Source organism: bacterium, from assembly GCA_028821235.1.
Lineage (GTDB): Bacteria > Actinomycetota > Acidimicrobiia > Spongiisociales > Spongiisociaceae > Spongiisocius.
This window is the reverse complement of sequence record JAPPGV010000063.1, coordinates 1-54,170: the sequence shown is the minus strand read 5'-3', so window position 1 is coordinate 54,170 and position 54,170 is coordinate 1. Positions and strand designations below refer to the sequence as shown.

At 65.7% G+C, this 54,170-nt stretch carries 37 protein-coding genes; 22 read left to right on the top strand and 15 right to left on the bottom strand.

From position 1 onward, the window contains the following. The 6 genes from OXK16_06925 to OXK16_06900 form a co-directional block, all read right to left on the bottom strand. Positions 1 to 1,298, bottom strand: a 1,298-nt coding sequence (locus OXK16_06925; protein MDE0375678.1) for a fibronectin type III domain-containing protein, incomplete at its 3' end; no start/stop codon positions are given. A 160-nt stretch (positions 1,299 to 1,458) separates the two neighbouring features. After that, on the bottom strand, positions 1,459 to 7,587 hold the full coding sequence (locus OXK16_06920) for a fibronectin type III domain-containing protein (protein ID MDE0375677.1): 6,129 nt from the start codon (positions 7,585 to 7,587) through the stop codon (positions 1,459 to 1,461). Between the two features lie 339 nt (positions 7,588 to 7,926). Then, positions 7,927 to 8,586, bottom strand: a complete 660-nt coding sequence (locus OXK16_06915) for a TetR/AcrR family transcriptional regulator (GenBank protein ID MDE0375676.1) — start codon at positions 8,584 to 8,586, stop codon at positions 7,927 to 7,929. Positions 8,587 to 8,905: 319 nt separating this feature from the next. Continuing rightward, positions 8,906 to 10,126 (bottom strand): cation diffusion facilitator family transporter, encoded by a 1,221-nt coding sequence (locus tag OXK16_06910; protein ID MDE0375675.1) that lies wholly within the window; start codon positions 10,124 to 10,126, stop codon positions 8,906 to 8,908. A 297-nt stretch (positions 10,127 to 10,423) separates the two neighbouring features. Then, the gene (locus tag OXK16_06905) at positions 10,424 to 11,743 is read right to left on the bottom strand and encodes an FAD-binding oxidoreductase (GenBank protein ID MDE0375674.1); all 1,320 of its coding nucleotides are present in this window, start codon (positions 11,741 to 11,743) and stop codon (positions 10,424 to 10,426) included. After that, the gene (locus OXK16_06900) at positions 11,740 to 12,444 is read right to left on the bottom strand and encodes a haloacid dehalogenase type II (GenBank protein MDE0375673.1); all 705 of its coding nucleotides are present in this window, start codon (positions 12,442 to 12,444) and stop codon (positions 11,740 to 11,742) included. Before OXK16_06900 ends, OXK16_06905 begins: the two co-directional genes overlap by 4 nt. A 241-nt stretch (positions 12,445 to 12,685) precedes the next feature. On the opposite strand from OXK16_06900, the gene OXK16_06895 reads away from it, so the two are divergent. The 4 genes from OXK16_06895 (at position 12,686) to OXK16_06880 (ending at position 19,266) form a co-directional block, all read left to right on the top strand. After that, entirely contained in the window at positions 12,686 to 13,996 is a 1,311-nt protein-coding gene (locus OXK16_06895) for an MATE family efflux transporter (GenBank protein ID MDE0375672.1), read from the top strand. A gap of 118 nt (positions 13,997 to 14,114) precedes the next feature. After that, complete coding sequence (locus tag OXK16_06890; GenBank protein ID MDE0375671.1) at positions 14,115 to 14,531, top strand: hypothetical protein; 417 nt, start codon at positions 14,115 to 14,117, stop codon at positions 14,529 to 14,531. Positions 14,532 to 14,551: 20 nt separating this feature from the next. Continuing rightward, entirely contained in the window at positions 14,552 to 17,767 is a 3,216-nt protein-coding gene (locus tag OXK16_06885) for a glycosyl hydrolase (protein ID MDE0375670.1), read from the top strand. Between the two features lie 11 nt (positions 17,768 to 17,778). Continuing rightward, on the top strand, positions 17,779 to 19,266 hold the full coding sequence (locus OXK16_06880) for an amidase family protein (protein MDE0375669.1): 1,488 nt from the start codon (positions 17,779 to 17,781) through the stop codon (positions 19,264 to 19,266). A 52-nt stretch (positions 19,267 to 19,318) separates the two neighbouring features. Here OXK16_06880 and OXK16_06875 read toward each other — a convergent pair whose 3' ends face one another. Next, a complete protein-coding gene (locus OXK16_06875; protein MDE0375668.1) occupies positions 19,319 to 22,279 on the bottom strand; it encodes a glycosyl hydrolase in 2,961 nt (986 codons plus the stop codon). 492 nt (positions 22,280 to 22,771) lie between these two features. Here OXK16_06875 and OXK16_06870 point away from each other — a divergent pair, with 492 nt between their 5' ends. From OXK16_06870 to OXK16_06825, 10 genes are all read left to right on the top strand, one after another. Then, positions 22,772 to 24,016 (top strand): MFS transporter, encoded by a 1,245-nt coding sequence (locus tag OXK16_06870; GenBank protein MDE0375667.1) that lies wholly within the window; start codon positions 22,772 to 22,774, stop codon positions 24,014 to 24,016. Further along, the gene (locus OXK16_06865; GenBank protein ID MDE0375666.1) at positions 24,013 to 25,362 is read left to right on the top strand and encodes an FAD-dependent oxidoreductase; all 1,350 of its coding nucleotides are present in this window, start codon (positions 24,013 to 24,015) and stop codon (positions 25,360 to 25,362) included. Before OXK16_06870 ends, OXK16_06865 begins: the two co-directional genes overlap by 4 nt. Before the next feature lie 101 nt (positions 25,363 to 25,463). Beyond that, entirely contained in the window at positions 25,464 to 26,921 is a 1,458-nt protein-coding gene (locus tag OXK16_06860) for an NAD-dependent succinate-semialdehyde dehydrogenase (protein ID MDE0375665.1), read from the top strand. 166 nt (positions 26,922 to 27,087) lie between these two features. Continuing rightward, positions 27,088 to 28,272: an aminotransferase class I/II-fold pyridoxal phosphate-dependent enzyme gene (locus tag OXK16_06855; GenBank protein MDE0375664.1), complete on the top strand. Its 1,185-nt coding sequence runs from the start codon at positions 27,088 to 27,090 to the stop codon at positions 28,270 to 28,272. Positions 28,273 to 28,284: 12 nt separating this feature from the next. After that, a complete protein-coding gene (locus OXK16_06850) occupies positions 28,285 to 29,103 on the top strand; it encodes an alpha/beta hydrolase (protein ID MDE0375663.1) in 819 nt (272 codons plus the stop codon). 151 nt (positions 29,104 to 29,254) lie between these two features. Continuing rightward, positions 29,255 to 30,271 carry an ABC transporter ATP-binding protein gene (locus tag OXK16_06845; protein MDE0375662.1) on the top strand — a complete coding sequence of 339 codons (1,017 nt, stop codon included), beginning with the start codon at positions 29,255 to 29,257 and terminating at the stop codon, positions 30,269 to 30,271. Beyond that, the gene (locus tag OXK16_06840) at positions 30,264 to 31,295 is read left to right on the top strand and encodes an ABC transporter ATP-binding protein (protein ID MDE0375661.1); all 1,032 of its coding nucleotides are present in this window, start codon (positions 30,264 to 30,266) and stop codon (positions 31,293 to 31,295) included. Before OXK16_06845 ends, OXK16_06840 begins: the two co-directional genes overlap by 8 nt. Positions 31,296 to 31,464: 169 nt before the next feature. Further along, on the top strand, positions 31,465 to 33,114 hold the full coding sequence (locus OXK16_06835; protein MDE0375660.1) for an ABC transporter substrate-binding protein: 1,650 nt from the start codon (positions 31,465 to 31,467) through the stop codon (positions 33,112 to 33,114). A 268-nt stretch (positions 33,115 to 33,382) separates the two neighbouring features. Continuing rightward, positions 33,383 to 34,321 carry an ABC transporter permease gene (locus OXK16_06830; GenBank protein MDE0375659.1) on the top strand — a complete coding sequence of 313 codons (939 nt, stop codon included), beginning with the start codon at positions 33,383 to 33,385 and terminating at the stop codon, positions 34,319 to 34,321. Continuing rightward, positions 34,318 to 35,259 carry an ABC transporter permease subunit gene (locus OXK16_06825; GenBank protein ID MDE0375658.1) on the top strand — a complete coding sequence of 314 codons (942 nt, stop codon included), beginning with the start codon at positions 34,318 to 34,320 and terminating at the stop codon, positions 35,257 to 35,259. Before OXK16_06830 ends, OXK16_06825 begins: the two co-directional genes overlap by 4 nt. Before the next feature lie 122 nt (positions 35,260 to 35,381). Here the strand turns inward: OXK16_06825 and OXK16_06820 are convergent, their stop codons facing one another. Both OXK16_06820 and OXK16_06815 read right to left on the bottom strand, forming a co-directional pair. Further along, positions 35,382 to 36,284, bottom strand: coding sequence for a cation diffusion facilitator family transporter (locus OXK16_06820; GenBank protein MDE0375657.1), 903 nt, complete (start codon positions 36,282 to 36,284; stop codon positions 35,382 to 35,384). A gap of 338 nt (positions 36,285 to 36,622) precedes the next feature. Continuing rightward, positions 36,623 to 37,033, bottom strand: a complete 411-nt coding sequence (locus OXK16_06815; GenBank protein ID MDE0375656.1) for a DUF1761 domain-containing protein — start codon at positions 37,031 to 37,033, stop codon at positions 36,623 to 36,625. A 144-nt stretch (positions 37,034 to 37,177) separates the two neighbouring features. On the opposite strand from OXK16_06815, the gene pyk reads away from it, so the two are divergent. Together pyk and OXK16_06805 are read left to right on the top strand one after the other, a co-directional pair. Next, positions 37,178 to 38,638, top strand: coding sequence for a pyruvate kinase (gene pyk / locus OXK16_06810; GenBank protein MDE0375655.1), 1,461 nt, complete (start codon positions 37,178 to 37,180; stop codon positions 38,636 to 38,638). 133 nt (positions 38,639 to 38,771) lie between these two features. Beyond that, a complete protein-coding gene (locus tag OXK16_06805; protein ID MDE0375654.1) occupies positions 38,772 to 39,077 on the top strand; it encodes a hypothetical protein in 306 nt (101 codons plus the stop codon). A 395-nt stretch (positions 39,078 to 39,472) separates the two neighbouring features. Here the strand turns inward: OXK16_06805 and OXK16_06800 are convergent, their stop codons facing one another. Then, on the bottom strand, positions 39,473 to 41,371 hold the full coding sequence (locus tag OXK16_06800) for a VanW family protein (GenBank protein ID MDE0375653.1): 1,899 nt from the start codon (positions 41,369 to 41,371) through the stop codon (positions 39,473 to 39,475). 31 nt (positions 41,372 to 41,402) lie between these two features. Next, positions 41,403 to 42,380 (bottom strand): diacylglycerol kinase family protein, encoded by a 978-nt coding sequence (locus OXK16_06795; protein ID MDE0375652.1) that lies wholly within the window; start codon positions 42,378 to 42,380, stop codon positions 41,403 to 41,405. Positions 42,381 to 42,505: 125 nt separating this feature from the next. Between OXK16_06795 and OXK16_06790 the strand changes: the two genes are divergently transcribed. From OXK16_06790 to OXK16_06775, 4 genes are all read left to right on the top strand, one after another. After that, positions 42,506 to 43,309, top strand: a complete 804-nt coding sequence (locus OXK16_06790; protein ID MDE0375651.1) for an FAD binding domain-containing protein — start codon at positions 42,506 to 42,508, stop codon at positions 43,307 to 43,309. Next, on the top strand, positions 43,306 to 43,761 hold the full coding sequence (locus tag OXK16_06785) for a (2Fe-2S)-binding protein (protein ID MDE0375650.1): 456 nt from the start codon (positions 43,306 to 43,308) through the stop codon (positions 43,759 to 43,761). The genes OXK16_06790 and OXK16_06785 overlap by 4 nt, the downstream gene beginning before the upstream one ends. Further along, entirely contained in the window at positions 43,758 to 46,013 is a 2,256-nt protein-coding gene (locus OXK16_06780; protein MDE0375649.1) for a molybdopterin-dependent oxidoreductase, read from the top strand. The genes OXK16_06785 and OXK16_06780 overlap by 4 nt, the downstream gene beginning before the upstream one ends. A 157-nt stretch (positions 46,014 to 46,170) precedes the next feature. Then, positions 46,171 to 46,782: a hypothetical protein gene (locus OXK16_06775; protein ID MDE0375648.1), complete on the top strand. Its 612-nt coding sequence runs from the start codon at positions 46,171 to 46,173 to the stop codon at positions 46,780 to 46,782. Positions 46,783 to 46,984: 202 nt separating this feature from the next. On the opposite strand, the gene OXK16_06770 is transcribed toward OXK16_06775, so the two are convergent. Both OXK16_06770 and OXK16_06765 read right to left on the bottom strand, forming a co-directional pair. After that, complete coding sequence (locus tag OXK16_06770; protein MDE0375647.1) at positions 46,985 to 48,181, bottom strand: ATP-binding protein; 1,197 nt, start codon at positions 48,179 to 48,181, stop codon at positions 46,985 to 46,987. 121 nt (positions 48,182 to 48,302) lie between these two features. Next, positions 48,303 to 49,469, bottom strand: coding sequence for a pyridoxal phosphate-dependent aminotransferase (locus OXK16_06765; protein MDE0375646.1), 1,167 nt, complete (start codon positions 49,467 to 49,469; stop codon positions 48,303 to 48,305). Between the two features lie 71 nt (positions 49,470 to 49,540). Here OXK16_06765 and serC point away from each other — a divergent pair, with 71 nt between their 5' ends. Continuing rightward, entirely contained in the window at positions 49,541 to 50,662 is a 1,122-nt protein-coding gene (gene serC, locus OXK16_06760; protein ID MDE0375645.1) for a phosphoserine transaminase, read from the top strand. 44 nt (positions 50,663 to 50,706) lie between these two features. Here serC and OXK16_06755 read toward each other — a convergent pair whose 3' ends face one another. Both OXK16_06755 and OXK16_06750 read right to left on the bottom strand, forming a co-directional pair. After that, positions 50,707 to 51,270 carry an SRPBCC family protein gene (locus OXK16_06755; GenBank protein MDE0375644.1) on the bottom strand — a complete coding sequence of 188 codons (564 nt, stop codon included), beginning with the start codon at positions 51,268 to 51,270 and terminating at the stop codon, positions 50,707 to 50,709. Between the two features lie 84 nt (positions 51,271 to 51,354). After that, on the bottom strand, positions 51,355 to 52,686 hold the full coding sequence (locus OXK16_06750; protein MDE0375643.1) for an MFS transporter: 1,332 nt from the start codon (positions 52,684 to 52,686) through the stop codon (positions 51,355 to 51,357). A gap of 85 nt (positions 52,687 to 52,771) precedes the next feature. On the opposite strand from OXK16_06750, the gene OXK16_06745 reads away from it, so the two are divergent. Further along, the gene (locus tag OXK16_06745) at positions 52,772 to 54,100 is read left to right on the top strand and encodes a PQQ-dependent sugar dehydrogenase (GenBank protein ID MDE0375642.1); all 1,329 of its coding nucleotides are present in this window, start codon (positions 52,772 to 52,774) and stop codon (positions 54,098 to 54,100) included. The last annotated feature ends 70 nt before the right edge of the window (positions 54,101 to 54,170 follow it).

The window sequence follows — 54,170 nt, the reverse complement described above, 5'->3', positions numbered from 1 at the left end:
CCCCAGCAGGTGAGGGTGCCGTCGGCCTCTATCACGCAGGTGTGGTAGGAGCCGCTGGCCAGCAGGGTGGTCCTTTGCCCGACCGCGTCCGAGACCGAGGACGGACCCGGCACCGTCGCCTGGGCGCTGTTGTGCAACCTCTGACCGTCGGCGGTGCACACCGCGCCGGGCTGGTCACAGGCCGCTCCGGCGGGCAGCGCGACGGTGACGTCGCCGGCCCCGTCGGGCTGCACAGTGATCGCCCAGATCTGTGTCGAGCCGTCCGTCACCGCGGACACACCGGTCACCGTCCCGCCGACCGTCTCCAGCGCGTGGTCCTTCAGTGCGGCCGCGGTGACGGGCAGCTGCCGGTCGAAGTACAGCCTCAACGTGAACGGCTCCGTGCCGTCGTGGCGGTCGGGCATTTGCCTGAAGTATGCGACCGGCGGCGCGGTCGCCCGCTCGCCCAGCGTTGCGGAGCCGGCGGTGATGCTGGCGTCCACCTCCTCGCCGACCGCCCAGAGGTCGGCGTCGGTCGCCCACCAGTAGCGGCCCGATCCGGCGGTGTCGGGGACCAGGCTCTCGCCGGCTGCGAACTCGGCATCGCCGAGGGTGAGCGTGAAGTCCGTGTCGGTGGCGCGGTCCATAGCCAGGAAGAGGCCTCCCGCCATCTGCACGATCAACATCACCCGCATCGAGGTGCCGCCCAGCGTGAGCCCTCGCTCCGACAGGTCGCCCACCCCCGCCCATCGCGAGTAGCCCGATCCCGGCGGCTGCGAGGCGTCGACCCCCACCGTGAGCGTCGCCGACCACACCACGGACGCCGCGTCCGCGTAGGCCGGTCCGCTGTTCTCGGGGGGCTGGCCGGACAGATCCGTCAACTTCAGGTCGGTCACCTTGATGGGCTCCGGCGCCGTCTCGGCCGCAGTACCGGTGACCACCGGGCTCCACTCGCCGTTGGGACCGCTGAAACGGGCCCGCACCTGGACCTTGTAGGACTCGCCAGGCCAGAGCCCTGAGATCGTCAACTCGTTGTCGACGGGGAACGCGTTCCAGTCGGTGTTCTTGTACGACTTGAAGTTCGTCCCGACACGGGCCCACTTCACCCGGTAGTCGACTGCGCCGTTCGGGTGGGGATCCCAGCTGACGTGGAGCTCTCCGGGCGCGTCGCCCGCCTGCACGCTCAACCCGGTCACGGCCGCAGGCCGAGCCGCCTGAGCCACCTCCGCAGGCGCGAGCGAATCCGCTGGACGGGTAGCCGCCGTCGTCGGCGCCAGCGCCGCGACGATGATTCCTGCGGCCACGCCCAGGACCGCCAACCACCGGCTCCGCTTCGGCCGCGCCGGACCTCGATGCGATGCAGGGCTAGGCCGATCAGGCAATCTCAAGACTCCTCAATGCGGGCAGGGCTCCGTCTACTGCTGACCTACATTGTAGTTGAGACAACTATATCTCACCAGCTTGGCCGGCCTTCCTGAGCTAGCAGCCTCCGTTGGCCCAGGGGTTGCGGCCCGCGGTGGGGATCCCCTTGGTCTTGGCCTCGTTGGTGGCGGCGGAGTTGCTGCAGTACCCGCCGAAGAGTTTGCTGAAGTAGTTCAGGGGGACGACCCGGAAGCTGGCGTTGGTCGAGTCGGTTGCCTGGAACCTTCGGAGGTGCTTCCACACCAGGGCCGCGTTGCCGTCGTAGTCGGCCGAGTAGACGTCGCCGGCGTCTCCGCCGTAGGTGTCGGTGAACCAGTCGGGGATGCTGCCGCTCAACACGCTGCGGATGAACGCCTCGTCATCGGCGTTCGGCTCGTCATGGTCAATGCGAGCGCACGAGCGCCAGTACAGCAAGTACTGGCTCAGGAATCCGGACAGTTCGAACAGGGAGGGCAGGTCGCCGTTCCGGGCGGCCTCGTCGGCGTCCTTCATCACCACGGCGGTGATCAGGTCGGCCATCAGCTCGTGGGCGTAGCAGTCGGCGTCGAACGGGGAGTTCGGGTACTCCTCGTTGATGTACAGGTAGAGCATGCCGATCGGTGCGACGTCGTCGATGTAGGCCGCTATGTCGGTCGTCTGGGTGTACACGTGGGCCAGCTCGTGCACGACCGTAGAAACGTGCGTGGCGGTGGCTCGTCTCGGTGCCTGGTTGAGGGTTACGCCACCGAACGTCGCGACGGGCAGGTTGCGGTTGGCTGGGGTCGGCGAGTTGTGCACGGTGATGCTGACGCGCCCCGCGAAGCTCCCTCCCCCGCCTTCCAGCTCGATGTTCACGCCCGGCCGTGAGTCCAGGAAGTCCCACGCGGTGCCCAGCCACTGCCAATCGGCCGCGAGCGGTTCGATGATGTTCTCCTCCGCCCAGACGTTGTACTCGGCTTCGTTGGTGAGCTGGGTGTAGGCGATGCTGCGGGCGGGGCCGTCGCCGCCGAGGTTGTAAGGGATGATCCGGATATCCCACACCGTGCCGTCGCCGTCGTTGTCCCTTCCGCTGTCGACGTCGACCTCCATCTCCCTGGCGGTGCCCGAGGGCTGGTTCACGGTCATCTGCCGGTTGACGGGATCCCAGTCCTCGCCCTCGCGCTTCCACTGGATCTTGTATCCAGTCGGCGCGTTCGCGCCCCCCACGACGCCCCAGCGGACTCTGGGCTTGCCCTCGTTCATCCGGGCCCAGTCGCTTATCCACGTTGCCGGCGGTGCCGGACGGGCCGACACGGTGACGGTGTCGGACCAGACGGTCGCGCTGGCCGACGTGTCGTTGGTGCCCACCTGCACGTCGTAGGAGGCGTTGGCGGTCAGCGAGGAGATAGTGTGCGGCGAGGTGACATCGGCTACCTCGGTCCAGGTCTGGGTGCCGTTCAACCGGTACTGGATGTCGTAGCTGTCGATCTCGCTGCTGGGTGCGGCGGGCGGCGACCACGCCACCTCCAGGCTGCCGCTACCGCCCGTCACCACCACGTCGCGCGGCTTGAAGCTCTTGTTCGGCGTCGCGGTGACGGTGCCGTAGGCGGTGCCGGCGCCGGCCCCGTTCGACGCGCCCACCCGCACCTCGTACGCCGTGCCGTTGGTGAGACCGGTGATCGCCGCCGACGTCCCGGTGACGGTCACGCCGGTGTCGGAGAAGGCGTCGGTGCTGCCGCTCTGCTTGAACTCGACGGTGTAGGTCAGGGTGGCCGAGCCGTACCCGCCGGTGTTCTGGGGCGCGCTCCAGGTGATGTCCAGCGACTCGTGGCCCGGGCGGGCGGCCACGTGTCTTGGGGCGCCTGGCAGCGTTCCCACCGGAGTTCCTGTGGAAGTGGCTGCGGTGCTGCTGCCCAGCGCGTTCTTGGCGAAGACCCGCACGTCGTAGGACGTGCCGTTGAACAGGCGGCTGATCGTTGTCTCCGTGTTGGTGCTGTTGCCGGCCGACTCGCCGAAGACACGCCACTCTTCGCTGCCGGTGCGGTACTCGACCACGTAACTCAGCGAGTCGTACCCGCCGTCGGTCGGGGCGTCCCACGTGAGCTTGAGTTGCTTGTTCTTAGCCTCGACCATCAGGTTGCCCGGCGTCCCCGGCAGTGTCCCCTCCGGTGTGGCGGAGACCCTCGTGTAGGGACCGTGGCCGGCATCGTTGCTGGCCCTGACCCGCACGTCGTACTCCTGGCCGTTGTCGAGGCCGGTGATCTCGGCGGTGGTCCCGGTGATGGTCACCCCGGCGCTGGACCAGGATCCGCTGTGGTACCGCTTGCGGTGCTGGACCCGGTAGGTCAGCGTCGAGTACCCGCCGTTGTCGGCGGGCGCGTCCCACGACACGTCGAGTTTGGTGTCGCCCGCGGTCACGGCAAGGTTGCGGACCGCGCTGGGCTCGGTGCCGGACGGCGTGCCCTCCTTCGGGGTGGTGTAGCCGCTGGCTCCGGCCGGGTTCTCCGCCAGGACCTGCACGTCGTAGGCCACCCCGTTGTCGAGGCCGGTGATCGTCGTCGAGGTGCCGGTCACGTTCTGGGGGCCGTCTGTCCAGGGATCGGCGGCGTCGGCGTCGGCACGGCGGTACTGCACGTCGTAGGTCAGGAACGAGTCGGCGTACCCGCCGGTGTTCGACGGAACCGCCCACGAGACCAGCAGCTCACCACCCTGGCCCGCCTGCACCGAGAGGCTGCCGGGCGCGCCGGGCGCGGTCCCCACCGGCGTGCCGCTGTCCGAGGCGAAGCCGCTGGTATCGGCCGGGTTGGTGGCCGCGACCTGCACGTCATACTGGATCCCGTTGTCCAGACCGGTGATCGTGGCCATTGTCCCCGAGATGCTGACCCCGGCAGCGAGCCAACTCCCGGCTGTGTCCGACTCCCGGTATTCGACCACATACGACAGGAACGAGACGTCATAGCCACCGGTGCCTGTCGGCGCGTCCCACGAGACCTCGAGCTGGTTTGCCTGGTTTGCGGGCGCGCTGACGGACACGTTGGTCGGCGGGTCCGGGGCACGCCCTTCCGGGGTGCCGGTGGCCGTTGCGTAGGGGCTGGGGAGGTTCGTCGGGTTGTTGGTCGCAACCCGCACCTGGTACTGGTAGCCGTTGTCCAGCGACGGGATTGTCACCGTTGTGCCTGTCTCGGCGGAAGCGAACGTAGTGAAGGACCCGGTGCTGCCCTTGCGGTACTCGACGACATATGACAGGAACGAGACGTCATAGCCGCCGGTGTCTGTCGGCGCGTCCCACGACACCGTGAGCAGACCGTCGCCTTCTGTGACCCCGCTGATCGTCGGAGCCCCAGGCCGGTCTCCCACCGGCGTGCCCTCCACCGGAGGATCGGTGAAACCGCTGGTGCCGGCCGGGCTCGCCGTCTCCACCTGCACCTGGTAATCCACCCCGTTGTCCAGCCCGGTGATCGTCGCCGTCCGCCCCGACACGGTCACCCCATCATCGGACCATGTTCCGCTGCTTCCTTCCCGGATCTCGACGGTGTACGTCAAGAACGAAGCGGCGTAGCCGCCGGTGCCGGTCGGAGCGCTCCACGACACCGACAGCCGGTTCTTGCCGGCCGTGACCGACACCCCGGTCGGCTTGCCGGGAGCGTCACCCTCGGGCGTCGCCGACTTCGCGGCGCTGTAGGGGCTGAGGAGGTTCGCCGGGTTCCTGGTGGCGACTTGCACCTGGTATTCGAAGCCGTTGTCCAAACCGGTGATCGTCGTCGACGTGCCCGTCGCTGCCGAGGCGAACGTGGTCCACCCTCCTGTGGTACCCCGGCGGTACTGGACCGAATAGGTCAGCTGCGAGACGTCGTAGCCGCCGGTCGCCGACGGCGCGGTCCACGACACCTCCAACTCACCGGATTGGCCGGCGGTCACCGACACGCTGGTCGGCACGCCGGACACGTTGCCCACCGGCGTGCCCTCCACCGGGTTGGTGTAGCCGCTGGGACCGATCGGGTTGTTCGCCTGGACCTGCACGTCGTAGGCCACGCCGTTGCTCAGGCTGGCGATGGTGGCGGAGGTGCCTGTCACTCCCTGGGGGCCGTTCAGCCAGGGATCGGCGGTGTCGGCGTCGGCTCGCCGGTACTGCACGTCATAGGTCAGGAACGAGTCGGCGTACCCGCCGGTGGACGGCTTGTTCCAGACGACCCCCAACTCGCCGTTGCCCGCTGTCACCCGGACGCTGCCGGGCTTGCCGGGTGCGGTGCCCTCCGGGGTGCGCGAACGCGGGGAGCTGTAGTCGCCGGCGCCGGCCGGGTTGGAGGCCGCGACCTGGACGTCGTAGGAGACTCCGTTCTCCAAGCCGGTGATGGTCGACGACCGCGACGACAGCGACGCCGCGAAGACCGTCCAATCGCCGGTGCTTGCCGTCTTGCGGTACTCGACCGAGTAGCGCAGGAACGAGTCGGCGTACCCGCCGGTGTTCGACGGAGCGCTCCACTCCACCGTCAGCCGCCCGTTGCCGGCCGTCACCGTGTCGATCGTCGGCGCGCCGGGGGCGGTCCCCTTCGGGGTGGCCGTTCTCGTGACGTAGCTGCTGGAGCCGGCCGGGGTCTTGGCCGCTACCTGCACCTGGTACTCGACGCCGTTGTCGAGGCCGGTGATGGTCACCGACGTCTGCGTGCCGTCGAAAGTGAACGGGGTGAAGCTCCCGCTGCGGCCTCTGCGGTACTGCACCGAATAGGTCACGAACGAGATGTCGTACCCGCCGAGGTTGTCCGGCGCCTGCCACGACAGCGAGAGTTCGCCGTTGCCGGCGGGCTCCGTCACGTACTGGGGCAGGCTCGGCCGGCTCCCGACAGGCGTTCCCGTACCCTCGGTATAGGTGCTGGTCAGGTTCTCGTACTTGGACGCAACCCGCACGTCGTAGGCGACGCCGTTGTCCAGGTTGGTGATCGTCACCGACCTGCCCGTCTCATCGGACGCGAACGTCGTCCAGCCGCCGCCCGACTCCCGGTACCCGATCTCGTAGGTCACCGAGGCAAAGTCACGCAGGTCAGAGGATGCCGGCCACGACACCGCCAACTGTTCGCTGCCGGGTCGGATCGAAAGGCTGGACGGTCGCTCCGGAGGGTCGGTGGCCGTCGGCTCACCCTCGACCACGGCGGACCATGGTCCGGTCCCGCCACCGTTGCGGGCGGCCACCTGGATCTGGTAGATCACGCCGTTCACCAGGTTCGTGATCTCGGCCCGGTGGCCGAGGCCCGTGTCGGACAGTGTCTGGTCCACGTTCAAGGTGGACCAGCCGTCCGTCGCCCCGGCCCGCCGCTGCACCACGTACGAGAGGTTCGAGTCGCCGCCGTCGCTGTGGGGCGCATCCCAGCCGACCTCGAGAGTGGTGTGGCCCTCCACGGCCACCACCAAGTTCCGGGGCACGCCCGGGGCTTCTACCGTCCGTTGCTGGCTGGTGATCTGGGTGCCGCCGCCACCACCACCGGAGCCGCCGCCACCGCCACCGGAGCCACCGCCGCCTCCTCCGCCGCCCAACCCTCCGCCGACGGCCGGGGCGGCTTCTTCTACGTGGCCGGGGTCTTCTTCGGGGGATTCCAGGGCGCGGGCGAGGAACAACGCCATTTGGGCGCGTGTCACGCTGTCGCCGGGGCAGTAGTTGGCGCCGTCGCCGCAACCCGCTGTGATGCCGGATGCGGCCAGCTTGGCGACATCGGCTGCGTACCAGGCGTCCGGCCTCACATCGCCGAAACCGGGGTCGGGTCCCGCTGCGAGATCGAACGCGCGCGACAGGAACACGGCCATCTGGGCGCGGGTCACAGTGCCGTCGGGGCAGTAGTTGGTGTCGTCGTAGCCTCTGGTGACTTCGAGTTCGGCGAAGCGCTCGATGAACGCACCAAAAGGATGCGTCCCGTCCACATCGGCGAAGCGCGTCGAGATGACGCCGGGGGGGTCCTGCCCGTCCAGAACGCGCACCGTCCACACCGCCATGGTCGCCCGATCCAGCGAATCCGCGGGGCAGAATCCCTCGGCGCACTCGGTGCCCGCGAACACCCCATCGGCGGCCAGCGCGGTCACTGCCTCCGCGTAGAAGGCGCCGGGAGCAACGTCCCCGTACGGCGTGCCCTGCTGGGCCACGGCCACCGGATCCGCGGGCACCAGCACCGAAGCCAGCATGACGACAGCCGCCAATCCCCGGACCACCGGACGCCGAACGCGACTCCCCAGCAGATCCATCAGTTGGTGTCTCCCAGAGGGCTCCTGTCGAACACAACGGGCGAGATGGTAACAAATTGTAGTTGCAACTACAGTTTTATCCCTTGACTGCCCGCAGTGACCGGGTCATCGGGTCAGAAGAGACGCAACTCCGCTACGCAGCCTCTAGGTGCCTCCGTCTCCGAAGCAGTGAGGCCCGGCCGCAATCGTCGTTCAACCGCGTCCCAGCGCCGCCGATTGAGAATGGTCCGGTCCGACCTCCACCGGGAGTTCACGGTGGGTCCTTCAGGAGGATGAACAAGCGGATCCCCCAGATCAGGAAGCTGGACCTAGGCGAAGGTGGGGTGGGGACTGCTTGGTCTACGCGGCCCCGGAGGACTCGGCGGGGATAGCGGCGCTCATAAGAGTCCAGAGCAGCGATTCCCACTCGACTGTGGTGGGTACGTGGCGGTCGTCGAGGCCTGCTGACAGCAGCAGGTGGGCGCCAATACCGATTGACTGGCACAGCAGAGTGACGGCGGCGGTGCTGATTTCGGGGTCAAACAGCCCGTCGTCCTTGGCCTGCTCTACGTATCGGCTCAGCTGTTCGGCCTCTTTGTTGAGGTATGCGACAAGGGAGGTGCGGATCGCTTCGTTGTTACGGGCACTACCGAACACTTGGACCACAACTTCCTTGTTCGGATCGAAGTGCAGGAGATTCGTCCCCAGCATCGCCAACATGGTGGCCGGTGACCCCTCGGCATCGCCGAGGTGCTCGAGTTCCTCATCGGGGAGGATCTGTTCGAACATGTACTCGAGGGCGGCGACGATCACGTCGGTCTTGTTGGGCCACCGCGCGTAGACGGCGCCTGACGTTACGCCCACCCGGCGGGCAATGTCGCTGACGCGGGCCGCCTCATAGCCGCGTGCGATGAACTCCTCAGATGCGGCTTGCAACAGCAGCTTGGTTAACCGATCTGCCTTGCTTTTTCGACTCTGCACGCGGGGCCGGCCAGGTGCCTGGTCTCCCGTCGTGGACATGGCTGCATGTTACCGAGGTCGAACTCGTATACCAAGGAGGCCGGATTAGTTACGATAGATAGTAGTGTCAACTTATTATTTGAGTATTGCTTTCAGGCAGAGGTCGTGCCGGGTCTTGCGTCCCAGGGTCATAGGGCAATGGCTGAATGTAGGGGCATCTGGCAGCTGTCTAGTTATAGACCGGAAGGCCGGCAACGTAGCGGTTGGGTTGGTGGTCAGAGGTCGTCAAGAGTCAATCCGCCGTCCTAACAACGTGTCCAACAAGCGCCTGGAAGCTTCTCCTTTGTGGCGCGTGGCGCGTACGGTCGGGAGCGTTGGTTCAGTCGCCTGCCGTAGTGAGGCTCTGGGAGGCTTGGCGTGCTCGGTAGGCTTCTCTGGCCTCGCGGCTGGCGTGGTGGCCCGAGCGTTCGTGCAGGCTGGCCGCCTGATCTGCCGAGACTGCGGGATGCAGGTGGACGACAACGCTGTCCATGTTGGGCACCGCATGGAGCACGGCGTGTTCGACCTCTTCGGCGATTCCGTGGCCATGGAGCACCGTCCGCGCCGAGTCGATCTGGATGGCGACTTCCCCCGACATCCGATGGCCCGACCACCTGGCGCGCACCGTGTCTACTGCCACCACACCGGGCGTTTCTTTGACTATGGCGGTAAGGCGGTCAATCAGCCCCTCATCGACGCCGTCCATCAGCCGCCTCACCACGGTACGCATCGACGCTACGAGGATTCCGAGAATCATGATCGAGATCAGGAATCCCACGATCGGGTCAGCCTGGGGATAGCCGAGCCAGACTCCGACCATGCCGACCGCAACCGCGATCGATGTCAGTCCATCCGCCCGTGCGTGCTGGCCCTCAGCAATCAGCGCCGCAGACCCAATCCTTCGACCACCGCGGATCCGATAGACGGCCACGATCTCGTTCCCGAGGAACCCGACGATCCCTGCCGCGAACACCCACCACAGATTGGTCACCACCCGGGGGTTGACCAACGCGTCTACGGACTCCCAGACGATGATCACCACGCTTACCAGGATGATCAGCCCGATGAACAGCCCGACCAGGTCCTCGGCTCGCCGGTAACCGTACGGATATCGCTTGGTGGCCCGCCAGCGGCCCATGCGAAACGCCACGATCAACGGGATGGTCGTCGCCGCGTGGCCAAGGTTGTGGATGGTGTCGGCCAGCAACGCGATCGAACCCGACAGAGCGACGATCACCAGCTGGGCCACCGCGGTCGCCATCATGCCGGCCAGCCCAATCCATGCGGTCCGTATCCCCACTTCGCTCGACTCGTAGGAGGACTCGATCACCTCACTGTGATCGTGAGAGTGAGGCACCACAAGGTGCTTCAACTTGGCCAGTACTCCGTGACCGTGGTCGTGGTCGTCGTGGCCATGGTCATGGTGGTCGTGGTCGTGGTCGTGGTCGTGGTCGTGGTCGCCTAGAGATGGCGCGTGATCGTGACCATGGTCATGACCCTGCTCACCGTGATCGTGATCGTGATCGTGATCGTGCGATGAGCGTTCAGTTGGCTCGTGCACCAGGAATCCTTACGTTGCCCTTTTCGCAATTGAAACTGCTATCGGTCTATCTTGCAAATGTTGGCAATGATGGAGCCCGGGCACGATCCGGGGGCCTAACGCGCCAAGAAGGACCGCTAGGTAGTCCTTCACCTCGGCGTGGGCCCGCAGGGGTCGCAGAAACCCGTGACTGTGGGCCGATGCTGGTGGATGAGATCGGTCAGCCACCCGGTATGGAACGAGCTGACGGCAAGCGGCTCCTCTCGGAGCAGACCCCTGACACGCGAATAGCCGGGGAAGGCGTCAAGGCGTTCCGTCTTACCTCAGCCAGTCCTTGAGGCGGTAGTAGGCACCGGCGAACGGTAGGTACCAGGTCGGTCCGAAGTGACCGGGGATGGCACGGAAGGGTACGTCGGCCCAGGGGTTCTGCGCAGGTTTCCCGAGAATCGTGTTGGCCATCTGATGGCCCATATAGGTGGCCATCTGCACGCCATGACCCGCGTAGGCGACCGAGTAGAGCAGGCCGTCGCGCTCACCTGCATGCGGCATCCGATCCAGCGCGAACCCGACCAGCCCACCCCAGGCGTAGTCGACTCTCACGCCGGCCAGTTGCGGATAGACCTTCGCCATGCCCCTCTCCAGGATCTCGGCGCTCTTCTGATCCGAGTCGGGGCTGGAGAGAGCGAAGCGTGCCCGACCGCCGAAGAGCAGGCGGTTGTCGGGGGTGATACGGAAGTAATAGAGGAGGCTGAGGCTGGTGGAGGCCATGCGCCGGTTCGGGAGTAGTTCCGCGCAAACGGACTCGCCGAGCGGTTCGGTGACGATGATGAAGCTGCCAACCGGCGCTACCCGCCGCCCCAGCCACGGTACGAGCCTCCCCGTGTAGGCGTTGGTTGCGACCAGCACCTTGCCGGCTGTGATCCGGCCCCTAGGGGTGTCGACGGCGAATCCGGATGCCCCGGTCCTCCGGATCCCGGTCGCCTCGTTCTGTTCGTGAACCTCGGCCCCGGCCCGTTCGGCCGCCCCGGCCAGCCCGTTGGCCAATCGCCCGACGTGGAGTCCGGCGCCAAGCGGATCGACGATCCCGCCGTGGTACAGATCCGAGCCGATCTCTTCGCGCATGCCCTCCTTGGGAACCAGAACGGTCTTCTGCCCCACGACCTCGCGCAACGCCTCCTGGGTCTGCTTGAAGCCTTCGAAGTGGCTGGGTTTGGCTGCGAGGGTCATCCTCCCGGACCTTTGCCAGGAACAGTCGATGCTCTCCGACTCGATCACCGACTCCACGTAGTCGATTGCGTGGTTGTACGCCACGTACATCCGGCGAGCCGCGTCCTCGCCGTAGCGCTTCACCGCCAGGCCGAACGAGATGGTCATGCCGGTCGTGCACATCCCGCCGTTCCGGCCGGAGGCGCCGGATCCGACCACCCCCTTCTCGACTACCGCCACATGGGCGCCGCCCTGAGCCAGGTTGAGCGCCGCGGTGAGGCCGGTGAAGCCTCCTCCCACGACCGCGACATCGACCCGCCGGCTCGGCTCCGTTGTGTCCCGGACCGCGGGCCGCGGCGCGGTGTCCATCCAGTACGGAACGTTGGCGGCTGTCGAGGCGATCCTGCTCGCCCGCCTCCGGGCTTGGTTCAAAGCCCCAATACCGTCAGGACCCCGCTCAGGTCGCCCACCTCGTGGTAGGTCCAGTTCTCACGCCCTGACGATACGTTGCGCGTGAAGTCCGGATCGATGGACGGGTCGCGATTCACCCACACCTTGTTGTCGATGTGGAGCTCTTCGGCTGGTTGCATGTCGTAGCGGATGCTCGACGAGACATGCATGACATCGCCGGGACCGCAGTCGAGGGCATCGAACATGTACTCGAATGCCGCATGCCGGGGCTTGTAGGCGTGAGCCGCGGTCGACGTGAGGAGTCTGTGGAACGGGGCTCCGAGCTTCTCTACGTTCTGTGCCAGCTGGGCCGGATCCGCGTTGGACAGGATGACCAGCGGGTACGCCTCCGCCAGCTTGGCCAGAGTGGCCGGGACCTCGGGGTAGGGACCCCACGTGGGGACGGCGGCCACCAACGCATCGGCGTACGACGGGCGGTATTCGAGCCCGTGCTTGGCCATGGCTCGCGCCAGACTATCCCGGATCACGTTCGGGTAGGGCTTCCATGGCCCCAATGTCTCGTCCACCCTGATGGACGAGAAGTCCTTGATGAACCGGGACTCGTTCTCCGGAGTGAGGAGGTCCGCCAGGAGGATCCTGGTCGTTTTGGTGATCTCGAAGTTGATCAGAGTCCCGTAGCAGTCGAAGGTGATATAGCGGGGTTCTGGGTGACGATCAGCCATAAGGGCTCGGTACCTGCCTTCCTTCTGTCGAGCGCGGCGAGGGTCGACACTTGTGGTCACCCGGCCACTGAGATATCGGTTGCCACAACGTAGTGGACGGGGGGTGGCCCCGCAACCTGGTGACATGGTTGCCGCAGTGCGTCGGCCCGGGGGGTCTCGCACCACCCTCGTAGACTGCTCGAGGTAGACCCTCTCTCCTGGTCGGACACGTGACCTTCCTTGCCAAAACTCCAGGCTGTCGATGAACCGGCATGATCGGTCCATTCTCCGTCTGGCGGTGCCTGCCCTCGGCGCGATGCTGGCCGATCCGCTGGTCAGCCTGGTTGATACCGCTTTCGTCGGACGTCTCGGAGCAACATCGCTCGCCGCACTGGGAATCGCCATTGCCATCCTCTCCGTGGGTTTCTGGGTCTTCATCTTCTTCGCCTACGGGATCACTCCTCTCGTCTCACGTGCGATAGGGGAAGGAGACAGTCCAAGGGCTGCTCGCATCATCGGGAGCGGGCTTCTCGCTGCTGCGGGTCTCGGAGTTGTCGTCTCGGTACTCCTGATCCTGTGTGCGGGACTGCTGACCGACCTTATGGGAGCCCGTGGGGAGGTTCACGCGCAAGCGACTGCGTACCTTCGGATACGCTCCCTGGCGATCCCGGCTGTGCTGGTCATCCTGCTCGGGCACGGCGCCTTTCGGGGGCATCAAGACACCCGAACGCCGCTGCTCGTCACGATTGCGTTCAACTCCGCGAACGTCATCCTCGACCCGATCCTCATCTTCTGGGTCGGCTGGGGCTTGGAAGGCGCCGCTATCGCAACTGTGGTCGCTCAAGGCATGGGCGCCATATGGTTCGTGCGATTGATGCGCAACCGGCTCGGCGCAGAGTTCCGCGGTATTCGATGGGACGAGAGCGTCGGCTTGCTGCGGGCCGGGCGGGACGTGGTTATCCGTTCCGCCTCGATCGTCATCGCCTACACGGCAGCCGCCCGGGTCGCGGCTGCGCTTGGAGATGCCCAGGTCGCGGCACACCTGGTGGCTGTTCAGATCGTGCTTTTGCTTGGGCAGGTGGCGGATTCATTCGCTGTCGCGGGACAAGCTCTCATTGCGGGCTTCAGCGGTGCCCGGCGCGGGAAGGAGGTGCGAGCCGTGTCGATGAGGCTTCTGTTCTGGGGCTTCCTATTGGGTGGGCTGCTCGTCGTACTGCTCGCCCTTGGCCGGCTCGTGGTTCCGGCCTGGTTCTCGAACGATCGGGGCGTAGTAGCCGCCTTGGAGGGAATGTGGCCGGTTCTGGTCGTGATGCTGCCACTGACCATGCCGATCCAGGTCTGGGAGGGTGTGGTGATGGGCGCAACCGACTTCGGGTTTCTGGCCCGGGCCCTCCTGACATCGATGATCTCGTCGCTCGTCGTGCTGGTCCTCGTCGTTCCCCTGGACTGGGATCTCTCCGGCGTTTGGTGGGCGCTTGTGGTTTTCTACGTTGTCCGAGCGCTACATCTGATCTGGTGGAGCTCAAGGCCCGACTCGCTGTATCGCGGACTGACCCGGCTGCGTGCTGGTTGAGTCACCTACTCTTACTTCAGCCACTGCTCAGGAAGATTGTCGACCATTGCAATCATCGGCTCCGCTGGTCTAGTCCGGGCTGGCGGCAGGCTGCCGAACGCAAGGGAGGAGATGGGCCATGACACCACGAAGAGACCTCTTTGTCTACGTCGCCAAGCCAGGGACGCGGGACGAGACGATCGGGTACCTGACCGGGTGGCTCGAGTCGCTTGTCGGGCATCCCGGTTTCCTCGGCGGTTCGGTGCTGGTCGAGGAGGCAGAGGAGCTGCTCCCCGATACCATGGTCGTGATCATGGACTTCGAGTCCGGCGATGCGGCCCGCGCCCTCTGGCCGAAGATCGAGAACACGATCAACCCCCTCTACCCGGACGACAAGTCGGACCGTTCCCCCGACCAGGGACCGGCCTTCTTCGATGACACGGCGGAGCGTGTGGCGGCCGGAGAGCCTTCCGGGCTCCGATTCACCCGAGGAGACGGGCGTGTTGCTCGCATGCTCCACATCCACGCTGAAGTGGCGGGTGAAGTCTCCGCCTGAGTGACTCGCATCCAGTGAGATTGCTGGACACTCCTCTGGCCGCGGGGCTGCTCGACTCGTACCGGTTCCGGTGTATCGGACCGACCCGCGGGGGACGCGTCGTGGCGGTGGCAGGCGATCCGGAACACAGGTCTGTCTTCTACTTCGGGGCTGTTGCCGGTGGAGTGTGGAAGACCGAAGATGCCGGTACCACCTGGCGCAACGTCAGCGACGGCTATCTGAAGACCAGCTCGGTAGGCGCTCTGGCCGTGTCCGAGTCCGACCCCAGCGTGATCTATGCCGGCATGGGGGAGAGCTGCATTCGCGGGGATGTCTCCCACGGGGACGGCGTCTATCGCTCTGGCGACGCCGGGCAGACCTGGACCCATTGCGGTCTCGCCGACACTCGGCACATCGGTGAGATCCGAGTTCACCCCAAGGACCCCCGCCACGTCTATGTCGCGGCGCTGGGTCACGCCTTCGGGCCCAACGAGGAGCGGGGGTTGTTCAGGAGCCTCGACGGTGGAGGGGCCTGGGAGAAGGTCCTCTATGTCTCAGCCGGAGCGGGTGCCGTCGATGTCGTTCTGGACCGGCAGAGCCCGGATGTGATCTACGCCTCGATCTGGGAGGCGCACCGCAACTTCTGGGAGCTGTCGAGCGGGGGGCCGGACAGTGGTTTATGGAAGTCGACCGACGGGGGTGACACCTGGCGGGAGATCACCCGGAACAGGGGTCTTCCACAGGAAGCCGTCATAGGCAAGATCGGTGTCACGGCGTCACCGGTCCGATCAGGCCGGGTCTGGGCGCTGATAGAGGCTACCGAGGGGCCGGGGCTATACCGCTCTGACGATTTCGGCGAGACGTGGGACTTCGTCAGCTCCAAGGCCGAGCTCCGTGGTCGCCCCTGGTACTACATGCACGTCTTCGCCGACACCCAGGAGCCGGACACGGTCTTCGTCAACAACGGACGGATGTGGAAGTCGACCAACGGCGGTGAGGATTTCACCCGGGTCGCCTCCCCGCACGGCGACAACCATGACCTCTGGATCGACATCGATGACAACCAGCGCATGGTCCAGGGCAACGACGGTGGAGCCACCGTCTCCTTCAACGGCGGAGAGTCGTGGACTCCGATCTACAACCAGATGACCGCACAGTTCTACACGGTGGCCACCGATGACCGTGAGCCCTACTACTACGTGTACGGGACTCAACAGGACAGCTCGAGCATCGCGGTGCCCAGCGGCACGATCGACGGCGCCATCGTGTGGTCGGACTGCTACGCGGCGGGGCCCGGGGAGAGCGGTTTCATCGCGGTCCGTCCCGACGACCCCGACACCGTCTTCGTCGGCTCCGTCGGAACCTCTCCGGGCGGCGGAGGGGCGCTGGTTCGCTACGACCACCGCAGCGGTCAGATGCAGTTGGTGAACGTCTGGCCCCAGTCTCACGCCGGAATCGGCCCTGGTGAGCTGAAGTATCGGTTCGCCTGGACCTTTCCCATTCTCTTCTCCCCGCACAACTCATCGGTTCTCTACACGGCAGGGAACGTCGTCTTCAAGAGCGCCGACGAGGGCCACACCTGGGAGCCGATCAGTCCCGACCTGAGTCGCAACGACCCTTCGAAGCTGGGTCCCTCCGGCGGTCCGATCACCAAGGACACCAGCGGTGCGGAGCACTACTGCACCGTGGCCACCCTCCGCGAGTGCCCATTGGAGCCCGGGGTCCTCTGGGCCGGGAGTGATGACGGGCTGGTCCATGTCACACGGAACGGCGGGGAGACCTGGAGTGAGGTCACCCCGCCGGACCTCCCGGAGTGGGCTTTCATTCGTACTGTCGAGCCGTCGCCGCACCAAGCCGGAAAGGTCTACGTGGCTGCCACGCGCTACAAACTCGACGACAACGCCCCGTATCTGTACAAGACCACCGATTACGGGCAGACCTGGGAGAGCATCGTCGGTGAAGGCGACACCGCGATTCCACCCGACGACTTCGTCAGGGTGATCCGCGCTGACCCGAATAGGCCCGATCTTCTCTTTCTGGGAACCGAGACCTCCCTCTATCTGTCAACCGACGATGGCGCCGGCTGGGATCGTTGGGAGTCGAACCTCCCGGTGACTCCCATCTATGACCTGACGGTGAAGGGGGCCGATCTCGTGATCGCCACTCACGGCCGCTCGTTCTGGATCCTCGATGACCTGAGCCCGATCTACCGGCTCCTGGACGAACCTCGAGGCAGGGAGCGTCTCTTCGTACCGGGGGAGGTCTGGCGGGTTCTGCCCAACCACTGGGAGTTCTGGCAGACCACCGCGGGAAAGGACTACTGGGTCTCGCCTGGTAAGGCGGCCACCTTCTGGGCCGAACCGGACGAGACCGGTCAGGTGAGACAGACGTATCCGTACGCCGGCGCATCAGGCCCGAGAGGAGCGGCCGTCACCTACGTGCTCGGCGAGGAGGTGACCGCGGATGGGTTCTCGGTTGCGCTGGAGGTCTTGGACGGTGACGGCGACCTGGTGAACCGGTTCGAGCCCGAGCATCCGGGCCGGGACGAGATGGACGCCGACGAGAGAGCGCTGCATGCCGGGCCGTGGATCACCACCAAGCCCGGGTACAACCGGTTCGTGTGGGACCTTCGCTATCCGGGTTCGACGAAGGTGCTGGGCAACGACCGCGGCGGGGAGGCTGATGTGGGCCCGCTGGTGGTTCCGGGCGTCTACCAGGCCCGCCTTGTCATCGTTGACCCCTCCGGGAAGGCGAGGACGCTCACCGAGAGCTTTCGGGTGCGAAACGACCCGAGATCGGACGTCTCTCAGGGGGACCTCGAAGAACAGCTCGCTGCCCTGCTCGGGATTCGGGACCGGATCTCTCGGGCCCATGAAGCGGTGGCGACCATCAGGGACATCAAGAGACAGATCGGACTTTGGCGCGAGCGGTCGGACCTCGGTAAGGAGGCCGGTGCGGCCGCCTCCCGCCTCGAAGAGCAGCTCGACGAGATAGAGGACAAGCTGATGCTGCCCATCGAGAAGAAGGGCGCTCCTGCCCCTAACGAGCCGGCCCGGCTCTGCGAGAGGCTGGCCTCGGTGCTCAGCGTCATCCGCTCGGCCGACACCAAGCCGACGCGGAGTTCGCTTCAGGTGGCTGCCATGCACTCGGCTGAGATCGAGGACGAACTGGCCGATCTCGGCGATCTGCTGGCCACCGAGCTACTCGAGTTCAACGCCCTGATGGACAACGCCGGTCTGCCGGCTTTGAAGACCTGAGGTCGGCTTCCATGTCCTACCCGCATCCCCGGCTTGCGAGCACCACGATCTCCGAGCTGGCAGGCAGGATCGAGCGCCGGCAGCTCAGCTGTGTGGACCTGGCGGGGATGTATCTGGAGAGGATCGCGGCCATCGACCGCCAGGGCCCCCGTTTGAACTCGATCATCGAGTTGAACCCGGACGCGCTCGAGATCGCGGCGAGGCTCGACAAGGAACTCAGCGGTGGAACGACTCGAGGTCCGCTTCACGGCATTCCGGTTCTCGTCAAGGACAACATCAACACGGGAGACCGGATGCAGACGACATCCGGGTCGTTGGCCATGGTGGGCACGCCGGCCGATGAAGATGCTCCGCTGGTAGCGGGACTCCGCCGTGCCGGGGCGCTGATCCTCGGCAAGGCCAACCTCACCGAGTGGGGTGACTACAGATCGCCGAAGTCGATCGACGGCTGGAGCGGTCGGGGAGGCCAGACACGCAACCCGCACGTACTCGACCGGACTCCGCAAGGTTCGAGTGGAGGATCAGCTGTCGCCGTGGCCGCCGGACTGTGTGCGGGTGCAGTGGGCACGGAGACCAATGCCTCGATCGTCAAGCCTGCTGCGGTTGGCTCTGTCGTCGGGATGAAACCGACCGTTTCGACCGTCCCGCGCGGCGGATTGATACCGGTCTCCACCACCCAGGGATCGCCCGGACCCATCGCTCGATCCGTTGTGGACGCTGCGATCCTGCTGACCGCCATGGCCGGCAGCGGCCGCCGTTACGAAGCGGCCTTGGAGGAGAACGATGTGTCCGGTGTCCGCATCGGTGTCCTGCGCGGTCATCCCTTCTCCGGCTACAACCGTTATACCGATGAGGTCTTCGAGGAGGCCCTCGAGGCGCTGCTCGGGCTGGGGGCGGTCCTGATCGACGCGGAGATCCCGTCGACCCCGGAGATGCTCGAGGCCAGCGCCTCCGATGAGCTCTATCTCTGGGAGTTCAAGGCAGGTATCGATGCGTACCTCGAACAGCGCAAAGGTGTGCCGATGAATTGCCTCGAAGACCTGATGGCCTTCAACATCCGGCACTCCGACGTGGAGATGAGGTTCTTCGGCCAGGAGGTCTGGGAGCGCGCCGTGAGTAAGGGGCCTTTGAGCGAGAAGGGGTATGTGGAGGCTCTGGAGCGCCGGCGGCGCCTCTCAAGGCAGGACGGGATCGATGCGACCTTGAGTCGACTCGACCTCGACGCCTTTGTGGTCGCCACCGACCGGCCACCCTACGTGAGGGACCCTGCGGTCGAGCACACTCCGCCCCCCGTGCCGTCGGCTCTGCCCGCGGCGATGGCCGGCTACCCCATCATCACGGTTCCGGCAGGGTTCGTCTTCGGCGACTTGCCGATCGGCGTGAGCTTCTTCGCCGGAGCGGGCAGCGAAAGCCGGCTTCTCGGGATTGCGCAGGCCTTCGAAGGGGCCACGGGCGCCTCTAGACCGCCTCGATTCCTGAAGACCCTCGAACTCGGTTGAGGTCGAAAGGCAGCCTCACCGCCACGCTGGTGCGGCTCTGCGAAGGTCGGGGTCACCCGCCGGCCTGATGGGGCAGGCCTTCGAAGTCCACGTCCAAGACCTGTCGCAGGCGTGCCAACTGGGCATCGATCTGCTCGAAGTAGATCGACACCACGCTCGATGCCTGTCTTGTCGGCTTGGCATCCGCGCTGGCAATGACGCTGATCACCGTCGTCAGGCCTTGGATCAGAGCCTTCTCACCACGACCGAACGTGTCACTCAGGGGGCCGGGGAGGACTATCAACTCCTTCTCGACAGACGCAAGCTCGTCGAGCACAGCCTGGGCTCTCCGAGACGCCATGTTCCCGGTACCGGCCCGTTGCTCGATCCGGCGCCGTGCTTCGCGAAGCCGCGCCAGGGCACCGTGCGCCTCGCTTATCTTGTCGCGTATCGACAAGAGGGCTGAGAGCTGCCGCTCCAGATCGTCTTGCGACACCTCACGTCGGGGATCGTTGACCACCACTAGGGGCGCGGTCTGCGCGCTCGTCGAGCCGTCCAGCCTCTTTACGGTGAGCCTCACCTCGTACTCGCCCGGCACGACGAGGGGGCCTCGATCGGCTTCTCCTCCCGTCGGGCCTCCGGGCAGTGGCATGGCTCCTTCGTGGCGAAGATCCCACACCAAGCGACACATACCCGGGTCCTTGGGCACCCGGGGCGCGACTCCTTCGGGGTCGTCGGGGGCCGACCGGATCGACCTCACCACGCCCTTGTCGCCGTAGAGGAAGTCCAGGGTGATCACCACGCCGGGATCGGACGCGGTCGCGTCGCTCAGGTAATAGTGGATCGCCGCGCCGGTCGGTCCGGTGGAACCGGCGTCGAGATAACGCCGCTCCACCTGCCCCGTCTCGTCTGCCCCGGCCACGAAGGTCGCCGCCTTGCCCAGGGCGGTCCAGTAGTCCTTGCCCTCGGTGGCGACCCACGCCGAAGTCAGATGGGGGAGCACCCTCCAGGTCTCTTTCGGGGTGAACAGGAAGTCGCCGGACAGGGAAGGGTCCTGGGCCAGCCGGCGCAGCGGGGTGAGGTCGTCGGCGATCCAGAAGCCGCGCCCGTGGGTGGCAACGACCAGATCGGGCCCGTGGACCTTCAGGTCGTACACCGGGGTGGTGGGGATAGTGGACCACCTGAGCCAGTTCGACCCGTCGTCCACGGATACGTAGAGGCCGGTCTCGGTTCCTGCATACAGGAGCCCGTCCACAATCGGATCGCTGCGCACCACCCTGACGAAGTCTTCAGCGGCGATGGCTTCATCGCCGTCACCTACAATGCTCACCCAGGTCCGGCCATGATCGTCGGTGCGGAGCAGGAACGGCCGGAAGTCGTCGAGCATGTATCTCGTCGCCGCGAGGTAGGCGGTGCCCCGGCGATGCCGGGACGGCTCGATGTTCTTGACGAAGGTCCACTCAGGAAGGTCGGGCGGTGTGACATCCTCCCATGTGGTCCCTCGGTCTCGGCTCAAGTGGACAAGGCCGTCATCCGACCCGGCCCACAGCAGTTCCGGATCGAGCGGAGACTCGCTCAGCGCTGTGATCGTGCAGTAGTCCTCGGCGCCCGATGTCTCCTTCTTGATGGGCCCACCCGAGAGCTGTTGTTTCTCGGGATCGTTCCGTGTGAGGTCAGGACTGATGACCTCCCAACTGTCACCGACGTCGCGCGACATGAACAGGACGTTTCCAGCCGCATACAGGACGCCCGGGTCATGAGAGGAGAACAGGACCGGGAACGTGAAGTGGAACCGGTACTTGAGATCAGACGGCGCTACACCGTCGTGGGACTCAGGCCAGATGTTGATCAGACGTATCTGCTTGCTGCGGTGGTCATAGTGCTGAAGGGCGGCCCCTCGACCGGGAGAGCTCCCTATCCCCCCCACCACCACCGTGTTGTGGTCACCGGGATGCACTGCCACTGAGCCGCTCTCACCGGTGCCCGTCTCGCGGCAGTCGACCATGGTGATCGCACCATCGGTCGTACCGCTGGGCACGGCAATGGTGGAGTTGTCCTGCTGGGTGCCGTAGACGTAGAAGAAGGGTGCGCGGTTGTCCGTGTCCAGCCGGTAGATCTGCGCTGTGAGCTGGTTATTGACGGTGCTCCAGGACGCTCCGGCGTCGAAGGAGACATTGGCGCCCCCGTCGTTGGCCGAGATCATGCGGAGGTTGTCCCCAGGGTCGATCCAGAGGTCGTGGTTGTCATCATGCTGGGTGGCGATTCTCTCGAAACTGACACCCCCATCATCGGATCGCCACATGTGCGAGTTCATGACATAGACCCGATCCTCGCGCAGCGGGTCGGCCTTGACGTGGGTGAAGTAGAAGGGTCGGTTGCGGAGCTCACGCTTCGCGCTCACCAGACTCCACGCCCGGCCGAAGTCGTCGGACCGGTAGAGGCCCGGCGCCTCGGGCGATTCGATCAAGGCCCAGAGCCTTCCGGGGCGCGCTCCGGAGGCCGCCAGTCCCACCCGGCCGATGATCGCCGACCGGGGAAGCCCCTCGTTCCGCGTGATCTCGGTCCAACTGTCGCCGCCGTCGGTCGATCTCCAGATCCCGCTGTCGGGCCCCCCGCTGATCATGTCCCAGAAAGTACGCCGAGCTTCCCAGACGGCCGCGTACAGCATGTCGCGAGAGCCCGCGTCCATGGTGATGTCGATTGCGCCGGCTTTGGTGCTCGTGTGAAGCACCCTTTGCCACGTGTCGCCGCCATCGAGGGTTCGATAGATCCCGCGTTCGGGATTGGCGCCGAATGCGTGGCCCAGGGCGGCCACGTAGACACGGTCCGGGTCGGACGGGTCGACCAGGACCTCCCCGATGTGCCGAGTGTCCGCCAGACCCGTGTGGTCCCACGTGTCGCCGCCGTCCCGCGATCGGTACACACCGTCGCCGGGCGAGACATCGTTGCGGATGCAGGCTTCTCCCATCCCCGCATAGATGATTCCGGGGTCCGTGGGTGAGACCGCCAGGGCGCCCACTGATGCCGTTCTCAAGTACCCGTCACTGACGTTCTCCCAGGTCAACCCGGCGTCAGACGTCTTCCAAATGCCTCCTGCGGCTGCTCCGAGGTAGAAGACAGAACGTCGGTCGGGATCCCCGGCGACCGCGACCGATCTGCCCCCGCGAGGAGGGCCGATGCAGCGAAACCTGATGCCGCTCAGAACCTGGCGTGTGGGGTGCCTGCTCGACAACTACCTCATCTTCCTTTCCTCTACAGGGGGCGCATGGGGATCCGGCGGACCAGATCCGGCCTCGAGTCTCCGACAGGATGCCCGCCCGCCCGAGACAGCCTGTCGGCAATATACAATCCGACCAACCTACCGACAGGGCGAAGAAACTCAGAGTAAGTTCGATTGGAGCCGCTCCTAGCGATCGATCCGACTAACCGAGTTGGGAGCGTTGACGGAGTCAACCGGACGTCCATCGAAAATGTCCTGCAACACCCAACGCCTTTGCATGCACGTGGTCACGGCGCCGTGAAGCCGATGGCCACCCGCGTTTATCCGTCGCTGGCCGTACCGGCCTACCGATTGCTCTGGTGGGGCATGGTCCCCTCGCTTCTCGCGTTTCATATGGGTGTGGTTGCCGGTGGTTATGCCGCGGTGACCCTCACTGGGTCGGCATTCATCGTGGGGTTGGTTGGCGGCGCCTGGGGCATCCCGGTGGCGTTGATCCCGTTTGCGGGAGGAGCCGCCGCGGATCACCGCTCGAGAAGGCGCATCATGGTTGCCTCCCACCTCGCCGTGGCAGGGTCGGCCGGACTCATCGCCGTACTCTTTCTGACCCAGACCCTGACATGGTGGGCTCTGGTCATTCATGGGCTGGTGCTCGGCGTAACCCTCTCGTTTCTTACTCCCGCCCGCATCGCCTATTCGATCGATGCCGTCGAGCACCGGCTCGTAGCCAACACGATGGCTGCCTTCTTCTTCATCTCGCAGTTCATCGCGATCGTCGGACCGGTCGCGGCCGGAGTGCTCCTGCGCTTGCCGGTGGTCGGCATCGGCTGGACGTACGTCGTCATCGGCTGGCTCTATGTGGTCGCAGCCATAGTCCATTCCCGGCTGCCCGAGACGCCGACGATTAGCAATGGCCCAGTCAACGGCGCGGTCACGACCTGGGGCCAGGTGCGCGGCGGCATCACATTCGCGTTGTCGAACCCGCCCCTACCCAAGCTCCTCGGCCTCACCGCTCTGATCGCCTTCGGGGGCATGGCCTACGTGTACGTGCTGCCGATCTTCACCGATCAGACCCTCCAGGCCGGGCCCGAGGAGTTGGGACTGTTGGTGGCCGCGAGCGGAGTCGGCGGGTTGATGGGGGCCCTCGCCGACTCGGCCTTCTCCGAACCGCGGCGTCTCTGGCTGGCCCAACGGTTCGCAGTCTTCGGTTTGGGACTCGGACTGGTGGCATTCGGAACAGCCCGCTCGGTTTGGGTCGCGATGGCTTGGGTCGGGCTCATCGGGTTCTGCTTCACGACGGGGTTGATCGCAAACAGCTCACTGCTGATGACGCACCCTGATGCGAAACGTTTTCGCGGCCGGCTGGCGAGCCTGTACCAGGTGGGGGTGGCCCTGGGTCCGATCGGTGCGATTCCGGTCGGCTTGCTGGCCGACGGGGTTGGGCCCAACCTGGCTGTAAGCCTCGTCGGCGTGGCGGTACTCGTCGCCGCGGCGCTGTCCACACGGAACCGAATGAGCGTGTCTTCGTCGAGCCCCTTCGGTGACCAGCCGTGAGCTTCGGTGCTGCCAGCGGTCCGGATGCCGTGCCGCCGGGTCCTGTTGTGGAACGCACGCTTCCCACGTCGGCCGATGTCGTGGTGATCGGTGGCGGGATCATGGGTGTCGCCAGTGCGTTGTTTCTTGCTCGGGCAGGTCGATCGGTGGCTGTGATCGAGAAGGGAAGGATCGCCGGGGAACAGTCGGGACGGAACTGGGGCTGGATACGGCAACAGGCTCGGGATGTCGACGAGTTGCCGTTGATGATCGAGTCCAACCGGATATGGCGGACAGCCGAGCGTGATCTGGGGGCTGACATCGAATGGACCCAAGGGGGAAACCTCGCGCTCGCAAGGGATCCGGTCCGTATCGCCTTCTTCAAGGAGTGGCTCGCCGTCGCTCGCGAGGCCGGATTGGACAGCCGGCTCCTGACCCCGTCCGACGTGTCGGCGGTCTTGCCCGAAGTCCACGGGCGATGGAAGGGCGCGATGTTCACGCCGAGCGATGGGCACGCCGAACCGACCAAGGCTACGTGGGCGTTCGCGCGGGCGGCCGAGAGGGCAGGGGCAACCATCATCGAGGGATGCGCGGTGGATCGGATCACGGTCGAGCGGGGCCGAGTGACAGGAGTCTCGACCGAGAGGGGTGTCATCCGGGCCCGGCACGTGATCTGTGCGGCCGGGGTCTGGTCGGCGCGGCTACTACGTGGCGTGGGTATCGACTTGCCGGTCCGGATCGTCCGGGCCACGGTGGCCAGCACCACCCCGATCGACCCGCTGACCGAGATAGCCGTCGGCTACCACCCGGTTGTGTCTCTCCGGCAGCGTCGCGATGGCACCCTGTACATCGCCGCAAGCGGGGGCGATCACGACGTCACGCTCCAGTCCTTCCGTCACCTTCGCATGTTCCTCCCGAACTACGTGAAGAACCGCCGGATGCTCCGGGTCCACGTCGGACGTCCGCTGGGAAGGGACGTCACCAACGCCGTGCTCCGCCGGAGACGCCACCGGCTTCCATGGCGGACCCAGCGGGTGCTCGCACCTTCGGCAAGCGAGGAGCAAGTTCGCAAGAGTGTCGTCGAGTTCCAGAAGATGTTCCCGGACCTGGAGTTCGAAGTCGCCCACACCTGGGCCGGTTACATCGATTCGACACCGGATGCAGTCCCCGTCATCGACCTACTCGATCGGCCGGCCGGTTTGGTCATCGCCACCGGGTTCAGCGGGCACGGCTTCGGCATGGGCCCGATCGTCGGACGCGTCATAACGGAGCTCGTCGTAGACGGGAACTCGTCATTCGACCTCTCCGCCTTCCGTCTGTCTCGTTTCGCGGACGGCAGCTACAAGAAGCCGCGCCTCGTCTCTTGAGCCTGCGCGACCTGCTCGGACGACCCAAATGAGGGCTAGGGGCGCCGCCCGCCCTGGCCATACATCGCAAGCCGGGGGCGGCCAGACAACGGAAGTGACCCATGAAACTCCTGCAAGAGCTTGAAACCCACGGGGGAAATCACCTCTACATCGACGGTGAGTGGCGGGAATCGTCAGACAGCCACGAGTTCCCCGTCCTCAATCCGGCGACCGAAGAGGTGCTCACCCATGTCTCGAGCGCATCAACGGAGGATGCCGTCGCCGCGGTCGCCGCAGCTCATGAGGCGGGGTCTGAGTTCGCCGCGCTGACGCCGCGAGAGCGTTCGGAGATCCTGCGTAGGGCCTTCGAGCTCATGACGGAGCGAAGCGAGATGATCGCGGAGTTGATCGTGGCCGAGATGGGCAAGGCTCTGCCCGAGGCGAGAGCCGAGGCAGCCTATGCGGCCGAGTTCTTCCGGTGGTTCTCCGGTGAGGCGTTGAGGAACATCGGGTACATCACCACCGCTCCCGGAGGAGACAAGCGGATCATCGCCGTCCACCAGCCGATAGGCGTCTCCCTTCTGGTCACGCCGTGGAACTTCCCGGCCGCAATGGCCACCCGGAAGATCGGCCCGGCCATCGCCGCAGGGTGCGCCATGGTGCTGAAGCCGGCCTCGGACACGCCACTGACAGCCCTGGCGATAGTCCGGATTATGGAAGAGGCGGGACTCCCGAAAGGCGTCCTCAACGTGCTTCCCTCCCGGCGTTCGGGCGAGGTGGTGGCGGCCATGCTGGCCGATGAAAGGGTGATGAACCTCTCGTTCACGGGCTCGACCGAGGTGGGGAGGCTGCTCCTGGAGTTGGCCGCTGCCCGGGTCGTGCGCTGCTCGATGGAACTCGGCGGAAACGCCCCCTTCCTCGTGTTCGACGATGCGGACATCGATGCCGCCGTCGAGGGGGCGATGGTCGCCAAGATGCGGAACGGAGGCCAATCTTGTATTGCCGCCAACCGTGTCTACGTCCAGAGCTCGGTGGCTGACGCATTCACCGGACGTCTGGCAAGCGCGATGGCTTCGGTGCGGATGGGTCCGGGTATGGAACAAGGCGTCACTCTCGGGCCGGTCATAAACGAGCAAGCCGTCGACGACATGTCAGGCCTGGTCGAGGCGTCAACCGTCAACGGCTCCGATGTTCGTGTGGGCGGAGGGCGGCCCGACGGCCGCGGCTACTTCTTCGAACCGACTGTCTTGTCGAACGTGAGCCTTACGGATCCGATTCTCGACACCGAGATCTTCGGTCCCATCGCCCCGGTCGTGACCTTTGACACCGACGACGAGGCCTTGGCTCTGGCCAACGACACGATCTACGGGTTGGCCGCCTACGTCTACACATCGAGCCTTGCCCGCGGCCTGAGTGCCTCGGAGGCCATTCAAGCCGGGATGGTCGGGATCAACCGAGGCGTGATGTCCGACCCGGCCGCGCCGTTCGGAGGCATGAAACAATCGGGACTGGGTCGAGAGGGCAGTCACGAAGGAATGATGGAATTCCTGGAGACCAAGTACATCGCAGCAGAGTGGTAACCCGAACCCGGCGGATCATCCAAGAGGGCGCGCGGATTGCTTGGCCGGGTGGGGTTCCAACGGCCATGGCTTGGCCGTGGGTCGATCGTGGGATGCCTGCTCCCTGAGCTGACTCCTCGAGAGGGAAGAGCCGGGCCGGGTACTCTTGTGTACTTCATGGAGCACTTTGCCGGCTGATCTTTCGACTCCCCACCAGGACGACGCCTGGGATCTGGACACGTTGTTGCTTCACGGGTGGTCGGAGCCGAACGCGGACGGAGCCATCGTCCCGCCGATACACCCGGCCTCGACCTTCGTCAGAAGTCGTATCGACGACGATGCTCGCTACCAGTACGCTCGGCGGGCCAATCCCACTCGTGATGCGCTCGAATCCCTCCTCGCCGGCCTCGAACATGGTGTGTCCGCTTCCGCGTTCTCATCCGGTATGGCCGCGATCAATGCGGTGCTTCAGCTCCTATCGGCAGGTGACCGCGCCGTCGTCGGGTACGACAGTTACCTCAGTACCTATCACCTCTTTGCAAACGATCTGCCTCGGTACGGTGTCGAGGCCGATTTCGTCGATCTCTCCGATCCGGAGGCCGTGCAGGCCGCAATCAAGCCGAACACCCGACTGATCTGGATCGAGACGCCGACTAATCCACTGCTCGACATCGTGGACCTGAAGGCCCTTGCGGAGATCGCCCGCGGGATCGGTGCGCTGAGTGTCGTCGACAACACCTTCGCGTCTCCCTACTGCCAGAATCCGCTCGATCACGGCGTGGACCTCGTGGTCCATAGCACTACCAAGTATCTCGGAGGACACAGCGATCTGCTCGGCGGAGCGGTGACCTCCAACTCGGAAGATCTCGCTCGGCGTATCGCCGATCGCCAGTACCTCCTGGGCGCTATCCCCAGCCCGTTCGACAGCTGGCTGCTCATGCGGGGCATCCGAACTCTCGGTGTCCGGATGCGCCGGCAAATGACCAATGCCCAAGCGGTAGCCGAATGGTTGGACGATGATCCGCGGGTGGTTCGGGTCTTCTATCCGGGACTCTCAGGCCATCCACAGCACGAGTTGGCGCATGCGCAAATGCCCGGCGGGTTCGGCGCCATGGTTTCGTTCGAGATCAGAGGCGGCTCGGAGGCGGCCAGGCTTGTCTCTGAGCGAACAGCGCTGTTCCGGCTGGCTACGAGCCTGGGCGGTGTCGAATCGCTCATCTTTCCGCCCACGGCCTGGCTCGAAACCGACCCCGAACTGATGGCAGCTATCCCGAGATCGCCGTGGGCACACCATCCCGGTTTGAACAGGCTGTCGATCGGGATCGAATCCGACGAGGACCTCATCAACGACCTGGATCGAGCCCTCGGGTAGATGGAGGATGTCATGACGAGCTGGAATCTGGGCGAGAGCTACGACTTCCACGGCCAGACCGTTCGGTACGGGGTCATGGGCTCGGGCTCTCCGATGGTCCTCGTGCACGGTACGCCCTTTTCGTCCTACGTGTGGCATCGGATCGCCCCGTACCTGGTCGAGCGGTACGAGGTCTTCTTCTATGACCTGCTCGGCTACGGGCAGTCGGAGATGCGCGACGGGCAGGACGTGTCGCTTCCCGTTCAGAACCAGCTCCTCGCCGAGCTTCTGGTCCACTGGGGGCTCGACCGGCCGGACGTCGTCGGCCACGATATCGGTGGGACGACCGCCCTGAGGACGCACTTGCTCAACGGACGCGAGTACCGGAACCTCGTCCTGATCGATCCGGTCGCCCTCCGGCCATGGTGTCAGGGACTTGATCAGACGATCCGCGGCCACGAAGGCGCTTTCTCGAGCCTGTCGCTGTCCATCCACACCGCTGTCGTCTCGGCGTACATCCGCCAGACGGTCCGGCGAGCGTTTCCTGACGACGAACTTGCGCCCTACCTGGAGCCGTGGCTGGGCGATGTCGGGCAGGCCGCGTTCTACCGGCAGATGAGCCAGTGTGACGTGCGGTTCACCGACGAGATCGAGCCGCGCTACGGCGAGGTGCGCTGCCCGACGTTCATCCTCTGGGGCGAAGAGGACCGATGGCTGCTCAGCGAGCAGGGGCTCCGCTTGAAGGCGCTCATCCCGTCGGCCGAACTCCGCCTGGTGGCCGGTGCCGGCCACCTCGTCCAGGAGGACGCCCCCGAAGCGATCGTCGCGACGCTTCTCGACGCCCTCGGATGACAATCGGCGGCTACTCGCCCGTTCCATCCGGAGCCGGGATTGTTATGGTTGGCAACAGTTACCAGTTATCGGCTTTGGCCCGGTCCTGGGTTTCGCTCCGTCCGCGGGTTCTGAGGGAGATTGAGGTGGCAAACGGCAGCGAGACGACTTCATGAGCCGGACGAGCCCGGCCGACCAGGACGTCTTGCTGCGCGTGGACGAGTTGAGTACGTGGTTCGCCAAGGACGACCAGGTCATCAAGGCGGCGGACAAGGTCAGTTTCTCGATCAAGAAGGGCGAGATCGTAGGCCTGGTCGGGGAATCCGGTTCGGGAAAGACCGTCACCGCACGGTCGATCGCCAGGCTGATATCGCCGCCCGGCAAGATCGTGGGTGGCCAGGTGTTTCTCGGCGAGACGAGCCTCCTCGACCTCGATGAGGATGAGATGAACGCCGTCCGTGGCGATCAGATAGGAATGCTGTTCCAAGAGCCGAGGGTCATGCTTGACCCCACGTGTCGGGTAGGTAACCAGGTTGGCGAGCCCCTCAGAATCCACCGCTCGACATCGAAGCGGGACGCCTGGTCCACGGCGGTCGGCCTGCTCCGGGATGTCGAGATCCCGGATCCGGAAGAACGAGCCCGGAGCTATGCCATCGATATCTCCGGAGGCATGGCCCAGAGGGTCATGATCGCCACGGCTCTTGCCGCCGAGCCCGATCTGCTCATCGCCGACGAGCCGACCACCGCGCTCGACGTGACGGTGCAGGCTCAGATCCTCCAGCTGCTGCAGCAAGAATGCCGAGAGCGCGGGATGGCGATGCTGCTCATCACGCACGACCTCGGAGTGGTTGCGGCGATTGCCGACCGGGTGCTGGTCATGTACTCGGGCCAACTCGTAGCCGAAGGAACGACTGTAGAGATTCTGCGGGGGCCTCTGCATCCGTACACGTGTGCTCTGGTGGCATGTGCATCGCTGGCGACCGCGGACGGGGAGCTGGTGACGATTCGCCCCAGCAGCGAGGATCTGGGCGAGGGATGTCGCTTCTTCGACCGCTGCGACGTCCACGACCGGGTGGGCATCAGCGATCGATGTCGTGACGAGATGCCATCGCTCGTGGAATCCCAGGCGGGTCGGCGAACCAGATGCCACGCCATAGAACTAGGCCACGGAGAGGCGGCCGGTGTCTGACACCCGCGACTCCTCGGCCTCTGTGCCCCTGCTCAGCCTCCAAGAGGTCGCGAAGACCTTCCGGCATCGCAAGCAGCATATCTTCGACAAGCCGGCGTCGGTCCGTGCGGTTCGCGGTGTCACTTTCGATCTGGACCGGGGGGAGAGCCTCGGCCTGGTCGGTGAGTCCGGTTGCGGAAAGAGCACTCTCGCACGGTTGATCCTGGGTCTGCTCGCCCCTACCAGCGGAGTGGTCAAGCTGAACGGTCAGGACATCTCCGTCTTGGGATCACGGGAGATGAAGGGTCTGCGCCGGCAAGCACAGATGGTCTTTCAAGACCCACATTCCTCACTCGATCCGCGGATGCGCCTGGGAACCAGCATCGCAACAGCCTTGCGCCAGCATGGGGTCGGCACCCGCGACGAGCAGCACGCCAGGGTCGTTGAGACCCTGGACAAGGTGGGGCTGAGCGCCGACTACGCGAACCGGTATCCGCATGAGTGCTCCGGTGGTCAGCTGCAGCGGGTGGGGATCTCTCGAGCCCTTGTTCTGGGTCCGGAGCTGATCGTATGCGACGAACCCACATCCGCCCTTGATGTCTCGGTGCAGGCCCAGGTGCTCAACCTTCTCAACGGGCTCCGTGAAGACCTGGGGCTGACCTATGTGTTCATAAGTCACGACCTGGACGTGGTGCGTCGCGTCTCGACCCGGATCGCAGTGATGTACCTCGGAGAGATCGTCGAGATGACAGCTACTGATGAGCTCTTCGAGAACCCGCTCCACCCTTACACCCAGGCTCTGATCAGCTCGATCCCGTCTCTCGAGCCGGGCGCTTTCGCTCCCGTTCCGATGCGCGGGGAGATCCCGAGCCCACTCTCTCCGCCCCCGGGTTGCAGCTTCCACACCCGGTGTCCGCTGGCCGAGGCCAGATGCTTGGAGCAGTCACCGCCCTTGGAGGAGGTCGAGGCCGAGCACGGTGCGGCTTGCTGGCGGTGGGAGCAGGCCAAGAAGAGCCTGTCATCCGTCACCGTGGGAGATCGTTGATGCCGTAGCGGCGGTGCCCCATCCGAAGGGGTGTTTTCAATCGGCGACGCCCGCACCCTGGATTGTCGACAGTTGACAGTATGCGCATACAGCAATAGATTTGGTACCCCGCATCCGGGGGCGGCTCACCTGAGAGGAAGGCTTCGTAATGAAATATCGGAATAGATTGTTGGCGGCTTTGGCTGCCATGGCGCTGATAGCCGCCGCGTGCGGAGATACGGCTGACGAGGTAGAGGACACAGCACCCGCCACGACGGCCACGACAGCCGCCCCCACGGACACAGCGCCTGCCACGACCGCTGCGCCGGAGGCTCCGGCAACGACCCAAGCTGACGATAGTGCCCCCGACACCACGGCTGCGCCGGCCGCGCCGGCAGAGCCGGCCGGAACGCTGGCAGTGACCGAGACGTTCGGCCCTAACGCAGGTTGGGGGATCGAGACCGACGATGCCCTCCTCTTCACCAACTATGGAATCGCCGAGCCGTTGGTGGTCGTGGACTTCGACGGCAATCTTGTTCCCGGGCTGGCCACGTCCTGGGAGCGCCGCTCTGAACTCGAGTGGGCGTTCGAGATTCGCTCCGGGGTCACCTTCCATGATGGTTCGGACCTGACCGCGACGGCGGTGGCCGACGCTCTCAACTACTTGCTCGACTCACCGACTCCTCCCCGTGGTCTGAGCAGGTCCATCGTCGCCACGGTGGCCGTCGAAGGCGACTCCACCGTGGTCATGACGACCAACGGTCCCGACGCCGTGCTGCCACAGCGTCTGGTGAGCGGCAACAGTGCCATCCTCTCTCCCTCTGCGTACCTTCCCGACCGGACGATCGACCCCTTCGCGGGGGGAACGGGCCCCTTCGTGCTGGTTGACATAGTTCCCGACCAGCTGATAAGGCTCGAAGCCAATCCGAATTACTGGGGCGAGGCGCCGAAGCTTGCCGGCTTTGAGGTCTTCTTCGTCCCGGACGGGCAGGTCAGGTCCGGGATGCTCCGGTCGGGCGAAGCCCAGATCATCGCCCAGGTCCCCATCACCGACCTGCCGTTGCTCGAGGGCGACCCCAACCTGGTCGTGTTGAAGACCCCGTTGCCACGCACGACCTCGGTCTATCTGAACAACATTGCCGGCCCCACCACGAACCAGACCGTACGAGAGGCGGTCAACTACGCGATCGATCGCGAATTGATCGCTGCCGCGGTGCTCGAGGGTTCCGATGATCCGGCCATCGGTCCGTTCCCGTTCTGGGAGGAATGGGCCGACCCGACCATCAGGGCGTTCCCGTACGAGCCCGACACAGCCAGGGCATTGCTGGCCGAAGCCGGATACGGAGACGACAATCCGCTGAGGCTGCGTCTCTGGACCTACATCGAACGACCCCAGTTGTCCGACATCGCCGTGGCTATGCAAGCGATGCTCCGAGACGTCGGAATTAGCACCGAGTTGACCATTACCGAGTACGGACCCTTGGAGGGCAGCGTCCTCGCCGGCGACTTCGACCTGTTCATACTGTCGCGGTCCCATCTGCTGGACGTGTACGACCCGATCGGGTTCCTCGAGGCCGACTACGGGTGCGAAGGTGGCTACAACCTGAGTCACTTCTGCGATGCCGAGTTCGACGCCGCGCTCACCGCGGCGAGAGGCATGGACACGGCGGAGCGGTACGCGGTATACGGGGAGCTTTCCGGCGTCCTTCAAGATCGGGCGATCACCGGGTTCCTTACCCACCAGATCGCCATCGACGCGCACAGCAGCAATGTGGTCGGATACCGGACCCACCCCATGGGCCACTACGTGATCACCACCGACGTCGCTGTGACCGGATGATCGAGACTCTATGAAACGACGTACCAGGTGACCGGTTGGTACCGGATTCGGCGGAGAGGTTCCTGACGAACCTCTCCGCCCTCCGTATCGAAGAAGTGCCGGGTCCGCGATCGGCGCATCCCCGCGTCATCAGGGACAGTCCGGCTCGCGCTATGGCTCGTCGGCCAACTCCGCAGGGCCTGCAACGAAGCCATCGACTGTTACGAGTCGATCGGCGAGCCAGAACCATTCGGCGCCGATCTTGCGCTCGACCGGCGGGGGCATCACGATGCTGATGTTCGCGCTGCGTCGCTTGGGCTTCGTCGCCGTTGTCCTCCTCGTAGTATCCATCTTCGCCTTCTTCGTGCCGTACGTGACCGGTCGTGATCCGGCTCGAGAGATTCTTCAGTCTCGCGTCGCCGAGCGGGCCCCGGACGAGGAGGTCCTCGAGGCGATTCGTGAAGAGTTGGGTCTGAACGAGAGCCTGTTCGTCCAGTACCAGCGCTGGCTCGGCAGCGCCCTGGAAGGGGACCTCGGTTACTCGATGGTAAGTAAGGAGCCGGTCGGCGAGTTGCTGGTCAACGCCCTTCAGATCACATTCCTGTTGACCACTGTCACGCTGACGTTCAGCCTTCTGGTGTCGTTGCCGATGGGGGCGCTCGCCGCGGCGCGGCGCGGGGGATGGTTGGACAACGCCATCGTCGCCGTTACGCAGACAGGCGTAGCCATACCGGAGTACTGGCTGGGGCCCTTGCTCATCCTCCTGTTCGCTCTCACCCTCGGGTTGGTACCGTCAGCGGGTCTCCGCGGCCCGGAGTACCTGGTTCTCCCGGCGTTGACCTTGGCCTTGCGGCCGATCGCCTACATCACTCGCATAAGCCGAGCCGCGATGCTTGACGTCCTCTCGTCTCCCTACATAACCGCCGCTCGAGCCCGGGGGCTCTCCTACGCGAAAACCGTCGTCAGGCATGGCATCCGCAACGCCTCTCTACCCGTCCTCTCCGTATTCGCTATGTGGTTCGCAGGCCTCCTCGGCGGGTCCGTTGTAGTCGAAGTGATCTTTGCCGTCCCCGGGATGGGACGGCTCATGTACGAAGGAGTTCTCAACTCGGACATCCCGCTCATCCAGGCAGGCCTGATGACGATTGTGGCGCTGGCGGTGGTATTCAACGTGCTCGCCGACCTGCTGTACACAGTCATCGATCCCACGGTCAAGCTCAGGCGATGACGGCCCTGGAGACCGCCCAGGCTGCGCCGCCGGAAAAGAAGGCGCGCGGGGGCCATAGCAACATTTTCTCGATTGCCGCCATCTGGAGCCGGACTCCTTGGACCGGGAAGATCGGCTTGATCACGATCACGGTGATCATGTTGCTCGCTTTCGCCGCCCCGTGGATTGCCCCATATGACCCGAATGAGATCGATCTGATCAACCGGCTCACCGGGCCGAGCGGGGCGCATTGGCTCGGAGTGGACAACTTCGGTCGTGACGTGCTCAGCCGGCTGCTGTACGGCGGCCGGTTGGCCCTTTTCATCGCTGCGATATCGGTCGTCATATCGATCGTCGTGGGCACTCTGATCGGCGCGGCCAGTGGGCAGATCGGGGGATTCTTCGACGAGGCTGCGATGCGTTTCGTCGACCTCTCCCTGGGTTTCCCGACGTTCATCATCGCCCTGGTCATCGTTGCGATACTGGGACCCGGCTTCTTCAGCCTGATCCTCGCGCTGTCATTCCTGGGATGGACTCCCTACGCGCGGCTGGTGCGAGGGCAGACGTTGAGCATCAACAGCCAACAGTTCATAGAGGCCGCTGAGGCACTCGGATGCTCGCGCTGGTTCATCATCACCCGTCACATAGTTCCCCACACGATCAATCCGGTCCTCGCGATGGGGTTCTTGCGGTTCGGGCACATGCTGATACGCATCGGGGCCCTCTCCTACCTGGGTCTCGGTGTTCAGCCGCCGGATGCCGACTGGGGTGCGATGCTGCGCGAGGCGCAGCCGTATATGCAGAGGGAGCCGTGGCTCATCATCTTCCCCGGCCTGGCCATCTTCATTTCGGCTCTGGCAGTGACCCTGGCTGGGCAAGGCCTGAGCCACGCCTTCGACGCCCGAGCCGCCCACGCGACGATCTCAGCGAGTTTGGTCGCCGAGGAGCAAGCAAGCTGACAGGTTGTGGGAGGGGTCCGTTACGCCCCTGGGAAGATGGCACAAAGCGGAGGGCCCCGGCCGGATAAACCACGGCGATGCGCGAGCGCTTGCCGGTTGGTACAACCGCAGCTCTCGGTCGTTTACCAGGAGGGTTCGGCGCACTCGACGTGGGTCTCGGGCTCCACCTGGAACGTGGCATGATCGATTCCATGGTTCACGTCGAGTATCGCCTTGGCCTCGTCCAGAACCCTGTGGGCATCGACGTCGGCTCCGGTCATCAAGTGGACCGTGGCGACTTCCATCTCGGAGGTCAGTGTCCACACATGCAGATCGTGTACGTCAGTCACTCCCTCGATCGCGCCCAGCTGGGCGGTGATCGTCTCCAGGTCCGCATCCTTGGGGGCCAGCTGTGCCAGTATCCGTAGAGCCTTCCACCCGAGCCGGACTGCCCGCGGCACGATGAAGAGCCCGACCAGCGCGCCCACCACGGCATCGATGATGAGCAGTCCGGCTACCTGGATGGCAAGGGCGGCGACCAGGACGGCGATCGAGCCGAGCAGGTCGGCAAGCACCTCCAGGTAGGCCCCTTCGACGTTGAGCGACTCCTTGGCGCCGGTGCGAAGCAGGCGCCAGCTGATCAGGTTCACCACCAACCCGAGGGAACCTACGACGAGCATGGTGACCGGGAGGACCTCGGGCGGAGCCTGTAACCTCCCGAACGCTTCGTAAAGGACATACCCGCCGACGCCGAGCAGTAGGACTGCGTTCGCCAGTGCCGCGAATATCTCCACGCGGTACAGACCGTAGGTGTGACGTAACTTGTCGGCCGGCCGGCGCGCGGCAATCCGCGCCGCCAGAGCCATGCCGAGTCCCAGAGCATCGGTTGCCATGTGCCCGGCATCCGACAGGAGGGCCAGGGATCCGCTGAGGATCGCGCCCACGAACTCGACCACCATGAACACGGCCACCAACCCGAAGGAGATCGCCAAGGCACGAACGTGGGTGTCGCGCCCTGCGCGCGTGTGATCGTGAGCCTCACTCACCGTGACATCCTCGGTCTTGAGGAAACGATGAGGAGCCCAACCGGACGAGCGCGTCCGGTCCAAAGGTGGTCTTGCTGCTGACGGGATCACCTTCTGGCGTGCGTTGTGGTCGCGACCGCGAGTGCAGTTTTGCTGCAATCTCCGATCGCGATTGGAGACCGGCAGCTTACCATCGGCCCCTTCTATGTAGAGTTCGAGACCGGGTCGCCGGGTCGCTGATCCGAGTTGGTCCGGGACCGGCCTCCGCTATCCCCACGAGTGCTCCGGTGATCAGTTGTTGAGAGTAGGGATCGCCCGAGCACCGGTGCCCGGTCCTGAGGGTTAAGGACCCGGCTTGATCATGCCCACATAGTGACTATTACGGCCATTGCGGTGTGGCCGATGATGCCGATTCCGCCGTTGGCGCGGACGATCCACCGTCCCCGTCCTTCGTATATGGCGTTGACCATGGCTTGGAGGGCTACGAATGCGAATCCGGTCAGGAGGCCCAGGACCAGTCCTTCACCAAAGGTGGAGGCGCCCGTGCCGCGGGCGATCATGGCCAGTACGGTCGCCATCATCAGGTAGGCGACGAAGGTGACCACGAAGAAGATGGGCTTGGGTCCGTCGGAGGACGAAGGGTCGACCCCGGCTGCTTCCATCCACTTCGTGCCCATGACCTTCGGTTGGTACCAGATGGCGGCCAGGCCGAAGAACGCTATGGCCGCGACGATGATCGCTAGCCAGTTCAGTCCGCTGAGTGAGAGCACGGTCCTCCATTCGTGATGTGCTCGCAGTGTAGGAACGCCGGAGACCTGAGCTTTCACCCGGAGTTCGCCCGCCGGCCCCACCGGGATCGCCCCTACGAGCGGTTGGTGCTTTGATACCTGCTGCCACCTTCATAACGTGGAGCTATGCGGCGCAGGACGAAGATCGTGGCCACGATGGGCCCGGCGGTGGCCGATCTGGACGCGGTCCGGGGGCTGGTGCAGGCCGGGATGGACGTCGCCCGGCTCAACTTCAGCCACGGCGACCACGAGTCACACGTCCGGATGATCAAGTGGATACGCCAGGCCGCCGCCGAGGTGGGCCGTTCCATCGCCATCCTCCAGGACATCCAGGGGCCGAAGACGCGGGTGGGGCACTTCCGGGGCGGCTCTGTCGATCTGCCGCAGGGGGCGACCGTCCGCCTTGCCGTGACCGGGGACGAGGGCGGTCCCGACCTGATCCCGGTCGACTATCCGCGGCTGCCCGACGACGTGGGCACGGGGGCACGGGTGGTGATGGCCGACGGACTGATCGAGGGTCGGGTCACCGGATCGGACGGCGAGGGGTTGACGGTCCTCATCGAACGAGGTGGGGAGTTGCCCGACCGCAAGGGGATCGCCTTCCCCGACAGCGATCTCGAGTTGGGGCCGGTCACCGAGAAGGATCAGGTGGATCTCGAGCTGGGCCGGCAGATGGGCGTGGACTACGTGGCCGCCTCGTTCGTAAAGCGGGGCGAGGACATATCGCAGGTGCGCGAGCTGGCCGGCGGCTCCACCCCGGTCATCGCCAAGGTGGAGCTGGCCCTGGCCTACAGCAATCTCGACTCGATCCTGGATCAGGCCGACGGCGTGATGGTGGCCCGCGGTGACCTGGGCGTCGAGCTGCCGCTGGAGACGATCCCCAATATTCAGGCCAACATACTGCATCGGACCAACCAGGCCGGGCTCATCTCGATAACCGCCACCGAGATGCTGGAGTCGATGGTCACCGCCTTGCGGCCCAGCCGGGCGGAGGTGACCGACGTGGCCAACGCGGTCGCCTCGGGCACGGATGCCGTCATGCTCTCGGCGGAGACGGCGGTGGGGCGCCATCCGGCCCGGGTGGTCGAGGCCATGTCGTCCATCTGTGTGGAGGCCGAGCGCTACCGGGATCAGCAGATGACCGGCGCCGATGCCATAGAGTTCCTGGAGAGCACGATGACGTTCGCCTCGGCCACCGCCAAGGCGGCCACCGAGGCGGCCCGCAACCTGGGGTTCAGGACCATCGTGGCCTTCACCGAGTCGGGTGGCACCGCCCGGTTGCTGTCAAAGTACCGGCCTTCGGCGGACATCATGGTGTTCGCTCCGAGCGGGAGGATCCGGCGCCGCATGGCCCTCTTCTGGGGGGTTACCCCGATCCGGTTCGAGCCGAGGGCGTCCACCGACCTGATGTTCGCCGCTGCCGAGAAGTACCTGGAGAAGGAGGGGGTGTGCGAGCGGGGCGAGGGAGTGGTGATGATCGCGGGCACGCCTCCCAATACCCAGGCCAAGACCAACCTGGTCAAGCTGCACGTGATCGGCGAGCGCCTGAGAGCGTCTTGGAGAGCCGGCCACCGCGGCCGTCCATGAGGCGCCGGGAAGGCGAACTCCCACGGCCTGGCCCGAGGCGGACTACCGGTACCGGGGTCGGCTACCATGCGACCGCCTCGTTGCAGGGTTGCACAGCAGCCGCGACGGTTCCGGGGCTCGATGCGGGAGGAGAATGTTGGGCCAGCTGATCGAAGTCGATCACCTACTGCTGGGGGACGTGGCGGTCTTCGACACCGACCGGAGCCTCTCGGGTCAGGAGGGTGAGACGTACCGGAGCGCCGAGGCGGCCGGACAGGCCGATACCTTCCCCGCCCGGCTGGCGGCCGCGCTGTTCGAGGTGACCCCGTCGCTGACTTCGGTCTACGTGTTTTCCAACACGATCTCGGTGCGCCGCTTCGGAGGCTGGACCGACGACCTCGTGACCGAGATGTCCGACACCATCCGCCACTCGCTCGCCTTCTACCGGGACGACTCCTAACCGTTTCTCTCGAGACTGTGTTGTCGCAGGCAGGGGGATCGGCCGTCCCTAGCTGACCGTTCAGGTTCGGTAGTTCATCATCCACGCCCGATACGACGAGAACGCGAAAATCGCGAGAACACGCCCCACCCCGGCGGGCCCATCCCCCAGCCACCACCTCCTTCGGTCCGTGCGCGGTCCGCTATCCCCCTGCGGGTCCGCTCCCGAATTGATCCCGGTTCCGGTTCCCTCGACGTCGAAAAGCAGGAAACCGGCGGTGCTTGTGGCTGCGGGGCAGTATGCGACGGGTCCGTGACACTTTCAACCCCCTTGTCAGGCGCGGCGCCCGAGGAATCCGCCACGGCCACACGTCGCAGAAACACGGCGACCAAAGACACGGGACGCTAGGTGGTCTGCTACTCGCCGGTTTCGCTTTCTGTGGTCTCGCCTTCCCCGGTCGCGCCTTCCTCCACGAGCTCTTCGGCGTTCGGGTCGGGAGGCAGGGTGACGGGGAAGCCGTCGGGGAAGTCGGGACTGGGCGGGCATGGGTCCCCGGTGTAGTCCTCCGCATCCTCGGGCAGCTGGCACGGGTGGACCTCGAACCGGTGCGCCCAGGGCCGGTAGCGAACCTTCCACTCCTCATGGGAGGTGGTGCCGTCGGTGAAGGCGATGTCTCTGGTAACCGTGACGCTCCATCCATCGGCGCCCTGCTGGACCTCCATCGGTTCGTCCCAGGGCATCACCTCGGGGTTCGGGACGTACTCGGTGGGATAAGGCACCGGTTGGTAGCGCCCCGACACCGAGGCCGTCACCTCCCGATCCGAGTTGTTGCCGTAGAACCTGACGGTGATCGAGGTCCTCGTGTACGCGGTCTTGATGACGAGAGGCGTATCGGTGTCGTTCCGGAACACGAGGTCGGGCACGGGCCAGCTGACCGTGGCCTCGATGCCCATCGGGTAGCGCGAGAAGTAGTAACTGTGGGGCTTGTGGTCGATGACCTCGAGCCCGGCCCAGAACACCGCGTTGTAGAAAGTGCTGGCGAACTGGCTGACGCCGCCGCCCACCTGGTCTTCGATCTCTCCCCGGATGATGGTGGGGGCGGGCAGGAAGCCCCGCTCCAGGGTTCGCTCTCCCACCGTCTCGTTGAGCGAGAGGGTTTCCCCCGGTAGCACGTTGACGTTGTCCATGACATCGGCGAACAGGTGGATGTTCTGGACCCTCGGCTGGCAGCAGTTGTGCTTGGTGGTGAACTCGCTGATCAGGCTGAGCGGACCCATGGCGGCCAGCTCCTGGGCGGTTATCTCGGGCTCCACGCCGGTCTGGAGGGGAAGGGTGGACTGGCGCGATTCCCGGCGGGTCGCCTGGTTGATCGCCCTGATCACCAGGTCGACATCCAAGAGAGCGCCCGGGAATCCCGGGACGTAGGTGATCGTCTCCTGGTCGTCGATCAGGATGTAGGCGTTCCGCGGCGGCGCCTCGAAGCCTGATCGGAGAGGATTCAGATACCCGTTGATCACATCCCGATCGAAGGCGACCCGGAGACCCGGACTCGGGTCCGTGACCACCTCGGTGGTGAGGGCGCGGCCCAGCTGGCCGACATCGAGGTGGAGGGTGGCGGCGGGGTCGGTGCGGGTCAGGGTGACCGGTCCCGCCAGCAGCACGGTGGCCTCTTCCAGAGCCGCGTTCACCGCGGCCCTGGGCAGGACGGGTTGCACCTCGACCGTCGGCAACCGCACCGCGTCGGCGCGGGGTTGGCCGAGTAAGGCTTCGACGATCCGGTTGCGGGCCACGGCCCGATCGATCACGAAGCCGGCTCGGGGGAAGCGTGCCACCGGCGTCGAGCCGCGGATGTCGATACCGCCCTCATCGGGTGCTACCAGAGCCGATTCGTACAGGTCCAGCAGTCCGTCGAGGGCGGTCTCGTCAATGGTTCCCGAGATCGCCCAGGGCAGGCCGGCCCCAGAGTCGTCGCCCCTGCGCTGGAGGTCTTCGAGGATCGCGTCCAACGAGCGGTCTGCCAGCGCCGTGTCGAGCGTGGCGTCCTCGTCCAGGTCGAAGCCGATGGCCGCCGGCAGCAGGCTGAAGCTGGACTCGCTCACCTCGATCCGGATCGGCGTCAGCGCCAGGATGTTCTCCAGGTCGGCGAGCGCGGATATCGCTTCCAGCCGGGAGGGGTCGAGGCGGGTGGTTGCGGTTCCGCCGCCGTTACCCGGTCCGGGGGTGGTGCCGTCCTGGTTCATGATCACCACGGCCAGGACCCCCAGCGCGAGGATCGGAACTCCGAGGAAGAGGACTAGACGGCGCGAACCGGACATGAGGACTCATTGCCAACCACCGCGCCGGATGTTACCCGCCATCCGGGCCTTTTCCGGGAATGTCGTCGGGTCCGGGCTGCTCCGGGGATCCGGGCTTCAGCACCCGGAGGTGGTCGGGGCGCGCGGCGACCGAGAACTTCACCGGCGACCTAAGCAATTCGCCGTCAGCCTGGGCCGGGAACCCGCCGGGTGCCGACACCTCCACGGAGGTGACGCCGGTCCAGACCTCGAGTCCCTCAGCGCCGGACAGCGCGGCGCCGGTGACGACCCGTCGCAGGATGGAGACCAGGCGCCGTCTCGGCAGCTCGCGGGCCACGAGCACCGACAGCGTGCCGGGCTCGTGGGATCCGAAGCGGACGGGGATGCGCCCGAAGTAGGTGTATCGGTCGTACAGGCTGACGAACACGGCCACCGCCCCGGCTGACCGGTCCCTTGTGGTCACCTCCAGATCGGGTGGCCGTTCGGAGAAGCCGGTCCAGGCGACCGAGGCAGCCGAGCGGGCATAGTGCAGCCCCGAGAAGCGGTACTTGCGATGAGGCTCCTGCTCGGCCCGCTCCACGACGGCGGCGTCGAACCCGGCGCCGCACGAGAACGTGGCCAGCCGGCTCTCCACGCCCGACTCCCCATGGTCGAGGGTGAGCATGGCGGTCGGCACGGCCGCCACCGGCGGTCTCCCGCAGATGAACTCGGTGGCGGCCCGGGGATTGCGGGGGAGGCCCAGTATCCGGGCGAGCACGTTGGTGGTTCCCGCCGGGATGATCCCGAGGGCGGTGCCGGTCCCGGCTAGGCCGTTGGCTATGTGGTGGACCACGCCGTCCCCGCCCATGGCGACCACCACGTCGAACCGGTCGGCTGCGGCGGCGGCGCTGATCGATCGGGCCTCGGCGGTGGTCCCGGGCCACTCGGTCTCGACCTCGTAGCTCTCCCGGAGCCGCGCCACCACCGATCGGTGGAGCCCGCCGGTGAACCCGGAGGCCGAAGGATTGGTACAAAGCAGGATCCGCGCCATCCGGCCAGGTTAGGAGGGGATCCCCTGCTTACCTGTTGGCCGGGGGCGTGTGGGTTGCGCCGCCAAAGGGATCCCCGTTGGTATCCTGAGAGCACAGCCCGATCCCGAGAACGGACCGCGCAGTCATGGAAGTAGTACATCCGGCCGACATCGATGAGGCCGTCGGTGCGCTTGCCGCGCATCCCGAAGCCGTGCTGCTGGCGGGAGGAACCGACCTGATGGTGGAGGTCAACTTCGACCAGATCCGCCCGGAGACGGTCGTGGCGTTGCGGAGGCTGGAAGACATCCAGGACGTCTCCCGGCGCCGGATCGGCGCGGGCGTGACCTTCCGGCGTCTCGAGTCGGGTGACCACACCGCCCTCGCGCAGCTGGCCCGCACCATCGGCTCTCCCCAGATCAGGGCGGCGGGGACCATCGGCGGGAACATCGGGACCGCCAGCCCGGCAGGAGACTCCCTTCCCTTCCTCGCCGGCCTGGACGCCGAGATCGAGCTTCACTCCACGTCGGGAACGCGCCGGCTGCCCTGGGACGAGTTCTTCACCGGTGTGAAGCGGACGGCCCGCCGTCCCGACGAGCTGATCACCGCCGCGGTGCTGCCGGAGGATCTCCCCGACTTCCAGGAGTTCGCCAAGATCGGCCAGCGAAGCGCCATGGTCATCTCCATCGTCGCGGCCTGCGTCTTCAGGTGGCGGGACGGCCGCACCCGGGTGGCGCTCGGCTCCGTGGGCCCCACGCCGATCCGGGCCCGGCGGGCCGAGGAGATGATCTCGGAGGAAGCCGATCCCGGCCCGGCGGCGCTCGAGGAGTTCGCCCGGTTGGTGTCAGAGGAGGTGAGCCCCATCACGGATCATCGGGGGACCAGCGACTACCGGCGTCACGCCTCCGGCGTCCTGGCCCGCCGCCTACTCGAAAGGTGCCTGTCGTCATGAGAGTGCAGATGACCGTGAACGGTGAGGCACGGGTGTGCGACGTGAAGGGTTCCGAGAGCCTGCTGTTCGCCCTCCGCGACTACCTCCATCTGACCGGCTCCAAGGGGGCTTGCGAGCAGGGGGAGTGCGGGTCGTGCTCGGTGCTGCTGGATGGGGAGCTGGTGTGTTCCTGCCTGGTGATGGCGGCGGACGCCGAGGGTTCGGAGGTCGTCACGATCGAAGGCATGGGCGGGCCGGAACTCCATCCCGTGCAGAAGGCCCTGGTGGATTCGGGGGCGGTGCAGTGCGGCTTCTGCACCCCGGGTTTCGTGGTCGCCGCGGCGGCTCTCCTCGAGGAGAACCCGACCCCTTCGTCCGACGAGATGCGCGAGGCATTGGCCGGCAACATCTGCCGGTGCACCGGTTACGGCGCCATTCTCCGAGGCCTGGAGACGTTGGTGGGGGGCCGATGACCACCCGGGTGAGGTCCCGCACCGTCCGGGATGGCGTCGGCGAGTCGACCTCCCGAACCGACGGGATCCCGAAGGTGGACGGTACCTACCTCTACTCGGGCGATCTCTACATGGACCGCATGCTCTTCGGCGCCACCCTCCGGAGCCCCCATCCGAAGGCGAGGATCACCGGGCTCGACATCGGCCCTGCCGTGGCCATGACCGGCGTCCATGCCGTCCTCGTCGGCGACGACGTCCCGGGTCTCAATGCCTTCGGTCTGGAGTCCACGGACCAGCCGATCCTCGCCACGGACCTGGTCGAGTACTGGGGCCAGGCGGTGGCGCTGGTCGCGGCTGACAACCCCGAGACCGCTCGCCGGGCGGTGGAAGCCATCGAGATCGAGTACGAGGTGCTGGAGCCGCTCACCGACCCGGAGGAGGCCGACCGCCGGGACTCCGCGTTCCACCGGGCCAGATGTCGGCGAGGCCCCCAGGATGCGTCCGGGGCCGTGGTCGTGGAGGGCTACTACGAGGTGGGGATGCAGGACCAGGCCCCGCTCGGCACCGAGTCCGGCCTGGCGATTCCCGACGGGCAGGGCGGGGTCGATCTCCACATCGCCACCCAGTGGACCCATGTGGACCGTGATCAGATCGTGGCCGGCCTGGGGGTGGACGAGGACATGGTGCGGGTCCACCATGCCGGGGTCGGGGGCGCTTTCGGGGCGCGGGAGGATGTCAGCCTCCAGATCCACCTCTGCCTGCTCGCCCTGTACACGGGACGGCCAGTGAAGATGGAGTACAGCCGGGCGGAGAGCTTCGTGGGCCACGTCCACCGCCATCCGGCCCAGCTGTGGATGCGCCATGAGGCCGATCCCGACGGAACCCTCCGCCGCATCGAGGCGAGGATCATCATCGACGGGGGCGCCTACCGCTCGACCAGCGACTCGGTAGTGGGCAACGCTGTCTACCACGCCGCCGGTCCCTACCGGTGCGACTCGGTGTCGGTGGAAGGGGTGGCCGTACGGACCAACAACCCGCCCTGCGGAGCGATGCGGGGCTTCGGGGCGGTGCAGGCCTGCTTCGGTCACGAGGCCCAGATGGACAAGCTGGCCGATGCCTTGGGCATGGACCGGGTGGAGCTCAGGATCCACAACGCCGTGCGCCGCGGGGATCCTCTGGCCACATCGGGGCAGGTGATCGACACGTCGGCGCCGGTCACAGAGATTCTCGAGAGGCTTCGCCGCATGCCCCTGCCGGATGAGAACCGCAGCGACGATCCACGCCTGTTACCGGGCGGTACCGGGCTGACCACCTCCCGGCCGATGGTGAGGCGGGGGGTCGGGTACGCGGTCGGGCTCAAGAACCTCTGCTTCTCGGGCGGCTTCGACGACTACGCGGAGGCCAGGGTCGCCATAACCCCGTTCGGTGTGGAGGTGCACACGGCGGCGGTCGAGGTGGGCCAGGGTCTCGGAATGGCGTGCGCGCAGATCGCACGGACCGTCCTCGGCATCGAGGATGTGGTGGTCTACTACGACGACACGTCCAAGATCGGGTCGGCCGGCTCCACGTCGGCCTCCCGCCAGACCCAGATGACCGGGGGAGCGGTCATGGAGGCGGCGCGGATGGCCCGCCGGATCGCCCTGGAGCGGGGCGGGGGCGACGAACTCGATGGCGAGGGAGTCTGGAAGGACGGAGTCCTCGTGACTCCGATGGAGGACCTGGTCGGACGGGAGAGCATCGAGTACCACACCCGGTTCCACCATCAGCAGACGGACGCGCCGGATGACAACGGCCAGGGCGACATCCACGTGGACTTCGCCTTCGCGGCGCATAGGGCCGTGGTCGATGTGGACCAGGAACTGGGGCTCTTCCGGGTGGTGCAGGTCGACACGGTCCAGGACGTGGGCTTCATGATCAACCCCAGGTCGGTGGTGGGCCAGATAGAGGGCGGGACCATGCAAGGGATCGGCCTGGCCACCCTCGAGGAGATCGTGGTCGAGGACGGCGTGATCAAGAACCCCACCTTCACCGACTACCTGCTGCCCACCTTCCTGGACGCCCCGCCCATAGAGATCGAGGTGATCGAGGAACCGAGTTCGTTCGGCCCCTTCGGCGCCAAGGGAGTGGGGGAGCCGCCCACCGTCTCGTCCACGGCCGCAGTGGTAGCCGCCATCCGCGACGCCACCGGCCTGGAACTCAACCGCACCCCCGTGAGACCCGAACACGTCGCCCTCGGTTCTCGCGTTGGGGTCCATCTTGACCCGGATGGATAAGGTAGAGCGCCGGATGGGAAAGATGGAGAAGAGTGTTACTACTCTGATAGGAAACGTCACCGGCCTTATGGCGGACAGGGAAGCTCTAACCGACCGAGTGTCGGGTCTAGAACAAGCGGGCTAGCCCCCCGCCATCTACGAGCACGGTATAGACAAGGTGTCGAGGGACGAACTCATCCGTAAGATTGTTACCGCCGTCACGATCCTTCTGGTTCTGATCGTCGGGGTAGCCGCTGGCTATCTGATCTCCGAGAACATCCCGACGCCGACCACTACCACTCTGCCGGTATGCGGGCCGGACGACATGGTTGGAGAAGTGCTAGGGCGCTGCATACCTACCGCCACAACTAGCACCACTAGACCCCAGCCCACCACCACCTCAACCACAACCCGAGCCGCCACAACGACAACTATGGCGAATGAGGGACCGGCCACCACTACCTCAACCGTCCCACCCACCACTGTTCCGGTAGCGATCGATCTGTGGGAGGAAGCCCGCTGGGTGAATGCCTGGCCAGAGGAACCGCCATCGCTCCCGGTGCTAGAGGCCATAGTGCGGGTGTCAAACGCTCTCGATATAGCCTCAGCAACCCCGGGATCAACCCAGGCCCGCCTTTACGTCTGCTTTGCTCTTCTCGACCTGTTAGGCACCTTGGAGTTTGATAACAGCCTCCACACCGGGGGAAGCGAATGGGACTGGGCCGAGGCGGGGCGGATGGTCGAAGCGACCACAACCTTCGCCGACCACGTCTGTGACTACCTCAACTGACGGGCTACCGACCCGCCCGACAGTGTCGACTGGAACGCTCAGGTCCACTTATGAGTCAATCACACAAATGAGGATCTGACTGTTTTGGTTATGTCATATTGAATCGTCTCGAGTCGTCTCATGGAGCCCGGACCGCGCAGATACACGGCTTGTGGGCAGTGGGTGCGACCATCGGCGCCCGTCGTTCTGTTCGCTGGTGAGATCACAACCACTCAGTGATGGGTGTCGACAGGAACCATCCGATGTCGATTCCCCCGCCGCCGACTAGCAGAGTTCGGGATGGTCGGTGGGCATCGGAGAAGGCGTCGATCCCCGGCTGGGCTCGGGGCGCGCGACCGCTCTTGACCTCGATGGCTACCAGCCGGTCGCCGGATCGGACGACGAAGTCGACCTCGCGGTTGCGATCCCTCCAGTAGTAGACCTCGCAGAGGCCCGCCGAGGCGGCGTTCGCCAGGTGGGCGCCGATTGCCGACTCCACCACCCGGCCCCAGAAATCCGGACGTTGACGAGCCTCGTCAAAGCCCGAGCCGGACAGGGCGGCGATAAGAGCCGTGTTGAGGACCTGTAGCTTGGGGCTGGATGACCGGCGCCGCACTACTCCGCCCGAGTACTTCCGGAGACCGATCACGAGCCCGGCTCCGCCCAACAGGTCGAGGTAGTGGGCGATGGTCGTGGTGTTGCCGGCATCCTGGAGTTGCCCGAGCATCTTCGTGTAAGAGAGGATCTGACCCGAGTAGGCACATCCGAGGTTGAACACCTGTCTCAGAAGGGCTGGTTTGTCCACACGGGAGAGCAGCAAGATGTCCCGCGACAGAACGGGTTCTATGAGCGAATCTCGGATGTAGCGAGCCCAACGATCCGGTTGCTGCACTAGCGAGGCAGCCCCCGGATATGCCCCGTAGAAGATGTACTGTTCGACATCCCAGCCGAAGGCAGTACGCATCTCGTCGAAGCTCCAGTGGGGTGCCCGTATCGATTCGAACCGACCGGCCAGGCTCTCGCCGAGGCCTCGCCGGACCAGCAGTGGGGCAGAGCCGAGGATGACAACCTTCAGGGGTCTGGCCAGGCGGGTGTCCTCATCCCACAGGTACTTGACCACCTCGGACCACCCTGGGACCTTCTGTATCTCGTCCAGGACGAGTACCGCCCCGTCCCGATCGGCCCGATCAACCAGCAGACGGGCTGCCTCCCACTGCTGTTCGATCCAACGCTCCGGATGTGCTGTCGGGAGATCAGCGGTCGCGTAGTGCGTCGGGAGCCCGGACCGCTCGGTCGCCTGGAGCACCATGGTGGTCTTACCGACCTGTCGAGGTCCGGTAACCACCTGGATGAACCGGCGCGGTTCGGACAACCTGCGCGTGAGCTCGTCGGCTTGGGGCCTTACGAAGCCAGCGGACACAGGATCCGGAAACATGAGATGGCCTAGCTCTTGCCGGAGAAACGGACCCAGTCTAACGAATTACTCAACATACTGAGTAATTTTACTCAAAGTATTGAGTAAATCGACACTGCGGTTTCTGTCAGGCGGTTCCCAGGAGGTCTTGGAGCCTGGACAGACCGGTTACCAGGTCATCGTCGCCTAGGGCGTAGGAGAAGCGGGCGTACCCGGGTGCCCCGAATGCCTCGCCCGGAACGAAGGCGACTCCGGCCTGGTCTATGCAGACGTCGGCGAGTTCCAGGGAGGTGGCGGGGCGGGCGTCGCCGACGCGGCGGCCGAGTGCTCCGCGAACAGAGGCGAAGCAGTAGAAGGCCCCTTCGGGTTCGATGCATTCGATGCCCCGGGTCTCGTTGAGCATCCGGTGCATGATCTTCCGGCGCCGATCGAAGGCCTCCCGCATCATGTGGACGTCGTCGAGGGGGCCGGACACGGCCGCGACGGCGCCGGCCTGCGCGATGTTGCCGACGTTGGACGTCAGGTGGCCCTGCAGCTTGGTCGCCCCTCTGATCACGTGGTCCGGAGCGACCATCCAGCCGACCCTCCAGCCGGTCATGGCGTAGGTCTTCGCCACCCCGTTGACGATCACGCAACGTTCGGCCAGTTCCGGGACCTCCACCGGCAGCGACGCGAACGAGGCGTCCCCGTACACGAGGTGTTCGTAGATCTCGTCGGTCAGCACCCACACCCCGCGATCCACCGCCCAACGGCCGATCTCCGCTACTTCCGCGGCGCTGTACACCGCACCGGTCGGATTAGAGGGGGAGACGAAGATCAGCAGCTTGGTCCGGGGGGTGTAAGCGGCCTCCAGTTGGTCCACTGTCACCTTGAACCCGCTGGTCTCATCGGTGTCGATGGGGATGGTTACCCCGCCGGCCAGTTCCACCACCGCCGGGTAGGTGACCCAGAAGGGCGCCGGCAGCAGCACCTCGTCACCGGGATCGACCAGGCAGTGGATCCCCGTGTAGACGCCCTGCTTGCCCCCGTTGGTGACGATCACCTGCGACGGCGCCACCTCGTAGCCCGAGTCCCGCAGGGTCTTGTCGGCAACAGCCTCCCGCAGTTCCGGGAGGCCGGGCGCCGGGGTGTACTTGTGCATGGCAACGTCGGCGGCAGCGGCTCTGGCGGCCGCCACGATCGGTTCGGGGGTGGGGAAGTCCGGCTCGCCCGCGCCGTAGCCGATCACGTCGTGACCGGCGGCCCGCAAGGCCCTCGCCTTGGCGGTGATCGCCATCGTGGCCGATTCGGCCATGGATTCGATTCGCTGCGATAATCCTGACATCACGTTCTCCGCATCGGGGTCCTGGAGAGGGAACGATAGACATGCAAGAAGACACCTCGATCCGTATCCCGCGCCATCTGCTGCCCGCCGACGGCCGGTTCGGATGCGGCCCCACCAGGGTGCGCCAGAGCACGTTGGACCGCCTCGCGGAATCGGGCTCGTCCTACATGGGCACCTCGCACCGCCAGCTCACGGTGCGGCATATGGTCGGGCGGGTCCGGTCCGGGCTCACCGAACTGTTCGACCTGCCCGACGGCTACGAGGTGGTGCTCGGCAACGGCGGCGCCTCCGGTTTCTGGGACGCTGCCGCCTTCGGCCTGATCGAACGGGCCAGCCAGCACCTCAAGTTCGGAGCGTTCTCCTCGAAGTTCGTCGGAGTGGTTTCCGGCGCCCCCCACCTTGAAGAGCCCGACGTGATCGAGTCGCCGCGCGGTACGCATCCCATGCCGTCTCCATCGGACCGCATCGATCTCTATGCCCTAACCCACAACGAGACCTCCACCGGGGTCACCATGCCCGTCCGGCGGGTGGAGGCGGACGGCCTGACCGTGGTGGATGCCACGTCCGCGGCCGGGGCGACGCAGGTCGACCCCAGGCAGTTCGACGTCTACTTCTTCTCGCCGCAGAAGGCCTTCGGAGCGGACGGCGGGCTGTACTTAGCCCTGTGTTCGCCGAGAGCGCTGGAGAGGATCGAGAGGATCGCGGGATCGGGCCGGTGGATTCCCCCGTTCCTGTCGCTGTCGTCTGCGGTGTCACAGTCGGTCAAGGACCAGACCTACAACACCCCCGCTCTCGGCACGATCTTCATGCTGGCCGACACCGTGGAGTGGATGAACGCGCAGGGCGGCCTGGCCTGGTCCTCCGAGAGGTGTGCCGCCAACGCCGCGTTGCTCTACGGATGGGCCGAGAAACACCCGATGGCGGAGCCGTTCGTGCCGGAGCCGAGCATGCGCTCGCAGGTCGGCGCCACCATCGACTTCCACCGGCCGTTGTCCTGGGCCCATCTGGCCGCCACCCTGCGGGCCAACGGGATCGTGGACACGGAGCCCTATCACAAGGACGGAAACCATCTCCGTATCGGGCTCTGGCCCTCCATACCCCGCTCGGATATGGAGGCGTTCATCGCCTGCCTGGAGTATGTGATCGAAGCGAGCCTCAATTAGTTGCTAGTTTGTAACACTACTAACTAGCAACTGACAAATAGTAACTAATCGCGTCCGAGCAGTTTCTTGGCGCCCTTCGCCACACTGGAGCCCACCGTGGAGGCGACCAGGGAAACGCCTTTCACCTCTCCGGCTTCGATAGCGGCGGCATCCTCGGGGTCCTCCGCCCCGAGCTTCGCCTCCAGGCAGTCCACGAACTGCTGGATCAGGCGCTGCGTGAGCTGGTTCAGGAGCCCGGTACGGCCGAACTGCGCCGCCGTGCCGGAAATGGTGATGTCGGCATCGACGGCCACCGTGGTGCCTCCATCCGAGGCCGCCAGCGCGTAGTCCACCGTCACGTTGCCTCGCGAACCGCCCCGCCTATCCACACCCTTGCCGACGATGTTGCCGGTCATCGTCTCCGGGTCGGACGTGATGGTGGCCCGGCCCTCGAACCGAGCCGTCATCGGGCCGAGCCGGACCGAGACCGATCCGGTGTAGCTGCCGTCGCCGTGGTCGTCGGTGAGCTCCGCGCCCGGCATGCATTGGGCCACCGATGCCACGTCCTGGAAAAAGCCGAACACGTTGGCGGGAGCGCCGGCCACCTGGAACTCTTGCGTGATCTTCATCTTTACCTCCCGAGACTCGGGCATGGTAGTGGCGCTGTCCGGCATGGCCGCTGCCCGGTAACCCGCCCGACCATCCGACCCGTCTCAACCGGCGGTCCACTCCTTTGCTGAAGCCCGCGCCTCGTCCACGTTCACCTTCGCCAGCAGGAAGCCTCCGATCACGAAGAACGCGACGATCGAGAGAACGGCCGGGCGCCCGGATCCGGTCCTGTGGCTCACGACGCTGAACACGAGCGGCCCCCAGATGGCCGAGAACTTGGAGAAGACGCTGTAGAAGCCGAAGAACTCGGCGGCGGCCTGCTCCGGAATCATCGTCGCGTACAGGCTGCGGCTGAGCGCCTGCACGCCCCCGAGCACCCATCCGACCACCAAGGCGATGATGTAGAACGGCATGGCCTCTCCGGCGGGCAGGAAGTAGGCCGCCACGACGATGAGGGACCAGCCGACCAGAGACCAGATTATGGCCCGCTTCGCGCCGATCCGGTCAGCAAGCATCCCGAAGAAGAGCGCCCCCCCGAAGGCGACGAACTGGACGATGAGAAAAGCCGTCGAGATCTCCGCGAGTTCGAGATCCAGGGTCTCGGATGCGTACGACCCCGAGATGTTGATCACAGTCTGGGTACCGTCGTTGTAGAAGAGAAAGGCCACCACGAACAGCAGCAGTTGCGGGTACCCGACCAGCTTCCTGGCCGTGCCGATGGTCCTGCCGAAGCCGATAGCCGCATATGCCCGCCAGGGTCGCATCCCGCGGTAGCGGGAGGGCAACGGGGAGGCCTCGCCCACCTCCGGCAGGCGGCGCAGGGCGTAGGCGGCGAACCCCATCCACCACAATCCGGAGCCGAAGATCACGACGCGGGCGGCACCGCTGGTCGACAGCCCCGTGAAGCCGCCGTCTCCGCTGGACAGGATCAGGGCCAGACCCAGCGCAAGATAGAGCCCACCGCCCACGTAGCCGAAAGCGTAGCCCTTGGAGGACACCCGGTCGATGGTGTCGTCGGTGGTCAGGCCCGGCAGGAACGCGTCGTAGAAGACGTTGGACGCCACGAACCCGATGTGGGCGGTGACGGCTATCACGAGGAACAACGGAACCGCGCCGTCGGGCACGAAGGGCAGCATCAGCGCCAGGACTCCCCCCGCCACGGCGCAGTTGCGGAGGAACCTGCGCTTGGCCGAGTTGAAATCGGCGATCGCCCCGAGGATCGGCATGCTCAGGAACAGGACCGTGGAGCCGATGGACACCACGGCCGCCCAGATGGTCTCGGCCGACCAGCCGTTCCACCCGCCTTCAGGCACGATCACCGAGGAGAAGAACGGGGCGACCACCGCGCCGAGAGTGGTGATGAAGGCGGAGTTGGCCCAGTCGTACATGGCCCAACCGAAGATGGTCTTGCGGTCGTTTCGTACCAGCTCGGTCAAGCGTCGGAATCCAGGATCGGGGACTATCGGACGGTAGCACCGGCCGGGTCCGGCGCTAGTTGTCTCAGGGCGATACTGTCTCGGCATGCGCAGATGGGCCACGGCACCGATCGTTCTCGTGTTGACGCTGGTGGCTTGCGGCGCGCCCGAGCAGCCCGATGTGGTCACGGCGCCGACCACCACGACGTCCACCCCCACCTCGACCACGGCGGCGCCCGTTCTGGCAAGCACTACGACCTCCGTGGCGGTGGCCGAAGTAGACACCACGGAGCGGATATCGGAGGAGGTACCCGAGCCGACCACTACGACCTCGCCTCCGTCAACGGTGGCCGCTTCGGAGATTGTGACCACCACGACCCTCCCGCCGCTCCGTTCCCTCGCCTATCGCGAGGTGGCGAACCTACCGTTCCCGATCGATCTGGCGCCGGTGCCCGGAACCTCCCTCCTGGCAATCGCCTCGAAGGAGGGCCGCGTGTGGCTGTACGGGGCCGGCGGGCTCGCCGGCGCGCCGTTTCTCGACATCAGCGATCGGGTCCGCAACCGGGGCGAGCAGGGCCTGCTGGGATTCGCCTTCCATCCCGACTACCCGGATTCCGGCCGCCTCTTCGTCCACTACTCGGCGCTTAACGGGGACACGGTCTTGGCGGAATACACGGTTGCGGACGGTGCGGTGGACGCAGAGGGGGCCGTGCTGTTCCGCCTTGCCCAACCCGCCGCCAACCACAACGGAGGGACGATCGCCTTCGGCCCCGACGGCTACCTCTACGTGGGCCTCGGCGACGGCGGCGGGGCGAATGACCAGTTCGGCCACGGCCAGAACGAGCGGACCCCCCTGGGCGCCCTGCTCCGGTTCGATGTCTCCGTGCCCGGCATTGCGTCTCCCGCCCCCGGCAATCCCTTCCCCGCGCCGGATGTGTGGTCGATCGGCCTTCGCAATCCGTGGAGGTTCGTGATCGACCATCCGTCCGGCCTGATCGTCATCGCCGACGTGGGCCAGAACCTCTTCGAGGAGGTCTCGGTGGCGCCGGTCGCCGCCGGCGGGTTGAACTACGGCTGGCCGATCACCGAAGGGCTCCACTGCTTCGATCCCCCCTCGGACTGCGATGCCTCGGGCCTGACCCTCCCGGTGTTGGAAATCTCGCACGCCGACTCGGGGACCTGCTCGATCACCGGGGGAGTGGTGTACCGGGGTGCGGAGATCCCCGAGCTGTACGGGCACTACCTGTTCTCCGACTACTGCGGCGGCTACCTGCGCAGCTTCCCGATAGAGGAACCCTTCGACGAACCGCACGACTGGACCGACCAGGTCGGCAACGCCGGGCAGGTGGTCGCCTTCGGTACGGACCACGCCGGAGAGGTATACGTCCTCACCGCCTCCGGTTCAGTCCTCCGCCTGGAAGCCGACCGCGGATGACCACAACCGCTTAGATACCGAGGTCAACCGGTCAATTGGTAATCGAAAGGGTTGAGGAACGCTACGTCCA

Coding starts and splice junctions, on each gene's coding strand:
- OXK16_06920 (MDE0375677.1), bottom strand. CDS start 7,587: ATGGATCTGCTGGGGAGTCGCGTTCGGCGTCCGGTGGTCCGGGGATTG.
- OXK16_06915 (MDE0375676.1), bottom strand. CDS start 8,586: ATGTCCACGACGGGAGACCAGGCACCTGGCCGGCCCCGCGTGCAGAGT.
- OXK16_06900 (MDE0375673.1), bottom strand. CDS start 12,444: ATGGCTGATCGTCACCCAGAACCCCGCTATATCACCTTCGACTGCTAC.
- OXK16_06895 (MDE0375672.1), top strand. CDS start 12,686: ATGAACCGGCATGATCGGTCCATTCTCCGTCTGGCGGTGCCTGCCCTC.
- OXK16_06890 (MDE0375671.1), top strand. CDS start 14,115: ATGACACCACGAAGAGACCTCTTTGTCTACGTCGCCAAGCCAGGGACG.
- OXK16_06880 (MDE0375669.1), top strand. CDS start 17,779: ATGTCCTACCCGCATCCCCGGCTTGCGAGCACCACGATCTCCGAGCTG.
- OXK16_06870 (MDE0375667.1), top strand. CDS start 22,772: ATGGCCACCCGCGTTTATCCGTCGCTGGCCGTACCGGCCTACCGATTG.
- OXK16_06860 (MDE0375665.1), top strand. CDS start 25,464: ATGAAACTCCTGCAAGAGCTTGAAACCCACGGGGGAAATCACCTCTAC.
- OXK16_06850 (MDE0375663.1), top strand. CDS start 28,285: ATGACGAGCTGGAATCTGGGCGAGAGCTACGACTTCCACGGCCAGACC.
- OXK16_06845 (MDE0375662.1), top strand. CDS start 29,255: ATGAGCCGGACGAGCCCGGCCGACCAGGACGTCTTGCTGCGCGTGGAC.
- OXK16_06830 (MDE0375659.1), top strand. CDS start 33,383: ATGCTGATGTTCGCGCTGCGTCGCTTGGGCTTCGTCGCCGTTGTCCTC.
- OXK16_06825 (MDE0375658.1), top strand. CDS start 34,318: ATGACGGCCCTGGAGACCGCCCAGGCTGCGCCGCCGGAAAAGAAGGCG.
- pyk (MDE0375655.1), top strand. CDS start 37,178: ATGCGGCGCAGGACGAAGATCGTGGCCACGATGGGCCCGGCGGTGGCC.
- OXK16_06805 (MDE0375654.1), top strand. CDS start 38,772: ATGTTGGGCCAGCTGATCGAAGTCGATCACCTACTGCTGGGGGACGTG.
- OXK16_06800 (MDE0375653.1), bottom strand. CDS start 41,371: ATGTCCGGTTCGCGCCGTCTAGTCCTCTTCCTCGGAGTTCCGATCCTC.
- OXK16_06795 (MDE0375652.1), bottom strand. CDS start 42,380: ATGGCGCGGATCCTGCTTTGTACCAATCCTTCGGCCTCCGGGTTCACC.
- OXK16_06790 (MDE0375651.1), top strand. CDS start 42,506: ATGGAAGTAGTACATCCGGCCGACATCGATGAGGCCGTCGGTGCGCTT.
- OXK16_06785 (MDE0375650.1), top strand. CDS start 43,306: ATGAGAGTGCAGATGACCGTGAACGGTGAGGCACGGGTGTGCGACGTG.
- OXK16_06780 (MDE0375649.1), top strand. CDS start 43,758: ATGACCACCCGGGTGAGGTCCCGCACCGTCCGGGATGGCGTCGGCGAG.
- OXK16_06765 (MDE0375646.1), bottom strand. CDS start 49,469: ATGGCCGAATCGGCCACGATGGCGATCACCGCCAAGGCGAGGGCCTTG.
- serC (MDE0375645.1), top strand. CDS start 49,541: ATGCAAGAAGACACCTCGATCCGTATCCCGCGCCATCTGCTGCCCGCC.
- OXK16_06755 (MDE0375644.1), bottom strand. CDS start 51,270: ATGAAGATCACGCAAGAGTTCCAGGTGGCCGGCGCTCCCGCCAACGTG.
- OXK16_06745 (MDE0375642.1), top strand. CDS start 52,772: ATGCGCAGATGGGCCACGGCACCGATCGTTCTCGTGTTGACGCTGGTG.